44 protein-coding genes are annotated in these 45,981 nt (G+C 51.2%); 23 read left to right on the top strand and 21 right to left on the bottom strand.

Annotated features, from left to right (window positions below):
- Positions 1-71: 71 nt before the first annotated feature.
- Positions 72-425 (bottom strand): hypothetical protein, encoded by a 354-nt coding sequence (locus ACN0R1_RS16135; RefSeq protein ID WP_417584700.1) that lies wholly within the window; start codon positions 423-425, stop codon positions 72-74.
- Positions 426-585: 160 nt separating this feature from the next.
- Here ACN0R1_RS16135 and ACN0R1_RS16140 point away from each other — a divergent pair, with 160 nt between their 5' ends.
- Positions 586-861, top strand: coding sequence for a hypothetical protein (locus ACN0R1_RS16140; RefSeq protein ID WP_417584702.1), 276 nt, complete (start codon positions 586-588; stop codon positions 859-861).
- Between the two features lie 34 nt (positions 862-895).
- On the opposite strand, the gene ACN0R1_RS16145 is transcribed toward ACN0R1_RS16140, so the two are convergent.
- From ACN0R1_RS16145 to ACN0R1_RS16155, 3 genes are all read right to left on the bottom strand, one after another.
- Positions 896-1,069, bottom strand: coding sequence for a hypothetical protein (locus ACN0R1_RS16145; RefSeq protein ID WP_417584704.1), 174 nt, complete (start codon positions 1,067-1,069; stop codon positions 896-898).
- On the bottom strand, positions 1,057-1,584 hold the full coding sequence (locus tag ACN0R1_RS16150; RefSeq protein WP_417584706.1) for a DUF692 domain-containing protein: 528 nt from the start codon (positions 1,582-1,584) through the stop codon (positions 1,057-1,059). Before ACN0R1_RS16150 ends, ACN0R1_RS16145 begins: the two co-directional genes overlap by 13 nt.
- 254 nt (positions 1,585-1,838) lie before the next feature.
- Positions 1,839-2,108: a DUF6402 family protein gene (locus tag ACN0R1_RS16155; protein WP_417584784.1), complete on the bottom strand. Its 270-nt coding sequence runs from the start codon at positions 2,106-2,108 to the stop codon at positions 1,839-1,841.
- 144 nt (positions 2,109-2,252) lie between these two features.
- On the opposite strand from ACN0R1_RS16155, the gene ACN0R1_RS16160 reads away from it, so the two are divergent.
- Together ACN0R1_RS16160 and ACN0R1_RS16165 are read left to right on the top strand one after the other, a co-directional pair.
- Complete coding sequence (locus ACN0R1_RS16160; protein WP_417584708.1) at positions 2,253-2,732, top strand: inner membrane CreD family protein; 480 nt, start codon at positions 2,253-2,255, stop codon at positions 2,730-2,732.
- A complete protein-coding gene (locus tag ACN0R1_RS16165) occupies positions 2,680-3,285 on the top strand; it encodes an inner membrane CreD family protein (protein WP_417584710.1) in 606 nt (201 codons plus the stop codon). Before ACN0R1_RS16160 ends, ACN0R1_RS16165 begins: the two co-directional genes overlap by 53 nt.
- A 20-nt stretch (positions 3,286-3,305) precedes the next feature.
- Here ACN0R1_RS16165 and ACN0R1_RS16170 read toward each other — a convergent pair whose 3' ends face one another.
- Entirely contained in the window at positions 3,306-3,467 is a 162-nt protein-coding gene (locus ACN0R1_RS16170; RefSeq protein ID WP_417584712.1) for a PEP-utilizing enzyme, read from the bottom strand.
- Positions 3,468-3,765: 298 nt separating this feature from the next.
- Here ACN0R1_RS16170 and ACN0R1_RS16175 point away from each other — a divergent pair, with 298 nt between their 5' ends.
- Together ACN0R1_RS16175 and ACN0R1_RS16180 are read left to right on the top strand one after the other, a co-directional pair.
- Positions 3,766-5,322, top strand: coding sequence for a diguanylate cyclase (locus ACN0R1_RS16175; RefSeq protein ID WP_417584714.1), 1,557 nt, complete (start codon positions 3,766-3,768; stop codon positions 5,320-5,322).
- Positions 5,323-5,558: 236 nt separating this feature from the next.
- On the top strand, positions 5,559-6,746 hold the full coding sequence (locus ACN0R1_RS16180) for a sugar transporter (RefSeq protein ID WP_417584716.1): 1,188 nt from the start codon (positions 5,559-5,561) through the stop codon (positions 6,744-6,746).
- On the opposite strand, the gene ACN0R1_RS16185 is transcribed toward ACN0R1_RS16180, so the two are convergent.
- Genes ACN0R1_RS16185 through ACN0R1_RS16195 form a run of 3 tightly spaced genes read right to left on the bottom strand, consistent with a single transcriptional unit; the run spans position 6,735 to position 9,552 of the window.
- Positions 6,735-7,343 (bottom strand): LysE family translocator, encoded by a 609-nt coding sequence (locus ACN0R1_RS16185; protein ID WP_417584718.1) that lies wholly within the window; start codon positions 7,341-7,343, stop codon positions 6,735-6,737. The two genes, ACN0R1_RS16180 and ACN0R1_RS16185, sit on opposite strands and share 12 nt — an antisense overlap.
- A gap of 60 nt (positions 7,344-7,403) precedes the next feature.
- Entirely contained in the window at positions 7,404-8,318 is a 915-nt protein-coding gene (gene rarD / locus ACN0R1_RS16190; protein WP_417584720.1) for an EamA family transporter RarD, read from the bottom strand.
- A gap of 40 nt (positions 8,319-8,358) precedes the next feature.
- Positions 8,359-9,552 (bottom strand): MFS transporter, encoded by a 1,194-nt coding sequence (locus ACN0R1_RS16195; RefSeq protein ID WP_417584722.1) that lies wholly within the window; start codon positions 9,550-9,552, stop codon positions 8,359-8,361.
- A gap of 78 nt (positions 9,553-9,630) precedes the next feature.
- Here ACN0R1_RS16195 and ACN0R1_RS16200 point away from each other — a divergent pair, with 78 nt between their 5' ends.
- Together ACN0R1_RS16200 and ACN0R1_RS16205 are read left to right on the top strand one after the other, a co-directional pair.
- Entirely contained in the window at positions 9,631-11,556 is a 1,926-nt protein-coding gene (locus ACN0R1_RS16200) for a DNA topoisomerase III (RefSeq protein ID WP_417584724.1), read from the top strand.
- Between the two features lie 124 nt (positions 11,557-11,680).
- A complete protein-coding gene (locus ACN0R1_RS16205) occupies positions 11,681-12,691 on the top strand; it encodes a sensor domain-containing diguanylate cyclase (RefSeq protein WP_417584726.1) in 1,011 nt (336 codons plus the stop codon).
- A 56-nt stretch (positions 12,692-12,747) separates the two neighbouring features.
- Here ACN0R1_RS16205 and ACN0R1_RS16210 read toward each other — a convergent pair whose 3' ends face one another.
- Positions 12,748-13,224 (bottom strand): peroxiredoxin, encoded by a 477-nt coding sequence (locus ACN0R1_RS16210; protein WP_417584728.1) that lies wholly within the window; start codon positions 13,222-13,224, stop codon positions 12,748-12,750.
- Between the two features lie 225 nt (positions 13,225-13,449).
- Here ACN0R1_RS16210 and ACN0R1_RS16215 point away from each other — a divergent pair, with 225 nt between their 5' ends.
- Positions 13,450-14,337, top strand: coding sequence for a DMT family transporter (locus tag ACN0R1_RS16215; protein ID WP_417584730.1), 888 nt, complete (start codon positions 13,450-13,452; stop codon positions 14,335-14,337).
- Between the two features lie 9 nt (positions 14,338-14,346).
- On the opposite strand, the gene ggpS is transcribed toward ACN0R1_RS16215, so the two are convergent.
- Both ggpS and ACN0R1_RS16225 read right to left on the bottom strand, forming a co-directional pair.
- Positions 14,347-16,614: a glucosylglycerol-phosphate synthase gene (gene ggpS / locus ACN0R1_RS16220; protein WP_417584732.1), complete on the bottom strand. Its 2,268-nt coding sequence runs from the start codon at positions 16,612-16,614 to the stop codon at positions 14,347-14,349.
- A 36-nt stretch (positions 16,615-16,650) separates the two neighbouring features.
- Positions 16,651-18,069: an MFS transporter gene (locus ACN0R1_RS16225; RefSeq protein ID WP_417584734.1), complete on the bottom strand. Its 1,419-nt coding sequence runs from the start codon at positions 18,067-18,069 to the stop codon at positions 16,651-16,653.
- Between the two features lie 214 nt (positions 18,070-18,283).
- On the opposite strand from ACN0R1_RS16225, the gene ACN0R1_RS16230 reads away from it, so the two are divergent.
- Positions 18,284-19,030: a helix-turn-helix domain-containing protein gene (locus ACN0R1_RS16230; protein WP_417584736.1), complete on the top strand. Its 747-nt coding sequence runs from the start codon at positions 18,284-18,286 to the stop codon at positions 19,028-19,030.
- A 66-nt stretch (positions 19,031-19,096) separates the two neighbouring features.
- On the top strand, positions 19,097-19,972 hold the full coding sequence (locus ACN0R1_RS16235; protein WP_417584738.1) for a DMT family transporter: 876 nt from the start codon (positions 19,097-19,099) through the stop codon (positions 19,970-19,972).
- Positions 19,973-20,094: 122 nt separating this feature from the next.
- Here the strand turns inward: ACN0R1_RS16235 and ACN0R1_RS16240 are convergent, their stop codons facing one another.
- The 4 genes from ACN0R1_RS16240 to betI all read right to left on the bottom strand — a co-directional run bounded on the left by ACN0R1_RS16240 (position 20,095) and on the right by betI (position 25,261).
- A complete protein-coding gene (locus ACN0R1_RS16240; protein WP_417584740.1) occupies positions 20,095-21,312 on the bottom strand; it encodes a BCCT family transporter in 1,218 nt (405 codons plus the stop codon).
- Positions 21,313-21,483: 171 nt separating this feature from the next.
- Positions 21,484-23,169: a choline dehydrogenase gene (gene betA / locus ACN0R1_RS16245; protein ID WP_417584786.1), complete on the bottom strand. Its 1,686-nt coding sequence runs from the start codon at positions 23,167-23,169 to the stop codon at positions 21,484-21,486.
- 2 nt (positions 23,170-23,171) lie between these two features.
- Positions 23,172-24,635 (bottom strand): betaine-aldehyde dehydrogenase, encoded by a 1,464-nt coding sequence (gene betB, locus ACN0R1_RS16250; RefSeq protein WP_417584742.1) that lies wholly within the window; start codon positions 24,633-24,635, stop codon positions 23,172-23,174.
- Between the two features lie 11 nt (positions 24,636-24,646).
- The gene (betI, locus tag ACN0R1_RS16255; RefSeq protein WP_417584744.1) at positions 24,647-25,261 is read right to left on the bottom strand and encodes a transcriptional regulator BetI; all 615 of its coding nucleotides are present in this window, start codon (positions 25,259-25,261) and stop codon (positions 24,647-24,649) included.
- A gap of 168 nt (positions 25,262-25,429) precedes the next feature.
- Here betI and ACN0R1_RS16260 point away from each other — a divergent pair, with 168 nt between their 5' ends.
- The 3 genes from ACN0R1_RS16260 to ACN0R1_RS16270 all read left to right on the top strand — a co-directional run bounded on the left by ACN0R1_RS16260 (position 25,430) and on the right by ACN0R1_RS16270 (position 27,742).
- Complete coding sequence (locus ACN0R1_RS16260; protein WP_417584746.1) at positions 25,430-25,993, top strand: DJ-1/PfpI family protein; 564 nt, start codon at positions 25,430-25,432, stop codon at positions 25,991-25,993.
- A gap of 21 nt (positions 25,994-26,014) precedes the next feature.
- The gene (locus ACN0R1_RS16265) at positions 26,015-26,368 is read left to right on the top strand and encodes a ribbon-helix-helix domain-containing protein (RefSeq protein WP_417584748.1); all 354 of its coding nucleotides are present in this window, start codon (positions 26,015-26,017) and stop codon (positions 26,366-26,368) included.
- A gap of 312 nt (positions 26,369-26,680) precedes the next feature.
- Positions 26,681-27,742: a hypothetical protein gene (locus ACN0R1_RS16270; RefSeq protein ID WP_417584750.1), complete on the top strand. Its 1,062-nt coding sequence runs from the start codon at positions 26,681-26,683 to the stop codon at positions 27,740-27,742.
- A gap of 65 nt (positions 27,743-27,807) precedes the next feature.
- Here the strand turns inward: ACN0R1_RS16270 and ACN0R1_RS16275 are convergent, their stop codons facing one another.
- The 3 genes from ACN0R1_RS16275 to ACN0R1_RS16285 are packed head-to-tail and all read right to left on the bottom strand — an operon-like array spanning position 27,808 to position 29,993.
- Positions 27,808-28,734 carry a phosphatidate cytidylyltransferase gene (locus ACN0R1_RS16275; protein ID WP_417584752.1) on the bottom strand — a complete coding sequence of 309 codons (927 nt, stop codon included), beginning with the start codon at positions 28,732-28,734 and terminating at the stop codon, positions 27,808-27,810.
- Positions 28,731-29,360, bottom strand: a complete 630-nt coding sequence (locus ACN0R1_RS16280) for a lysophospholipid acyltransferase family protein (RefSeq protein ID WP_417584754.1) — start codon at positions 29,358-29,360, stop codon at positions 28,731-28,733. Before ACN0R1_RS16280 ends, ACN0R1_RS16275 begins: the two co-directional genes overlap by 4 nt.
- 15 nt (positions 29,361-29,375) lie before the next feature.
- Positions 29,376-29,993, bottom strand: coding sequence for a CDP-alcohol phosphatidyltransferase family protein (locus ACN0R1_RS16285; protein ID WP_417584756.1), 618 nt, complete (start codon positions 29,991-29,993; stop codon positions 29,376-29,378).
- A gap of 260 nt (positions 29,994-30,253) precedes the next feature.
- On the opposite strand from ACN0R1_RS16285, the gene ACN0R1_RS16290 reads away from it, so the two are divergent.
- The 3 genes from ACN0R1_RS16290 to thiI all read left to right on the top strand — a co-directional run bounded on the left by ACN0R1_RS16290 (position 30,254) and on the right by thiI (position 33,608).
- Positions 30,254-31,591, top strand: a complete 1,338-nt coding sequence (locus ACN0R1_RS16290; protein WP_417584758.1) for a ferric reductase-like transmembrane domain-containing protein — start codon at positions 30,254-30,256, stop codon at positions 31,589-31,591.
- Positions 31,592-31,761: 170 nt separating this feature from the next.
- Entirely contained in the window at positions 31,762-32,103 is a 342-nt protein-coding gene (locus ACN0R1_RS16295) for a zinc ribbon domain-containing protein YjdM (RefSeq protein WP_417584760.1), read from the top strand.
- Between the two features lie 26 nt (positions 32,104-32,129).
- On the top strand, positions 32,130-33,608 hold the full coding sequence (gene thiI, locus ACN0R1_RS16300; RefSeq protein ID WP_417584762.1) for a tRNA uracil 4-sulfurtransferase ThiI: 1,479 nt from the start codon (positions 32,130-32,132) through the stop codon (positions 33,606-33,608).
- Here the strand turns inward: thiI and ACN0R1_RS16305 are convergent.
- The 3 genes from ACN0R1_RS16305 to ACN0R1_RS16315 all read right to left on the bottom strand — a co-directional run bounded on the left by ACN0R1_RS16305 (position 33,602) and on the right by ACN0R1_RS16315 (position 37,005).
- Positions 33,602-34,558 (bottom strand): YbgA family protein, encoded by a 957-nt coding sequence (locus ACN0R1_RS16305; protein WP_417584764.1) that lies wholly within the window; start codon positions 34,556-34,558, stop codon positions 33,602-33,604. The genes thiI and ACN0R1_RS16305 overlap by 7 nt on opposite strands.
- A gap of 66 nt (positions 34,559-34,624) precedes the next feature.
- Positions 34,625-35,992 carry a VOC family protein gene (locus ACN0R1_RS16310; protein ID WP_417584766.1) on the bottom strand — a complete coding sequence of 456 codons (1,368 nt, stop codon included), beginning with the start codon at positions 35,990-35,992 and terminating at the stop codon, positions 34,625-34,627.
- An 80-nt stretch (positions 35,993-36,072) separates the two neighbouring features.
- Positions 36,073-37,005, bottom strand: coding sequence for a LysR family transcriptional regulator (locus ACN0R1_RS16315; RefSeq protein WP_417584768.1), 933 nt, complete (start codon positions 37,003-37,005; stop codon positions 36,073-36,075).
- 120 nt (positions 37,006-37,125) lie between these two features.
- On the opposite strand from ACN0R1_RS16315, the gene ACN0R1_RS16320 reads away from it, so the two are divergent.
- The 7 genes from ACN0R1_RS16320 to ACN0R1_RS16350 all read left to right on the top strand — a co-directional run bounded on the left by ACN0R1_RS16320 (position 37,126) and on the right by ACN0R1_RS16350 (position 45,921).
- Positions 37,126-38,619, top strand: a complete 1,494-nt coding sequence (locus ACN0R1_RS16320) for an aldehyde dehydrogenase family protein (protein ID WP_417584770.1) — start codon at positions 37,126-37,128, stop codon at positions 38,617-38,619.
- 30 nt (positions 38,620-38,649) lie between these two features.
- Positions 38,650-39,930, top strand: a complete 1,281-nt coding sequence (locus ACN0R1_RS16325; RefSeq protein WP_417584772.1) for an NAD(P)/FAD-dependent oxidoreductase — start codon at positions 38,650-38,652, stop codon at positions 39,928-39,930.
- A 52-nt stretch (positions 39,931-39,982) separates the two neighbouring features.
- Positions 39,983-40,147, top strand: coding sequence for a hypothetical protein (locus tag ACN0R1_RS16330; protein WP_417584774.1), 165 nt, complete (start codon positions 39,983-39,985; stop codon positions 40,145-40,147).
- An 86-nt stretch (positions 40,148-40,233) separates the two neighbouring features.
- Entirely contained in the window at positions 40,234-41,028 is a 795-nt protein-coding gene (locus ACN0R1_RS16335; protein WP_417584776.1) for an ABC transporter permease, read from the top strand.
- Positions 41,025-43,019, top strand: a complete 1,995-nt coding sequence (locus ACN0R1_RS16340) for an ATP-binding cassette domain-containing protein (RefSeq protein WP_417584778.1) — start codon at positions 41,025-41,027, stop codon at positions 43,017-43,019. Before ACN0R1_RS16335 ends, ACN0R1_RS16340 begins: the two co-directional genes overlap by 4 nt.
- Entirely contained in the window at positions 43,010-44,344 is a 1,335-nt protein-coding gene (locus ACN0R1_RS16345; protein WP_417584780.1) for an FkbM family methyltransferase, read from the top strand. Before ACN0R1_RS16340 ends, ACN0R1_RS16345 begins: the two co-directional genes overlap by 10 nt.
- A complete protein-coding gene (locus ACN0R1_RS16350; RefSeq protein ID WP_417584782.1) occupies positions 44,344-45,921 on the top strand; it encodes a glycosyltransferase in 1,578 nt (525 codons plus the stop codon). Before ACN0R1_RS16345 ends, ACN0R1_RS16350 begins: the two co-directional genes overlap by 1 nt.
- Positions 45,922-45,981 lie beyond the last annotated feature (60 nt).

Raw genomic sequence — 45,981 nt, forward strand, 5'->3', positions numbered from 1 at the left:
CTACCACATTTCGGTAGCTGGCCTCTCTCCGACCTGGCCCATCACATGAGTGTTGCGGTTATTATCTGAATTCAGGTCTCTTTACCATAAAAGATACCAACATGCTTTCTTGGCACATTCAGCATGGTTTTGTCTTGAATATTGACATTACTTGCACGTGTAATAAAGACCAAGCCACACTCTAGGGAATCACTTAATGTATCCCAAGAACCAACTTGCTTACACTTTGGAAAGATTTCTTGGACTCGAATTGATCCAGAAGACTGACTGGAATGAACCATCATTCCACACGTATAGCCGAAGTTTAAACCTAAAACATGACTTACAAAGTGAGCACAATGATTATCGGAATTCTTGTTATAACCAACACCACAGATTTCACTGATATGCTTGTTCAAATAGCCATCTAATTTAACTTTAGGCATTTTCAACACTCCCTGTAAATAATTCTTGCGGAATCCTAACATGCAAACGCCAGTTAAACAAACGTATTAATACCAGCAGTCCGTTGAAGCGTTATGGCAAGCGCATTAAATAAATACGTTAGCTCTCGGTATTGGTGGACCTGTAATCACTGAAAGTGGTGTGGCCTTCTTGGCCGCAACGGTAGATGACTATTTGCGGGCATGTGACGTATCCACAGGTGAGCAGCTGTGGCAGGCTCGCCTTCCAGCTGGCGGGCAAGCAACGCCGATGACATATCTAAATAGCCTAGGAGAGCAAATGGTCGTTCAGGTAGCCGGGGGTCATGGCTCCGTCGGCACGACCATAGGGCTCAGCTGGATCGCCGACAAGAGTTCATCTGCCAGCCAACGCGCAAGCCAAGTACCGATTGAGGTCTCGATGTCAGTATTTGGATAGCTGTGGGCGAGTTCTTCGCACACGCGGGCAAAGCTCAGGACATCGACCAGCCCCTTAAGAGCAGCATACTCCCATCGGGAGCGCCATCCACCAGTAGAGATAGGACTCCATCCAGATTACCGCCATCACCTGAAACACCCTTTCCTAAAATATAGTTTTGCAACTGAGCTTGCAGATCGGCAAGCCGACTCGAGCCTAGATCAGACATGCAAGTGCCTCCTCAGGTTCTTGAACCTTGGCATGACGGGCTGCCACCGCACGCACTCGGTCAAGCTCGGCGATCAATTCTTCCAGCGGCGGTATCGCATCGTCGCGTTCAATCATCGTGCTCACCAGTCCTAAACGCTGACATGCATAAGCATAGAGATCGAATACCGCGTCAGGCACAGCGGCATCATGGGTATCGATGATCACATCGCCCAGATTTGAGTGGCCCGCCACGTGTATCTGTTGTACGCGGTGTGCTGGCACGCCATCAACAAATGCATGCGGGTCGTAGCCGTGGTTCATAGCGCTTACATAAATATTGTTCACATCAAGTAACAGCATGCAATCGGCTTCCTCGACAAGTGCCGACAGAAATGCCCACTCGCTCATCTCCGAACTCGCGTAATCAATGTAGCTCGATACGTTTTCAAGCACTAAACGGCGCTCAAGCGTATCCTGTACCTCACGCACACGGGCAATGACGTGTCGTAGGGCTTCTTCGGTGTCAATGGCCATCTATTTTGACCTACTGTCGCAAATTGGAATTGCCAGGAAGAATGTGCCTAGATTACATCTATACATCTGACTAGTGCTGTGCCTTTGGAGGATTGCTCGCGCAATCTGGCATCCGCATTTAAACGCTCACTGAGTAACTTTCCCAACTCATCCTTAGCTGCAGAATTTTCTAATCTAGACAGCAAGATCTGCTCCGCCTCCGAAACCCGTGAAAATACATTAAGCCAGTTCCAACGTATCAGCTCAGTATCAACCTACTCAGTAGGTATCGAAATGGGTTTTATATCTCCGCTCTTCTCTTTATCAAACATCTCTCTTGCCGGGAGTGCAAACCACTTTTCCATCGCTTTAGCTGCAACAGGCCAGTCCAACTGCCGCCACATCACGTCTGGAATACTTCGAATACTGAACTCACCCGGCAGGGCATGGGAGGCGAGAGGCGCTGCAGGTGTTAAGCCTGGGTAACTGGGTTTACTTGACGGTGGTATACCCCGTCGGGCGTGGGTAGCAACACTGCGCTGGATAAAAACTACGGCCGTCTATCTGTAGATGAACTCAAGCGACAGCTTAAGATGCCTATTCAGCATTCGGTTGAGCCACTCTACGAACACTTTTCGCGTCAATTGGATTAATAAGGTGCACTTAAGGTGCGCTAAGGGAGGGATACTATGTTCAATTCATTTGGGTGGCGATTTTTTGTTGTAGGCATTCTTATTTTAATGATGTCTATACCGCTGTTCTTTGTAGGCGAAATTGTCGATGATCGCTCGCATTATAACCGCACTACACGCGCCTCGGTTGGTATGGAATGGGGTGGGCCTCAAATACTCAGCGGTCCGGTGCTGGTGATCCCTGTCGAGGAATCTGCGCTGGTAAAAGAGCGCCGTGAATTGATTGATCCAGAAACAGGGATGCAGCGACTAGACACCGAAGGAAAGCCTGTTTTTCGCATCGTCGAAGAGATGCGCCAGGTTCAGCGTTCGCCGCTGTTCATTTACCCCAATCTGTTTGAGGTCGAGTTGACCAGTGAAACCGAAGCGCGTCAGCGAGGTATTTTCACCGTGCCGGTTTACAGTTCAACGGCCGAGTTCAATTTTGATTTCCCATTTAGCGCGCGCCCTGCCTCAGATAAGTCGAGAATCCTATGATTATGTCGCTCGGAGACAGACTAGCTTCGGTGTGAATCTCTACCAACCGAATGACGTGTACCAAAAATCCTATCGCGCCGCGCGCTATGGCATCTTGTTCATCGGCTTGACCTTCCTGACAATTTTTCTGATCAAGAGCCAGGGCGCACGGCCTACGCATCCGATTCAGTTCATACTGGTAGGTCTTTCACAATCGACTTTCTTTCTGCTCTTGCTTGCTTTCGCCGAGCAGATCGGATTTGGCGCGGCATACTTGGTTGCCTCGTCCGCGACCGTGCTGCTAATCGTAGCCTTTGGCGCGGCTGCGCTGCGTTTGGGGAAACGCACCTTGGTCTTAGCACTGATGTTAACCTTACTTTATGGCGTGCTTTATTTGATCCTTCGAAGTGCTGACTATGCCCTTTTGGCTGGGTCGATATTAACCTTCATCGCGATTGCCGCCACCATGTACGCAACCCGTAATGAAAACTGGTATGAGCCTCAGGGGGAAGGCTCGGGCCGTCGCAGCTGGTTTAAAAATAAGGCGGTCACGCCAAACCCACCAGCAGAATAAGGCCCTAGCCGTGAGCAATGCTACTGCAATATTCTGACGACACCTGTTTTGCCGTCTAGTTGTACTTGCATGCCATTTTCCAACCGTGTCATTACGCCCCTGACACTCATTACTGCCGGTAACTGCAATTCACGTGCAGTTACCGCGCCATGAGACAAGGGGCCACCACTTTCGGTAATCACTGTACCGGGAATACTTCCCCTGCTATTGTTCCTGGGCTACCGGCCAGTCCTTTGAGTTCGTTCCCCGAGGGGGCGTCTTCTTCACTGGCTCCCTCACCGTGGTTCCATACCGGGCTGACGGCTTTGGCTTTTTCCCAAGCGGATCACTTCATCGATAAAGTAACGTATCCCTTCCGGTGCTGCATTCCAGAATTGATTTTCGTGCTGACACGGCAAGCCGGGTGTGGTTTCATTTGTTTAACCATAATAGCGACGTTGATTTTTTAGTAATAACGGTGGGTTTCGGGGATCAATGCATATGCCAAAAATAGTGGAAAGGGTCGGAGCATTGAATTCGCCTCAGCGAGCCCTCGCCGTGCTGGGTGTGTCTATCCTGGCAGCAGGTGTGTTGTTTGTCGGCAGCGATTTACTGGGTGGTTACTGGACTATGCGCCGCCCCGACCTTGCGACAGCTATCAGTGTATTCAAAGGCATAGGTTTTGTATTTGTGATGGTCATGGTGCTGAGGGTTTTGCGACGTTGCCAGCGTGAGTTTGAAGCATCCGAACGGCGCGAGGCACAACAGCGACAACAGCTGCGTACTCTTGATCAGTTTCGAGAAAACGTCATTGATAATGCCTTGGTCTGGATTAATGTCCTCGACCCTGAGTGGCGCATCACTGTCTGGAACAAAGCGGCCGAGCAGATCAGTGGCTACGGGCGTGATGAGGTGCTGGGAAATCCCGACATCTGGGAGTTGCTCTATCCTGATCCGACCTATCGTGCGTCGATCAGTGCAAAAGTCGCGGAAATCATCGAACAGGGTACTGAGGTGGAATGGTTCGAAAGCTGCATTCGTGCAAAGGATGGCCAGGATAAGATCATAGCCTGGAATTCCCGTCGGTTTTTTGATGAAGACGGGACGATGATAGGGGCAATTGCAATCGGCCAGGACATCTCCGCTCGCAAGCAAGCGGAGCACGCGTTAATTGAGCGTGAGCGACAACTTGCGACACTGATGTCTAACCTCCCCGGTATGGCCTATCGCTGCCTCAACGATCCGCACTGGACTATGCTATTCATTAGCGACGGCTGTCTTGCGCTCACCGGTTACTCGCCCGCGTCATTGGTAGGCAACGCAAAAACCTATTTTTCGGATCTTACGCATCCTGATGACCGTCAACGCCTCTGGGACGAGGTGCAAAAAGCACTGAGCGAGGGCCGGTCGTTTGCATTGGAATACCGAATCATCCGCCAGGATGGCTCGGAGCGCTGGGTGTGGGAACAGGGCCGCAATGTGGTGGTGGACAGTGACAGCTATATCGAAGGTCTGATCTTCGACATTACCAATCGCAAATACATGGAGCAGGAACTGGAGCGGCTGGCCACGCACGATTCGCTGACCGGCCTGTACAACCGGCACGAATTGATGCGCCGCTTGAATGAGGATGTTGCACGGGCAGAGCGCTATCAGCTCCCACTATGTGTGTTGCTTATTGATATCGACAACTTCAAACGAGTGAACGACCAGTTTGGCCATCAGGTCGGTGATGAGGTTCTGTGCCGTTTTGGGATGCTACTGCGTGAGACAATACGCCATGTCGATTATGCTGGCCGTTATGGTGGGGAGGAACTGGTAGTTGTGCTACCAGAGACCTGTATGCAAGAAGGCTTCGAGATCGCTGAGCGCTTGCGCGGCCAGGTTGAAGCGGAGCGCTGGGCACATGCCGCCGGTCAACTGGGCACAATTACTATCAGTGTCGGGGTGGTAGGCTATCCTGACCTTAAGGGCACAGTGGAGGAGTTGTTCTTAGCCGCCGATCGCGCGCTATATCGAGCGAAGAATAATGGCCGCAACCAAGTTTGCATTGCCTAAAAAGGGTACTGACCCCTTTTTTGGATGTCTTCTCACGGGGCGCAACCGTAACGATGGGTGCGCCCTGAGCATCGGTTTAACCGGACGAACGACGTGTCATTAGAAATCAGTTTCTTCATGAGAGCGACTCAGTGTATTAAGGTATGTGTAAGACTATGGCTGATTGATTAGCTTCCGACTAGCATTCGGCATAAAATACCACTTTATATCCTGACCTGTTTCTGAGTCTTTTTTCCATGCCTACCGAACAACCTTCCGCTCAACAAGCCTGGCTTGCTGTGATCAGCCTCGCATTTTCTGCCTTTGTGTTTAATACCTCGGAGTTTGCTCCCATCGGGCTGTTGTCCGGTATTGCCGACTCTTTTGACATGCACATTGCCGAAACCGGGCTGATGATGACCTACTACGCCTGGGTAGTGGCGCTGGCGTCTTTACCGGCGATCATTTTGCTCAGCGATGTTGAACGGCGGCGCCTGCTGATTGCGGTGTTCAGTCTGTTTATTATCAGTCATCTGCTGTCCGCTGTGGCTTGGAGTTTCACGGTCTTGATGATTTCTCGCATAGGTATTGCCTTGGCCCATGCGGTGTTCTGGGCAATCACCGCGGCTATTGCCATGCGTATCGCACCAGAGGGCCGAAAAACTCAGGCTGTGAGCCTGCTGATTACCGGTGCCACGCTGGCCAGTATTCTGGGCTTACCGGTGGGTCGGCTCGTTAGTGAGTGGTTCAACTGGCGCATCACCTTTCTGCTGATTGGTGGCTGTGCAGCATTGGTGTTGCTAGTGATTCTGCGGGTAATGCCTAACCTGCCAAGCCGTAATGCCGGATCCATCAGTAGCTTACCGCTGTTGTTGCGGCGACCGGCATTGATTGGATTGTATGTGCTGGTGCTGCTGATTGTTACTGCCCATTTCACGGTTTATTCCTACATCGAACCACTGGTGCAGCAGGTATTAGGGTTCAGCGGCAGTCTGACCACGATGGTGTTACTGGTGTACGGATTGGCCGGTTTTCTGGCGGCGCTTATGTTCAGTCGTCTTTACCGCCACCTAAAAGCTGGTGTGCTGGTATTTGCAGTAAGCCTTATCGCGCTGTCAATGCTAGCACTGGTACCTCTAACCACCACCAGCACTCACCTGATGCTGATCGCTGCCTGCTGGGGCATGGGCATTACGCTGATAACCCTGGCTGCTCAGGTATTGGTGCTGGAACTGGCCGCTGATGCTACGGATGTAGCAACAGCAATTTTTTCGGGTATTTATAACGTAGGGATTGGCGGCGGCGCGCTAGTGGGCAGCCAGATCATCCTTAGCCGAGGGCTCGATCAGACAGGTTATGCTGGTGGTCTGATCGGATTAGTAGCACTGGCCTGGCTGGTATTTTTCTGTTTCGTTCACCTGCGTAAGAGCAATTCAGCGGCTTAAGGGCAGTCCAACACCTATCAGCACGAACAGGCTGCCGCACACTCGGTTGAAGCCTTTGCCGCAGCGTCCCAGCCAGTTGGAAACACTGTTGGCAAAACCGGCTATCAGCAGTTCGACGGCACATTCTACCAGTACAAATGTCAGCATCATGATCAGGAACTGTAACCAGAGGTCTCTGTTGGGGTTGATGAACTGGGGTAGAAATGCCGCAAAAAACAATATCACTTTGGGGTTCGACAGGGCGGCTAAAAAACCCTGGCGCATCATTTTCCAACCGCGGACAGGCTCAATTGCTACCCCTATTTGACCGGGAGCGGGCGAGCGCCAGACCTGAATACCCAGCCATATCAGATATAAACCACCCAGAATTTTCATCGCCAGCAACAGCTCTTCAGCCAGCTTAAGTAGCGAAGCGATGCCAAACATAGACAGCGCGATCACACAGGCAAAGCCTACAGCACCTCCTGCTATGGTTTTCAGCGTGTGTGTTGGTCCATGGATTGCGCCATGAGTCAGTGCCAGCAGGCTGTTGGGACCAGGGGTCAGCGACAGGCCAAATGTGGCGACAAGGTAAATCAACCAGGTTTCCAATGCCATACTAAACTCCTGAGCAAGATGGTGGTAAATAATGTTCTTAGTATGCAAGCGACAGTAAGGTTAAACCGCATCTTTGTCGATAATGAGAGTGGTCGCGTTAGTTTTACGTAGGTATCGCAATGAATCGACAATCAGCATGGCAAGTGCTGACCAGATAAGTACAAACGTTGTAAGTTTTGCTGTACTCAATGGCTCGTCATACACAAATACCGCTAACAAAAACATCCCGGTTGGCCCTATGTATTGAAAAAAGCCGAGTGTCACCAGACTGACTCGGTTTGCGGCGGCCGCGAAAAGCATCAGCGGAACCATGGTCACAGGTCCAGCGGCAAACAGCAGCCAGTTTACGCTAGCGCTATTGTCCATCATTTTCGCGGTAGGTGAGTCGATTAGCGCTAAGTATAACAGGGCGATAGGCAGCAGAATGGCGGTTTCTATGGCCATGCCAGTAAAACTGTCTACGGCGACTTTTTTGCGTACTAAAGCATAGAAACCAAAGCTAACGGCGAGTACCAGGGCAATCCAGGGCAAGGAGCCAAACTGAATGACTTCAAAAACCACGGCACAGAAGCACAACACCACCGCGATAATGCGTACTCTATCGAGTTTGTTTTTAAAGAAAATCACCCCTAATAAAATACTAATCAGCGGGTTAATGTAATAGCCCAAGCTGGCACTTAGCATCTGATTGTTCTGAATCGCCCAGATAAAGGTTCCCCAATTTAAACCAATGAGAAGCGTCGAAACCAGCATCGCCATGAGTGTTTTGGGTGATTGCAGTACCTTTTTTAAAGCGCCTGTATAGCGCAGCAGAAAGATCAACACAAAAACGATCACACAAGACCAAATCACCCGATGGGCGAGAATTTCCGTCGCGGGAACAAAGGACATCTCTTTAAAATAAATCGGTGCAACAGCCCACAGAAAAAATGCACTGAGTGCATAAATAATTCCACTTCGAGAAGACGTTTCCATCACATTTCCCTATAACTTAAAGGGGTCAGTACCCTTTTCTTTAGCGAAAAAGGGTACTGACCCCTTTTTTTAGTTGGCCTTTTTTGCTGCTGATGGCGACCATGAGCATGGCGACGGCGATGGCTGGAAGCATCAGCAGGTTGAGTACTTCCCAGCCGAGCAGGCTTTGCCAGTAACCGGCCAGCAGACTGCCGATGGCGGCGCTGCCGAACACCAGGAAGTCATTGATGCCCTGGACCTTGGCTTTCTCTGCCGGGCGGTAGGTGTGGGTCAATAGTGAAGTCGCGCCGATAAAGGTGAAATTCCAACCGATACCAAGTGCCACGAGGGCGGTCCAGAAATGCCAGTAACTGGTGCCTAACTGGTTTAGTAAGACACACAGAATCAGCAGCAGACAGCCGGACTGGATGACTTTGGTTTCAGAGTAGCGAGTGATCAGTCGTCCGGTAATAAAGGAAGGTGCAAACATTCCCAGTACATGCCACTGAATGACACTGGCGGTACTGCTGAATCCAAAACCGCAGCCTTGCATCGCCAAGGGTGTTGCCGTCATGATCAGGACCATCACGGCGTAGCCGATGACACCGGCGGTAATGGCAGCGACCAGTTGTGGTTGACGGAATAGTTCGGCATAAGAGCGCACCTCACCCTGAAGCTCGGCTCGGGTCGGTTTTTTTAACGGAATAAATGCGATCAACAGGGTGGTTAACATATACAGCCCGATCAACACCGCAAATGCACCCAGATACTGGGTGGCCGGGAACAGCTTCTCGCCCCAGATCGCCAGATTCGGTCCGAGGATGGCTGCAATCACCCCGCCCGCCATAACCAGGCTGATGGCACGCGGATGCAAGGACGATGGACAACCTTCGATGGCAGCAAAGCGATACTGCTGCCCAACACCTATCGCCATGCCTAGCAGGAAAGTACTCAGGCAAAAGAGTGTAAAATCTCCGGCCGCAAGGGCAAAATAGGCTAGTATGGCGCCGCCAATGCCAATCAGGTTGCCGATCAAAAAGCCGGTTTTACGTCCCAGCCAGCGCATCAGGTGTGCTGCCGGCAGGGTGACGCCCATCAGCCCGAGAAATTGCAAGGCAACGGGCAGGGTGATCAGACTAAGACTTGGCGCAATTTGTTGTCCAATTAACGCGGTGACCGAAACCAACAGAATGTTACCGGAAACCAGCAATGCCTGGCCCAACGCCAAACCCCAGACAGTTACAGGAAGTCGCATGACAATAAGTCCTTATTCACCCAGCCGAAAAAACGAATATAACAGGCGGTGCACTAAAAATCAGGATGGTGTGAGCCTGTGAAGCTATTTATTGCTGAAAAACCCTCGTTAGGGCGGGCAATCGCGGAGGCGCTGCCTGGTCCGAAGAAGCGCGAAGAGGGTTATATTCGTTGTGGCGATGATACCTGGGTGAGTTGGTGTATTGGTCATTTACTGGAGCAGGCCGAACCCGATGCCTATGATCCGGCGTTCAAGCAATGGCGCCTGGAGCATTTACCGATTCTACCGGGTGAATGGCAACTGCAACCCAAAAGCGGTACGCGTAAACAACTGACGGTTTTACGCAAGCTGGTGAAGCAGGCCGATTGTCTGGTCCATGCGGGTGATCCAGATCGGGAAGGTCAGTTACTGGTGGATGAAGTGATTGCCTGGTTGAAAGTGCCCGCGCCCAAGCGTGCCAGTGTGCAGCGCTGCCTGATCAGTGACCTGAACCCCGAGGCGGTGCGACGCGCCTTGGCTCAACTTAAACCCAACCGCGACTTTGTGCCTCTGTCGACTTCGGCCTTAGCGCGTTCACGTGCTGACTGGCTGTATGGCATCAATCTGACTCGCGCCTGTACTATACAAGGGCAGCAGTCCGGGTATCAGGGCGTTCTGTCGGTGGGGCGAGTGCAGACACCGGTTCTGGGACTGGTGGTGCGCCGGGATGAAAGTATTGAGGCGTTTGTCAGCAAACCCTTTTATGAGGTGCTGGCGCTGGTCGAAACCCCGGCAGGCGAGCACTTTCAAGCCAAATGGCAACCCAGTGAAGCCTGTGCGGCTTATCAGGATGAAGAAGGGCGAGTGATATCCAAAGCCCTGGCGGAGAATGTTATTCGACGCATCACCGATCAGCCTGCGAATATTACCCAACTACATCGAAAAACCAAACAGCAGCCTGCGCCCTTGCCCTACAGCCTGTCAGCTTTACAGATTGATGCGGGTAAACGCTATGGCATGAGTGCGCAGCAGGTGCTGGATACCTGTCAGAGCTTATATGAAAAGCACACCCTGATTACTTACCCACGTTCCGATAGTCGTTATTTGCCAGAGGAACATTTCAGTCGGGCTGAGCGTGTTGTTAAGGCTATTCGCAGCACCTGTCCGGCACTGGCTGAAGCAGCCGATGGCACAGATCTGCATTTACGCAGCAAAGCCTGGAACGATAAAAAGGTGGATGCTCACCATGCCATTATTCCCACGGAAAAGCAGGCCAGTGGCACGCGCCTGTCAGCCAATGAACAGCGTTTGTATGAGCTGATCGCGCGCCAGTATCTGATGCAGTTTTACCCCCATTGGCGCTATCAGGATACTGAAGTCGTCCTGGATATTGCTGGAGGCTGTTTTATCGCCCGTGCCCGTGAAACCCTGGACAGTGGTTGGAAAGTGTTGTTTCCATCGCGTCAAAGTGATGATGAAGGGGATGAGCCTAATCAGCCTGCACTGCCGTCACTGCAGCAAGGCCAGACCTTGCATTGCTTGAGTGGAACACTGCAGGACAAAATGACTCAGCCACCCAAGCACTTTACCGACGCCACACTATTGGCCGCTATGACTGGCATCGCCCGTTATGTCAAAGACCCGGAAATACGTAAAATTCTGCGTGAAACTGATGGATTAGGTACAGAAGCGACTCGAGCGGGGATTATTGAATTGCTGTTTAAACGTCAATTTTTGATGCGCCAGGGCAAACAGATATTGGCAACGCCTGCGGGTAAAGGGCTGATTAACAGTCTGCCTGAGCCTACTACCTTGCCAGATATGACCGCCGAGTGGGAAGCTCGCCTGGATGCCATCAGTCAGCGTGAAGACAGCTATCAGGCGTTTATGCAGAGTTTGGAAAGCACGCTCAGTTACTTGATTAGCCAAGTGAGTCAGGCGGCTATTCGGGTGCCCGCCGGTATGGGGAATCGTCCTAAACGCAAAGTGACCCGACGCCGTAAAACAAGTGTCTACAAGAAATAGGTTTGTTGCATTCTAGATTCTCAGCTGCTTTAATAATTTTAAAGAACAAGATACAGGTATGGGACATGACACATCATCGACCTAATACCTGTGTGTCAAACAGCTTTCTAAGGTAGTTGTTGTAATGAAAACCGAAGAAATTCTATACAGGCTTGACGATATTATGAGCGACAGTGCCGATCTGGAGTCTCTCATCAGGCCTCTGTTAGAGTTAATTGCAGCACTTACCGGCATGGAATCAGTCTATTTCACCACCATCAATCCTCATCAGCATACTCAGTCAATAGTTTTCTCACGTAATGTGGGTAATATGAATATTCCTGAAGGGCTGACTGTACCTTGGGACGATACTCTGTGTAAGCGTTCGTTTGAAGAAGGTCGTCGCTATATAAATGATGTGCCTGGCCACTGGGGAGATTCAGAAACCGCCCGAGTATTGGGAATTCAGACTTATATCAGTGAGCCTGTTCGAAGGATAGATGATCAAGTGTTTGGTACGCTATGTGGTGCCAGTGGTTCAAACGTTGACGTGGCGGACAAGTCGCTGTTGTTCTTGCGTTTGTTTGCTCAGGTGATTGCACAGCAATTCGCAAGAGAAGAGTTGATCGTTCAGTTGCGTCGAATGAATATAGAGTATGGCAATCTGGCGATGCTTGATGCGCTGACGGGGGTGTCCAATCGACGTGCGTTGGTAGATGAGCTCAATCGTATGCTGGCGCGTGCACAACGAGAAGGGTCTGCTGTACATGCCGGCTTCATCGATCTGGATAACTTCAAACGAATTAATGATATCCATGGGCATGATGCCGGCGATCAGTTTTTGATCCAAATGGCGCATCGGCTCAAAGAAGGTCTACGGACTGGTGACTTTTTGGCCAGGCATGGTGGGGATGAGTTTGTCGCTTTGACGATGGCTAAATCGCCAGATGATGGTGTTAGCCAAGAGGGTTTTCGGCAAAGGTTACAAGATCTCACGCGTGGACATTTTTATCTTGGTACCACGTTGCTTGACTATGCGGGCGCCAGTGTTGGTGTAGCGTCTTCTGAACCAGGGGACATGAACGCCGATGCGCTCATCGCAAAGGCTGATGCGGCGATGTACGAGATAAAGCAGCAACGCAGGAAAGTACAGTAAACTGACATATCCTGTCGCTGCATGCTTTATCTACACTTATTGATTAGCACCTAAGCTTAAAGTGCAGCCAGCAGCGTTTCAGCACTGGTTTTATCAACGCCTTTGGCATCGACATTGATCAACTCGATCTTGCGATCATTGATGATCATGGCATAGCGCTGGCTACGGACACCGAGTCCAGCGGCCGAAAGATCCTGATCCAGACCGGCGGCTTTGGCCAACTCACCCAGCCCATCGGCCAGCATGATAATTTCGTCAGCATTTTGCGCTTTACCCCAGGCACCCATCACAAAGGCATCATTCACGGCGGTGCAGATGATGCTGTCGACGCCATTTGCTTTGATTTCGTCTGCCTTCATGACAAAACCGGGCAGGTGAGTATTGGAACAACCCGGGGTGAAAGCACCTGGAACGGCAAAAAGTACTACTTTCTTACCACTCAGCAGGCTGTCGGTGGTGAGGTCTTCAGGTCCCTTTTCGCCCAGAATTTTCAGTGTCAGTGAAGGAAAGGTGTCACCTACTTTAAGGCTCATATGTGTTCTCCTTTGGAAAATGGATTACTAACGTGTTTCTATCAGTATCCTCGTGTTCCGGCCGTATAGCAATAACATAGAAGTTTACTCGGATATTAATGCAGGCCGTTGACCCGAATCAAGATATGGCGGAAGATAACCGTCTTCCTGGGTTCTCTATTGATCTATACCGCTACAGCTTGTGTGCGGTATTTGTGCCGTTCTGATGACGGTTTCGGAGACATAATGTCTATACCGGTTGCTTATCTTGCTGTGGTGTTAATCTGGTCCACCACGCCTTTAACCATTGCCTGGAGCAGTGAAACCATCGATCCGGTGCTGGCTGGATGGTTGCGTATGGGGATTGCAGCCGTGCTTGGCCTGGGTTTGTTGGCGGTATTTCGGATACGGCTACCGTTAAATTCTCGTGCACAACTGGCCTATGCCTATGCGTCACTCGGGGTGTTTGGTGCCATGTGTTGCACCTATATTGCTTCACGTTATGTACCTTCCGGGCTGATTTCGATTATTTTTGGCCTGGCACCGATACTGTCGGCAATCTTTGGCATGGGGTTGTTGAATGAGCCCGCCTTGAGGCCCTACCGTTGGGTGGCCAGTGCACTGGCATTTCTGGGGCTGGGCGTAATCTTCACCGATGATGTGGTGCTGGGGCGTGAAAGTCTGCCGGGGGTATTCTTGCTGTTAATGGCGGTGAGCTTGTTCAGTCTGAGCGGTGTGCTGGTCAAACGTACCGGTGCACAGGTACATCCGTTGGCGCATACGGTCGGTGCATTGCTCTGGTCGTTGCCGGGATTTGCCCTGACCTGGTGGCTGATGGGTGCGGCGCCCTTGGTGATCGACCCGTCCACTCGTGCCTTCTGGTCAGTGCTTTACCTGGCCATATTTGGATCCTTGATCGGCTTTGTCAGCTATTTTCATGTATTGCGTCATCTTCCAGCCAGTACAGTGGCCCTGGTGACGCTGATCACCCCAATCTTTGCATTGATGCTTGGGCATTGGCTCAATGCCGAACCCCTGACCGCCAGCTTATGGAAAGGCTGTTTATTGGTGGTCAGTGGTCTGGCACTGTTTTTCTGGGGGCACCGTCTTCCTAGGCGCCGTCCGGTTGTATGAGCTCAACGGTTAAGCGGCACCCTCCGTCAGCAGTGAAATCTGCGTACGGCGCGTCGCTTTGACGGCATCCAGAAACTCCGAGCCCCAGCGAGCAATGTCGTTATGGCAAACGATTTGGTACATCTCCTTCAAGCGGGCTTCACGTTCGGCTTTGCCTAGTGTCAGACCGATATAGAGCGTATCGCGCAGGTCATGCGGATCGTGTGGATTGGTCAACAGGGCGCCATGCAACTCGGCAGCGGCCCCGGCGAATTCTGATAATACCAACACTCCATTACCGCCACAGAGTCCTTGAGTGGCAATATACTCCTTGGCAACCAGGTTGAGGCCATCGCGCAGGGGCGTAATCCACATCACATCAGCCATCAGATAGTAGGCAATCAGTTCCTGGAACGGAAAGGCACGATAGAAGAACTGCACCGGTGCCCAGCCGACGCGGGAGAAGCGCCCATTGATACGCCCAACCGCCTGTTCTATCTGTGCCAGCAGTTCGTCGTAGATGGTCATTTCACGTGCGGCTGGTACACAGATGGTCATCAGGGTGACCTTGCCGATCAGTTCCGGGTGCGCATCGAGTAATGCCTCGAAGGCCAGCAGTTTCGCCAGGGTGCCCTTGGTGTAATCCAGTCGTTCAACAGATAAGACCACACGGGTATGCTGCAGCTGTTGGCGTAGTGTGTCCATCAGTTCCTGACAGGCGAGGTCCTGACGAATCACATCGATACGTCCAACATCCAACCCAACCGGATGTGCGCCCAAGCCGATATGGCGATCATGCACACGGATGGCCGTGGTCATGCTGTCGAGCCCTACCGCACAGCCGTAGGTGAGAAAACGAGGTGCACAACCGCTGGTTTCCACGACTTCCAGTGGGGCGACACCGCGGGCGACATCGACAAAGTTTTCCGCCTGACGGGGAATATGAAAACCTATGTAGTCACACTGTAACAGGCTGCCGATGATCTCGCGTCGCCAAGGCAGCACGTTGAACACATCTGCCGAAGGAAAATAGGTGTGATGAAAAAAGGCGATGGTCAGATCCGGGCGCAGGGGGCGCAGATAAGCCGGTACCATCCACAGATTGTAGTCGTGCAGCCAGACAATGGCACCTTCGGCGGCTTCGGCCGCGGTGCGTTCGGCGAACAGGCGGTTGACTTTGAGGAAGGTAATCCAGTCTTCTTCACGAAAGATGGCTCTTTCCCAGAAAGTGTGCAGGGTCGGCCAGAAGGCCTCTTTGGAAAAACGCTTATAGAAGGTATCTACATCGTCCTTGGTCAGCGCCACACGGGCGGCGACCAGATTCGGGTAACGTTCGGAGTCCACCTGGGTATGTACTTCAAACGCACGACCACGGCGCGGATCATGGATCGACCAGGCCACCCAGGAGCCACGTTGACCGCTGCCGAAAAAGCTTAGTAGCGTCGGTAGGATGCCATTGGGGGAGGTGGGCGGACGACGGATCAGCTTGCCTGATTCCTCGACCTCTTCATAGGGCAGACGGTGATAAACCATCACCAGATCGGCTTTGCCCTTGATGGTCAGATCGGGTAGTTCGTGATCGACACCCAGTGGACCGAGAAAACCGAAATGCCCCACGGCTTCCAGTATCCCGCCACACCCACTGAGGCGCGCCTGCAGTACGCTGGCTCTGTCGGCTGTTGCTTCCAGCAGGGCTGGCTCGGATTCACCGACGCAGACGCCCTTGAATCCTTGTTCATACATCGATAGGTCGTTCAGGGTGTCACCGGCCACCAGTACATCGTCGGCGGGCAGTTGTAAATGCTCTACTAGGCGTTGCAGGGTTGTGCCCTTGTTGACGCCTTTCGGTAAGCAATCCAGGTACATGCCAGCTGAAAACAGCATATCACAGCCGAGTGCTTCAATAGCCTGTTTGAGTTTGTCAGTCACCGCGCCAGGTTCACAGAAGTAAGAGCAACGGCGTTGCTGCGGAACTTCCTGACGCTCCAGGCCAGGAAATCCCTTCAGTGCTTCAAGAATGCTTAATTCGCCAGGCCAGCGAGCGTTGATTTCACTTTGAACCGGGTAGACAGGTTGCAGAGTTTCACCGTCCACCAGGGTGGCACCGACATCACAAATAATATAATCGGGACGTGGAATGGCGGGATCTGAGAGCAGCGGGACAACGACCTCTAGGCCGCGTCCGGTAACAAATACCAGTTTAATACCCTGGTGGGCGGTGATCAGTTGATAAAGGCGCTGGCGATTTTCCGGATCGCCTGCAAGAAAGGTTCCGTCAAGATCTGTTGCCAGAATCATAGCGCTAATTACTCCTGCCGGTACTGGTTGAACGTCTCAACGATCAGTGGTTCCGGGCTTGTCAGTGTCATTTAGTTGATTGGAATTATCCTCGTTGGGCACGACATCAAGGGGTGTTTTCGCGGTGTTTTCTTGTTCTGTCACAGTGTCTTGTTCTGTTTCGTCTAGAGCTTCTTCTGCATGGATTAATTCTTCTAGCTCCGCTTCAGCATCAGTATCAGTATGTTCCTCAGTGGTCTGGTCATCCAGCATCATTTCCAGCACCACCGGTGAGGTGCGAACCATGGGTACATAGTGGGCTGACTCGTCAACGATAGTATCACGCATGCGGCGTGCCTGCAGATGGCTGTAGATGGCACAGAGGGCAAACATAACGCTGAAATAGACCGGCAAAGCCTGAGGGCTGGTGTAATTCATAAGCCAGCCTGCAGTGGCCGGACCCAATGCGGCCCCGATACCATGTAGCATCAACAGTGCCGCATTACCGGAAAGAATTTCATCCCGGTGCAGGTGATCGATCAGGTGGGCAATGACCGCCGGATAGACGGCAAACGCACCGGCTCCGAAGACCGCAGCCCCGAGTAAAAACCACTGGCCATAGGGACCTAGTACCAGCATCAACACCCCTCCCAGTGCAGCCAGCATGGAAATGATAGCCAGGGCTTTACGGCGGTCGATTCGGTCAGACAGGATGCCCATGGGCCACTGAAACAAAGCACCAGAGACAATCACCAGCGAAATAAACATGGCGATCTCTGCCGGAGCGAAGCCTATTCGACCCGCGTAAACCGCACCTAGCCCCCAGAAACCACCCATCGCCAGTCCTGATAGCAGTGCTCCAGCACAGGCAATCGGTGCGGCCTGCCATAAGCGCTTCAGCGATAGCGACTGGGTATCATTGATGACCGGCTGTGCTAAACGTGTCGCCGTCACGGGCATCAGGCCCAGGATGACCAGGATTCCAGCGATGCCGAACAGGGTAAAGGTCAACGGACTATCAATACGTAGCAGTTGTTGCGCCAGCGCCAGCGCCCCGAGGTTGATCGCCATGTAAACGGCGAACACTCGCGCACGTCGTTCAGGCGGAGCCTGAGTATTCAGCCAGCTTTCAATCACGGTGTAGATGCCGACTAGCGCACTACCGGTGATGACGCGCAGCACAAACCAAACTATAGGATCGATAATGAGAACATGCAGTAGTACACAGGTGGCTGTGGCGGCGGCAAAAAAGGCGAAAGCACGGATGTGGCCCATGCGCCGAATCAGTCTGGGACAGAGCCAGGTACCCAGAATAAAACCGATGAAATAGGCCGAACCCAGTAAACCGAGGGTTTGATCGGTAAAGCCTTCCGCACTGCCTCGAAGGGCAAGCAGGGTGTTCAGTAGCCCTATGCCCAGCAGGAGCAGGGCAATGCCGCTTAACAGTGCGCCAATGGGCAATATAATCGCTATCATCTGTACTGATCTCTCCTTCTGAACGGTCTGGATGACGGGTCAGTCAGGTGGCAAATGGGGCTCCTATATGATTTTATCTTTCTATAGACCCTACCTGATTCTGACATCTGTTTCCACTTGAGAAGGTAAAATTCACTTTAGGAATCTCATTCTCTTGCCCGGTACGGCTGTTGTATACTCATGCTTCTAGCAATCAGACACAGGGTGCTGCTGGGTGAATTCAGCCAGGCTCAAACTGGAGTTACGCTCCTATTCAGATGAGGTGGCGAGCCACCATCATGATCACCATCAACTGGTATTGCCGGTTGACGGAGAACTGTGTCTGAGTGTCAATCAGGTCGAAGGTGCGGTAACGGCAAGGCAGGCCGGTATTATTCCTGCAGGTGCTGACCATGGATTTTATGCCCCTTCAGCCAACCGCTTTCTGGTTGCTGACGTCCCCGCGGATATAGCCCCCATGCTTGAACGACTTCCCGCTTTCGTACAGCTGGATCTGGCTTTGAGTCACTATATCGCTTTTTTGTGTCAACAAATGCAGCGTAGCGACAATCAGGATTCGACTGAAACTGAACATCAGATGCTGCACTTGTTGTTGCAACTACTGCAGCAACGTTTTGCTCTGCCGGTCAAGCAGGATCGGCGTATTGACGTCGCCAGAACCTATCTGGAGCAGCAACTGCATCGCCCAGTTTCACTGAGTCAGTTGGCGGCCATTTCTCATTTGAGTATCCGGCAGCTTTCTAGCCTGTTCCAGCAACACTTAGATCGCTCACCTCAGCAATACCTGCTGGAGTTGCGTATGCACAAAGCGCGGCAATTGTTGGAGTCGAGTGATCTGCAGGTGCAGTTAGTCGCGGAGCAGGTCGGTTATACCAATCTTGCCGCCTTCAGTGATCGATTTCGCCGCTATTACGGTAAATCTCCCCGCCATTTCCGCCAGCACAACAAACAACACCGCTGATCCGGCAAAGACAAGCTTGCTGTCAGGCAATACACTGGTGTTTTTCTGAGTTGATAGAGTCTGATGATGACCCAGCTGCATAAGGCAACACTGATTGGTTCTATATCGATTTTCCTCTGGGGTACCCTGGCGTTATTGACGCGCATGACAGGCGGAGCTATTCCCGAATTCCAGATGATGGCGATGACCTTTGCCATTGCCTTTCTGCTGATGCTGATCCGCTGGCGCGGACAAAAACGCTCAGGGTTGCATTATCTGCGACAGCCGCTGGTCGCCTGGGTGATCGGTGTCGCCGGGTTGTTTGGCTATCATTTTGTCTATTTCAAGGCGATGACCCTGGCACCCGCTGTTGAGGTGAGTTTGCTGGCGTATCTTTGGCCGCTATTGATTGTAATTTTCAGTGCGCTGTTACCCGGTGAACGTTTACGTGGTGTGCATTTGATCGGGGCTTGCCTGGCATTGTTGGGTTGTTGGATATTGATTGGCCAGAATCACAATGGCTTTCAACCGCAGTACTTACCTGGATACTTACTGGCCTTGCTGTGTGCTTTGATCTGGTCCAGCTATTCGGTGCTGAGTCGTCTGGTCAAGGCCGTGCCAACAGATGCTGTCGGTTGGTTTTGTGCGGTTACGGCGGTGTTGGCGCTGGGGTGTCATCTCGTGCTGGAAGAAACCGTCTGGCCACAGGGCTGGGCGCAGTGGGTGGGTGTTATCGGATTAGGACTGGGGCCAGTGGGTGTCGCATTCTTTACCTGGGACTATGGTGTTAAGCATGGCAATTTGCAGTTGCTGGGTACCCTGGCTTACAGCGCGCCCCTGATCTCGGTGGTGTTACTGGTATTGGCAGGTGAGGCAGATGCCAGTTGGACTCTTTTTTATGCCAGTATTGCGATAGTGAGTGGTTCGTTTATTGCGGGGAAGCGGCCGAAATTGGTGGGGTAAAGCGCCCGCGGAGCGGGCGCCTACAAGGGTAAAATTACAGATGGTGGGTTGTTGGAAATTGGTGGTTTGACGTTAGGGAAGCGCCCACGGAGTGGGCGCCTACAGGGGGGGTAAAAGAGAGGTTAGTTGGCTAACTCAATGCGTTTGAAGTCGAGGGTGTTTTCCTCGGGCGAGGCTTCGATTGCCATGACTTCTTTGCGTTTGTACAGCAGTATGTAGCCTAAACAGCCAAAGTAAATGGCGATAACCAGAGCACCCACCCACTGAATTCTTAAGAAATCCAACTGGAATAGAATGGTCAGCGCGCACATGGCGGCGAAATTGCCTAAAAAGTAGCGTGTTTTACCGATACGACGAGCAGTCAGGTTGAGATTCTCAGTGTAGAGACGGATCAAGGAATCCAGAGAATTAACCACCATCAAAATGCCCACAGAGATCATCGCCAGGTTGATGAAACTGCTGATATGCAAGCCTTCTGAATGGTAATGGTAGAGCACGGTAAACCAGGTGCCGATGGCGGCTGATGGAAATACCAGCATGGCCAGCATCAACTGCCAGGTGCGCAAGCCACTGACAAAGCGTGCGGTAAACTGCCCAATCATGATGCTCCAGGAGAACCACCAGAAGAGGTAAAACTCGTGATAATCATTCAGCGGCAACATAAACTGATGCAGGTTGGTAAAGTATTCGGTAATCAGACTGGCCGTGGCAATAAAATCACCCGGGCTACCGTTATCTGTCAGGAAGGCGCCACTCCACATCATTGCTATCAGAGCAATGAACAGCCAGGAAGATCCGAGGCTCAGAATGCGTACATATTTCAGCTTGCTGCTGGAATAAACAGCGGCCGCAATGGCCAGTAACACGATCAGGTAGAAGGTGGGAATGACGCTTTCACCATCTCCGATCTCGGGTAGGTACCAGGGTAGGTTGACCAACAGTAAAAACGCCGTAAACGCACAGGTGCCAATAATGACGGCGTTGTTGACCACTTTGACCAAGGGTATATCGAAGAAGCGCACCTTAGGCTCGACTACACAGAAGTAAAAGCAGGTGAGGAAGTAAAATCCCCAGATTAAAAATGCCCAGAAACCAAATTCTATCGCTAAGGGATTGGCAAAGCTGTACTCCGGACTGGCTGAAAAATCTGCATAGCCAGCGAACTCGGTCAGCGGGAACATGATCAAGCCAACATCCAGCCCGGATGTAAACAGTATGGCAATAAAGGTAAAGGTCCGAACCGGAGTAACGCCAATACAGCGCAGGTTCCACCATTTAGTCAGTACCGCGATAATCGCGGCGAAGGTGAACAAGAGTCCTATGGATAACCAGAGTGTCATGTGCGCCTCCGGTAGTAGCAGTCTATTATTTTTCGAAACAGCATGGGTGTACCTCTTCTATTGAAACGGGCGTTCATTCGAATTGGACACAAACCACCGCGTGTTAACGGCTCAGGCTGTAACTTGGTTACAGCCTGATGGTTTGCACGTTGTGAGAGACTGGTACAAGGCTTAAATAGCCTTGCGTTTTGCCTCCTCGGGTCGCTGGCGCTCCTGCCAGAGAGCATCCATCGATACATCAGCGTTCGATGGTGCAAGGGGCTCCAAGCCCCGAATCAGGTCAGCGGCACGTTCGGCCAGCATAATGGTGGGCGCGTTCAGATTACCGTTGGGAATAGTGGGGAAAATGGATGAATCGACCACCCGCAGCCCTTGCAAACCGTGGACCCGAGTGTGTGGATCCACCACAGCCATGGCATCGACACCCATTTTGCATGAGCAAGAGGGATGGTAGGCACTTTCAACAGCACGACGGACAAAGGCGTCGATCTGTTCATCGTTTTGTACATCCAGGCCTGGCTGAATTTCATCACCGCGGTAAGGGTCCATGGCGGACTGGTTGATGATTTCACGCGTCAGACGGACACAGGCACGAAAGCCTTCCCGATCAGCTTCCTCTTGAAGATAATTAAACTGTATCCGTGGTGGTTGATGAGGATCGGCAGACACTATGTCTACTGAGCCTCGACTTTTGGGTTTGTTATGACCGATATGCAACTGAAAGCCATCACCATCAAAGGCTTCTTTGCCATCATAGCGCATCGCCGCAGGCAGAAAATGGTATTGCAGATCCGGCCATTCAACCCCGGCTTTAGAGCGAATAAAGCCGCAGGATTCAAAATGGTTGGTGGCACCCAGTCCATCTTTTTTAAGAATCCAGCGGGTACCAATTTTCAAACGGCTCCACCAGCCCAGTTTGCGGTTCAGCGAAACCGGTTTCAGGCAGCGAAACTGAAAGTAAAACTCCAGGTGGTCCTGCAGGTTTTTACCCACACCGGGTAGATCATGCTCTAAGGCGATACCGGCTTTAGCCAGCAGCTCAGGATCACCGATACCGGAAAGCTGCAGCAGGTGGGGTGAACCGATGGAACCGGCCGATAAAATCACTTCCTGTCTGACGCGAGCTGTGTGGGTACGACCCCCTTGTTCGTAAATCACACCGACGGCTTTTTTGTCTTCAAGCTGAACTTTATGCACCAGTGCATGAGTGACCAGCATCAGGTTGGAGCGGTTCATGGCCGGGCGCAAATAGGCATTGGCCGTGGAACAGCGACGCCCCCCTTTGATGGTCATATGCATCGGCCCGAAGCCTTCTTGCTGCGCACCGTTGTAATCGCTGGTATTAAAATAGCCCGCTTCGACACCGGCATCAATAAACGCCTGATAGAGAGGGTTCTGCATCTGATTGCCGTTGTTCACGCCCAGCGGACCGCTATCACCACGGTAAGCATCCCCACCAAAGGCCCAGGTTTCCGCCTTGCGGAAGTAGGGCAGGCAGTGCTGATAATCCCAACCCTCAGCGCCGCTTTGCTGCCACTCATCAAAGTCACGCGCATGGCCACGCACATAGACCATGCCGTTGATGGAAGATGACCCGCCCAATACCTTGCCACGCGGACAGTGCATTCGACGGTTATCCAGATAGGGTTCGGGCTCGGTCTCAAACTGCCAGGCGTATTTCTTCGTGTTCATCGGAATCGACAGCGCCGTTGGCATTTGAATAAAAATACTCTTGTCACTGCCACCGGTTTCCAGCAGCAGTACACTGTATTTGCCGTCTTCGGTCAGTCGGTTAGCCAGTACGCAACCAGCTGAACCGGCACCGACAATGATGTAGTCAAAGGTGTGTTCCTGAATGCTCAAAATGGACTCTCCAGATCAGTCATGCCCACATACACCGCTTTGATTTGGGTGTAGTGGTCCAGGGTTACGCGGCCATTTTCACGACCAATACCGGATAGCTTGTAGCCCCCCACTGGCATCTCAGCAGGGGATGCCCCGTAGCTGTTAATCCAGCAGATACCGGCCTGCAGTTGATGAATAACGCGGTGGGCGCGACGCAGGTCATTGGTGAATACCCCGGCAGCCAGACCGGTTTCGGTAGTGTTGGCGCGGCGTATCACCTCGTCTTCATCACTGAAACTCAGTACTGACATGACCGGACCAAATATCTCTTCACGGCAAATGGTCATGTCGTCGGTGCAGTCACTGAAAATAGTGGGCTCGACAAAGAAGCCGCCTGGAGCCGCCGCCGGTTGTACCGCCTGACCGCCATGCAACAAAGTGGCCCCTTCAGCCAGCCCGATTTCGATATAACTGAGCACTTTCTGTTGATGCTGGGCTGAAATCAGCGCGCCGAAATTGGTTTGTGGGTCGGCTGGGTCGCCCAGGCGAATATTGTTACGCGTGCGTTCCAGCAGGCGCTGTAAAAAGACATCGCGAATAGCTTCATGAACAAATACACGGGTGCCATTGGTGCAGATTTCACCCTGGGTATAAAAATTACCCAGCATCGCGGCTGAGACGGCATTGTCGATATCCGCATCATCAAAAATGATCAGTGGTGATTTGCCGCCCAGCTCCATGGTGACCTGCTTGAGCGAGGAGGCGGAAGCCGCCATCACTTTTTGACCGGTACCGACTTCGCCGGTGAAGGAAACTTTGGCGATATCCGGGTGGTGTGTCAGCCAGGCTCCCACCTTGCCGTCACCTTGAACCACATTGAAAACCCCGGCGGGTACACCGGCTTCAACAAAAATTTCTGCCAGTTTTAATGCCCCTAACGGTGTTTCTTCCGAGGGTTTAAAAATCATGCTGTTACCACACGCTAGTGCTGGCGCTGCTTTCCAGCAGGCAATCTGTAACGGGTAGTTCCAGGCGCCGATGCCGGCACAAATTCCCAGTGGCTCACGACGGGTGTAGTAAAAATCACCGCCAAGATCTTGCTGATTGCCTTCAATCGATGCCGCCAGCCCTGCAAAAAACTCAATCGAGTCAGCGCCAGTGACCACATCCACCGCCACAGCTTCCTGCCAGGGTTTACCTGTGTCCCGCACTTCGACTCCGGCCAGCTCATCATTGCGCTCACGCAGCAGTGCCACGGCACGCATCAGAATACGACTGCGGGCCACGCCACTCATGGCGGACCAGCGAGCAAAGCCTTCATGGGCACTGTCGATAGCGGCCTGCTGGATACTGGCATCGGCCACTTCCATTTTGTAAATCACCTGGCCGGTACCCGGATTAATGACGCTGAAAGTTTCACCACTGAGGTTGGCCTGGTAGCTGCCATTTACAAAATTTTGATAGCGAGGCAGAGACATAAATAGTTACCTTAATCTGTAGCGTTTAAAGAGGATGACGTACTTGGCTGCAGGCAGCTTAGCGCAAATTGTTTACATAACCGCTCACCCGCAGCAAAGCTTTCCTGAGGGTCCAGGCTTAACGCACTGCGCAACCAGAAACCATCGATCATTGCCGCCGTCTGCCGAGCGGCTTCCGTAGCCGTTTGTTTGGGCAGGCGCAGCGCAAAGGCGTAGCGCAGATTGCTGTAGAGGCGAGCGTTGTTGATCTGCTGCAAACGCTTGAGCCCTGGCTCATGCATAGAGCGCGCCCAAAAGCTTAACCAGGTTCTTGCCGCCAGGTCTGAGCGCTGAAAGTCGGTGAAATTGGCTTCAATAATACTTGTCAGACGCTGCTCTGGTGAGCCGTCTGAACGCTGGATGCGTGCACGAAAATCCTGTCCCAGCTGTTCCAGCAGGTAGCGCAACGCCGCTTCAATCAACCCCTGCTTGCCACCAAAATAGTGGCTGATAATACCGGATGACATACCAGCCCGACGGCTGATGGTGACAATAGTGGTGTTCTGTAAACCCAGCTCGGCAATCGACTCCAATGTGGCCTGAATCAGTTGCTGCTTACGGGTGTCTTTGACGCCGACGATGGGCATATTTTTCCTTGATTGAACGTTCAATTAACAAAAGATTACCGAAAAACCTGTCAAGGTTCAACCCAATGGGTGGTTAAAAAATATGCAGGTAGTATTCAAGTAATACCCTGAAAGCATCTGTCTGTGAGACATTTGATACTGGGTTATAACAACTAAAGGAGACCCCAGATGAGCAAGAAAATATTGATGATTACCGGCGATTTCACCGAAGATTATGAAACCATGGTGCCTTTCCAGACGCTACAGGCGTTCGGCCATCAGGTTGATGCGGTCTGCCCTGACAAAAAAGCTGGTGACAGTATCGCTACAGCGATTCACGATTTTGAAGGCGATCAGACCTATAGCGAAAAACCAGGCCATCGCTTTACTCTGAATGCCAGCTTCAGCGAGATTCAGGTTAGTGATTATGATGCTCTGGTCATTCCTGGTGGTCGGGCACCCGAATATCTGCGCCTGAACCCTGAGGTGATCAGTATGGTTCAGCACTTTTTTGAAGCGGACAAGCCGGTCGCGGCTATCTGCCATGGTGCACAATTGCTGGCAGCTGCTAAAGTGTTAAAGGGCAGACGCTGTTCAGCTTATCCGGCCTGTAGCCCAGAAGTGGAAGCCAGCGGCGGTGAATATGCCGATATTCCGGTTGATTCAGCCGTAACCGATGGCAAGTTGGTAACAGCACCGGCCTGGCCTGCGCATCCGGACTGGCTGGCGCAGTTCCAGAAATTGTTGCAATAACACTGTTCAGAGGAGAGGGGTATGTGCCGACTATTCATCAAGGGCGATCCTGACTTATGGAAAAGCTGCACGCATTCATTGCGTATTGATGGCATGGTCACCAGTGTGCGGATGGAAAACTATTTCTGGAAGCTGCTGGAAGAGATCGCTCAGCGTGATGGTATGCAAACCCCTCAACTGATTACCCGGCTCTATCATGAATCGATTGATGCCGGGCATGACCTGGGTAATTTCACCTCGTTTTTGCGCGTCTGTGTGTTGCGTTATCTGGCCTTGCAGCTTCAAGGTGAAATTCCCGTCAACACAGATATCCCAATTGGGTCACTCGATGCTGAGCAGATACTGCTGCAGGAGCAACAGCCCAGGCGTCATTGATGTCATAATAAACTCTATATCTATTCACCCATACCGACTTGATGATTTAGGGCTAATGGGCCGTATCTGTCTGACACGCCGTGAACCCGTCCATGGGGGCTCCGGCGCGCCATCCATGGCGCACAGGGTCAGTCAGATCCGATCCCATCAGCCCTTTTCAACTTGGGTGCTAGCGTAAAGTTGATTTGGCACGTGTCATCAATGGTGAAAGCTATTTCAATTGCTCTGTTATATATCGAAAAATCCTGCGTTGGGTTAGCATAAAGCCAGGCATTCACGCCTGATGGCTCACAGCAACGGAGAATAATAACTATGCCGACTGCGATTCATTCTGCACCCATCGATGAACGTATCGAGTGGCTGATGGAACTTAGCCGTACCCACTCAGCGCTTTATTGCGATCCTGAAAATTCACTCGCACGCCAGCGTTATCTTGCCGAACACCCGACAGCTATTATTGCCCTTAAATGTATGGATGGGCGTATTCACTTGCCTTATGCCACCAAAACACCGCTTGGCATAGTGCGTCCATTTCGTAATCTCGGTGGTATTTTTGATCTGGGCTGGCCCTATATGGGCGACTTGTTGGAAAGTCAGGTGATGGAAGCGATCCACCAGGGTCGACGGGTGTTAATTATCATCACCTACCATTTTTCCAAAGGTGATAGGGCGCGTGGTTGTGCCGGTTTCAACTGTGATAAAGATGCCGCCATGGCGCATGCAAATGAAATTCGTGAGCAGGTAGAGGCGATTTTTGGCCATGGGCACAAAACGGTGTATCCCTTGGTGTGCGGTTTTGAAACTGATGAAGATGCCTTGATTCTGCACAGCAGCGAAGGGGAGTCGCTTGATCTCTCCACCCTGAAACCGGATGAGCTGGATTGCCTGCCAGTGAAGCTGGAAGGTTTTTTCACCGATATGCCTGCCCAAGTGCGTCATGACTTGTTGCCGCTGGTCGAGGGTAACCTGCGCCATATTGATGAAATGCGTCAGTTACAGCGTGATCTGGATATTGAGCACCGTGAATGGATGATCTGCGTCGGGCGTGGCTTTGATTTTCTGCATGTACCCAATGTGGCGCTGATCATCGGTCCCTACAGTCCAGATCTATCCGATCCCATCATTAAAGCCGCGGGCATTATCCGCGCGAATATGGCGCAAGGCCGAATACCTGATGATGGTTTCCTGCTGCTGTCTTCGGCACCTTACGACGAAGTCGGTCCAGATCAGGCGCGCGCCGAACTGAAGGCGCGCTTCATGGCTGAGTTCGCTGCAAACGTGATCCGTGAAGCACAACCGGCACTGGCTGAGAAAATGCTGATTCGCACAGCCACACTGCACTGGCCCACTCGGCGGTTGGAGTTGATAGGGTAAGAGGGAATGACATCCGTTATGCCTTCCTTAAAGAATATGTCTATCGAGTGGCGTGCGGGTGATCATCAGGTCCAAAAATAACGCACAATATGAAAATACACGGGCGCTGCAAAGCATACTGAGTCGATGCGATCGAGCATGCCACCGTGTCCTTGGATCATGGCTCCCCAGTCTTTAATGCCGCGATCACGCTTAATGGCCGACATCACTAAGCCGCCAGCAAAGCCAAGCGCATTGACGATAAAGGCTATCACAACGGCTTCGCCAAAGCTGAAAGGTGTTATCCAATGCAAGGCACCGCCGACTAGTGTGGCTAAGAAGACACCACCGATTAAGCCTTCGAGTGTTTTAGAGGGTGACAAGGTGGGGGCAACTTTGCGTTTGCCCATCAGTTTTCCACACACGTATTGCAATACATCAGAAAGTTGAACTACTAGGATTAACCACGCAATTAGAAGCAGGTTACGCCCTTCGTAGCCAATGATCTCTAGCGTTAGCAACGCCGGTACTGCAGAAATACAATAGACGGCAACCATCAATCCCCATTGCACTTTGGCGGTTCTTTCCAAAAAGTGCTGTGTGTCGCCACTGATTGAAGCCAGGATGGGCAGCAGTAAGAACACATACACGGGGATGAAAATTGAAAACAGTCCATACCAATCGATAGCAATAAGCAGGTATTGCATCGGCAATGCAACATAAAAAGCCACGAGTAGAGCCCAGTAGTCCCCTCGTCGTGTTGGCAATAGGGTTAAAAACTCACGCAGTGCATAAAAGGAAATGCCTAAAAAGAGCAAAATAACTGCATATTTACCTGCAGCAAAAGTAGCCCCCAGGACAAGTACCATCACCCACCAGGCATTAATCCTCTGATTGAGGTTATCAACAACCGCAGTCTTGCCTTGTTTCCATGCCAGCAGTTGCCCGATGAGCGATGCGAGTAATAAAAAAGCACCTAACCCTAAAAACAGAAACAGCGTGGTTGTATTCATACGGGGGTGTCCTGTTTCAGAGAGAGCAGTTCGCTAGACGCTAAATGTAACGTATCGTCTTTGCTGACCTGGCTCGATGCGCAATACTGGGGGCCGAAGTTTAGGGTGCAAAGCAAGGGTAAGGGCAGAGGGTAACCCTTGGGCATGGCGCGGTTTAAATTGCTGATCCAGACAGGTTGTAGTTTAAGAGCGGGGTGATGTTTAGTTAAATGGTATAAGCCGGATTTAAATGGCAATAACGGCTCGTCACTCAGGTTACGCGTTCCTTCTGGGAAAAAAATGAGTGAGTCACCTTGATCCAATGCCTTAAGCAAAGGCTCAAGCGGGTTGTCGGTTGGTTGGCAACCTTCTCGACTGACTAATACACCATTAAAAACCTGGTGAATTATAAAGCGTCTAAGAGGGGTTTTATCCCAATAATCTGCACCCGCTACCGGGCGTGTTTTTTGACGAACATCAGCAGGTAGACTGGCCCAAAGTAAAACAAAATCACCATGGCTGGTGTGATTAGCAAAATAGAGGGCTGGTGAAGCGTCCTGTTCAAATTCAAGGTTACCAACGGCTCGGGCTCCGGTGATGAATTTTGCTAAGCCGATTAAAATAAAGCGCAGCAGATGAGCAAACATACGTGAAATATCCTTTTAGAGTGATGTGTTCGCGTCTTGAATACCTTTGCGGATGCGGTTGATGAGTGTGACGAATAACAGACACAGGGTGATCAGCAGGACCAGGTTAAGTATGTTGGCTGATAGGAGACCCAAGGCATAAGCCAAACCTAAACAGCCAAACACAAAGGCACGATCACTTTTGCCCATGGGGCCATCATAGCGACGTGTAGCGCCGATCATTGGGCCGAGCACGCCTGCATATTCGCTAAGCACTGACATAAATATAATAGCAAGCAGTAGCTCAAAGTGAACACCTGGTAGCATCGCAAAGGGAAGATAAAGGGCGGCATCAGAAACTACATCGGCCAATTCGTTCAAGTAAGCGCCAAGATAACTCGCCTGTCCAAATTCGCGGGCTAACATGCCATCAACCGCATTCAATCCCATCCGTAATACCATCCAAATAGGCAGCAGCAGGAACATCAAGGGATGATGGGCGTTAAAGAAGAGCAAGGCCCCTAAGCCGATAGAACCGAGTGCAGCAAACAGGGTGATTTGATTCGCGGTGATGCCCCATTTATACAGTAACATAACACTGGGTCTGAGCAGGGCTTGAAAGCGAGTTTTCAGTTGGTAAATAGACAGGCTCATGTTGCATCCTTGTTCAAAATCCTTGCATAAATCCTACCATGCTTCAGCTCGGGTTGAATAGAAAAAGCTGGGTAGTAATGCCCTGAATTTGATTTTTAAACACCATTTTCATAAACCACTATTATCATGTGCCTTTACGCAACTTTACCTTTGCGCAACCCCGCTTTGCAGTTGCCGGGTGCATACTTAAGCCATCTGAAAGCGTCTAAACACCGCCAGGTGTTGATTTTCACTATACCTGTTTCTGGATGGAATCTCTGATGAAACACATTAAAACCTTGTTCGTCGCCTTTCTGGCGGTTCTTACTCTGGCCTGGCTGATGGCTGATACTCTGTGGCCTGAACCACTGTCCTATTTCTCTTTCCGCGCTGGGTTTGTCCAGTATAGTGGTGTCATTGCCATGGCGGTGATGAGCCTTGCCATGATCCTGGCTCTGCGTCCTAAATGGCTGGAGCCCCACTTGCGAGGACTGGATAAAATGTACCGTCTGCACAAGTGGCTGGGTATAACGGCTTTGGTGATGGCGGCTCTGCACTGGTGGTGGGCCAAGGGCACCAAATGGATGGTTGGTTGGGGTTGGTTGGATAGACCGGCGCGAGGATCTGCAGGTATGCAGGAGACTCTGGGTGCCGTGGAAGCCGGTCTGCGAAGCCAGCGAGGGCTGGCAGAAAGTGTGGGTGAATGGGCTTTCTATGCCATAGTGGTGTTGATCGTTTTGGCTCTGGTCAAACGCTTTCCATACCGATTGTTTGCCAAAACCCACAGGCTTATTGCGCCGCTGTACTTGCTGATGGTTTTCCACGCAGTGGTTCTGATGAAATTCGACTACTGGACACAACCCGTGGGGTGGTTGATGGGGCTGTTGCTGGTCGGAGGATGTATCTCTGCCTGCTATTCTATCGCGGGTCGCATAGGTTCGGTGCGCCGAGCGACAGGCCGGATTCAGTCGCTGACCCGCTATCCCAGCCTGCAGGTTCTGGAAACTACCCTGGTTATGGATAACCTCTGGCCAGGGCACACGGCCGGTCAGTTTGCCTTCGTTACTTCTGACCCTAAGGAAGGTGCTCATCCGTTCACCATCGCATCCTCCTGGAACCCGAATGATCGGCGTCTTGTCTTTATCACCAAGGCGCTCGGTGACTACACCAGCCGCTTACCGGATGAGTTGCAAGAGGGTAAAACCATAGAAGTAGAAGGTCCCTATGGATGTTTTGATTTCCGCGATAATCGGCCACGGCAGGTGTGGGTTAGTGCCGGTATAGGCATCACCCCATTTGTTGCACGAATGAAACAGCTGTCGGCCGAGCCGGGTGAAAAACCTATCGACCTGTTCCATACCACCGCCGATATGGATCAGGCCGCCCTGGACAAGCTGACCTCCGATGTGGCCGCCGCCGGTATACGACTGCATCTGTTGATCAGCCCAAGAGATGGTCGGCTGGATGCAGACAAAATCCGTTCAAGTGTACCGCAATGGCAGCAGGCCAGTTTCTGGTTCTGTGGACCGGTCGCTTTTGGAAAACAGTTGCGTCAGGATCTGGTCGATGAGGGCTATCCTGCTGGTCAATTTCACCAGGAGTTGTTCCAGATGCGCTAGGGCTATGTGACTCTATCTGGTGGTAATAGCCAAAGAAATTAATCTGCATTGAAGGCATGTCCAGCATCTCAGCCATAGAAAAATTGTGCATTTTCTGGCATGATGCGCAGCCTTCAAGGCCTTGTCGCTAAGCAAGGTTAATTTTTTCCTGCTAAAGACAAGGTACTGCCATGAGTGATATGCCTAACTGCCCAGCCTGCGAGTCAACTTATACCTATGAAGATGGACTGATGTATGTCTGTCCTGAATGTGCGCATGAGTGGCCTAAAGATGCGGCGGCTGATGCTGGCGATGAAGGTTTATCTATCCGCGATGCCAATGGCAATCCGTTGCAGGATGGCGATACCGTCACTGTGATCAAGGATCTTAAGGTCAAGGGTTCTTCACTGGTAGTGAAGGTAGGCACACGCGTGAAGAATATTCGTTTAGTCGGTGGTGATCATGATATCGATTGCAAAATCGATGGTATTGGACCGATGAAACTCAAGTCTGAATTCGTTAAGAAAGCCTGATCGGAGCTCTGATTCCCCAGATTGCCATGAAATATATTATTCGTTTTTTCCCGGAAATTACGGTTAAAAGCCGTGCCGTGCGTCAGCAGCAGATCAAGCAGCTGAAGAAGAATATTCGCCAGATTGTCAAAGAAATTTGGGAGCCTGCGCGGGTCGGCGGCTGTTGGGATCTGCTGGAAGTCGAAGTTGGTGAAGACGCACCTGAGTTGATTACCACACAAATCAGCGATGCGCTGACCTGCATTCCCGGCATACATCATTTTATGGAAGCACAGGAATACGAGCTGCCGGATTTTGATCGTATCTGTGAACTGACCCTTGAGTCTGTCGGTGATTCACTGCGTGGTAAGACTTTTGTTGTGCGGGTGCAGCGTGCGGGCGTGCATGATTTCCGTTCTATCGATCTGGAACGCTATGTCGGTAGTTACCTCTTTCAGCATACCGATAACGCTGGTGTGCGCTTGAAAAATCCGGATCAGCAGGTGGTGTTACAAGTACATCATCAGCGCTTGTTTATTATTAACCGCCGCCGTGAAGGCATGGGTGGCTACCCGCTGGGTACACAGGAAAATGTCGCCACGCTGATTTCCGGTGGTTACGACTCCTGTGTGGCTACCTGGCAGATGCTGCAGCGTGGGATATACACTCACTTTATCTTTTTCCGTCTTGGCGGTCCGGCGCATGAAGAGGGAGTTAAGCAGGTAGCTTACTATCTCTGGCAGCGTTACGGACGTTCGCATCGGGTCAAATTTGTTACTGTGCCCTTTGAAGCGGTGGTTGAGGATATTCTGACCCAGGTGGATAACCCGCTGATGGGGGTGGTGCTAAAACGCTGCATGATTCGTTGTGCTGACCGGGTCGCCTCGCGGTTGAAAACCACGGCGCTGATCACGGGTGAAGCCATCTCCCAGGTATCCAGCCAGACACTGACTAATCTGCAAGTAATCGACCGGGCAACGGATCGACTGATTCTACGGCCGCTGATTACCACCAATAAACAGGCGATAGTTGATCAGGCGAAAATGATCGGTGCGGCGGTGTATGCCGAGGCGATTCCTGAATACTGTGCAGTGATCAGCAATCGTCCGACGACGCGAGCCAAGCTGCATGAGGTTGAAGCGGCTGAAGCCAGGTTAAGCCAGGCGGTGATGGCGGATGCGCTGGCGACGGCCAGCTACCAGCCAATTACTGAAATACCGGCTGATCTGGCCGCCAGAGCGATCGCTCCGGATCTGTTGCCAGCCTCGGCGTCGTTCAATGAGCAGGTGGTGGTGCTGGATGTGCGCGCCCCTGACGAGGTGGATAATGCGCCGTTGCGCCTGTCACAGGTGGATGTGGTGCCCATGCCTTTTTACCGATTGCACAGTGGCTTTGCTGCACTGGATCAGAGCCGCGAGTACTGGCTCTATTGCGACAAAGGGGTAATGAGTCAGTTGCAGGCTCAGAACCTGCGTGATGCCGGGTTCAACAATGTGCGTGTTTGCCCGGCTGAACTGGTTCAATAACCGTAACGCAGTTTGAGCTCTTCGGGATGCGGGTTAAGGTAAACCTGCTGATCGACGAAGGGCTCTTCAAACTCATTCAGATAGTGTCGAATCAGCGTCACAGGTACCAGCAAGGGCAACAGGCCTTCACGGTACTTGTCGATGCTGCCTTTTAGTTCCTGCTTCTGCCTGGCGGTCAGTCGGTCGGAGAAAAATCCCTGAATATGCTGCAGTACATTGGTATGGCTGCGGCGATTGGCATGGTGCATCAGCGTTTGCATGAACAGGGTGAAATAGTTCTGTGCATCCTTGTCCAGGTCATCGGTAAAGTTGGCAACCAGACGGCCTAACTGACGATACTGTTCCTGATGGTGTGCCATCAGCAGATACTTGTAACGGGTATGAAAGGCGACAATGGCTTTACGGCTGAGCCCTTCGGCCAATAGCTTGTGCCAATCATGATAGGCAAATACCCGGGTGATAAAATTCTCGCGCAATACTAAGTCGTACAGGCGACCATCTTCCTCTATCGGCAATAACGGATAGGTTTCCATCAGCCTGCGGGCGAAGACACCGACACCGGCTTTTTCGCTGTAGCCGGTTTTGCCGTCATAGAGTCTGACCCGTTCCATGCCACAGGTCGGAGATTTGGCACAGACAATGTAACCGCTGAGGAAATTCAGCTCAGCCGACTTTTCAGTTGCATAGTCGATCAGTTGTTCAGTGACATCAAAGCTGTCATCGCTGGCTTGAACACGCACTTCACCGCTGTAATTCACCAGACGAATCGTTTTACGTGGCGTACCCATGCCAATCGCCATCTCCGGACAAACGGGTACATAGTGAAATACCCGTGACAGTTCATCCATGCAGTAACGTGATTGTTTATGTCCACCATCAAAACGTACTTGTTCGCCCAGCAGGCAGGCACTGATACCTATTTGAATCTGATCGGGTTTGAACACTGACATCTGTACCATCCACTGAAGGCCAAGGAGACCTTCAGTCTACAATACTTGCACGGATTAGGCGAAGCGCTAGGGCGCGAGTTGTTCTACTGTACGCTGTAGTGATTCCTGTTCCAGATCGGCATAACGCTGAAACGGGTCCAGCACGGCGGTTCCCAGTGCTGCTTCAAAGGCCTGCTGATTGGCCTGGCCAGCCTGCAATGCTTTGTCATCGTCACCCAGATTGGATTGGAAGATCCCGGCGGCACTGACAGGTAAAAAATCTTCATAAATGATCGGTTCAGCTAAAACCAGTCCATCATCAATCAGCTGCTGCAGAGTGGGTATGTTGCTCAAGGGTATGGCTGCACGACCTTTATCAGTTAGACGGTAGCGGAAGTATGCCAGTTGCTGCTCACGCAGGGCGTCTTCCTGGTCAGGAAAGGCTTTAAATATCTGACTCAGTTGCTGCTGGTGGCTGGCATTATCCAGGTCGACTCCTGCTGTCTGATTGAGCGAACTATGCAATAGCTGGTCGTAGAGGTCACGGCCCTTGAGGGTCAGTGCCATACCACGTTGTTCTATCTCGCCAAAGCGTGCGGTGTGCTGCCCATGACTGCCATCAGTGAAGCGAACCGCTTCCTGCAGGGCTTTAAAACTGGTCTGGCGCAATAACACTGGGCATTGCTGACGCGGTGGTCCTTCGATTACCGCCTTGGGAGTGATGCCGTACTCGGGCATACGCTGCTGTACAGCATCGATATCCAGAGTACGCGGGGTGAGGTGATTGATGTGCGGCCCACGAAAACACACCACATCAGCAATCAGACGATGCTGCTCTAGCAGCGCCTGATAGGTGGCAGCATCAACAGTAGCTGTATCATGCCAGCGGAAAGTTTCTAATGCTTCAGTCACCAAGGCCTGACCCTGAGCGGCGTTGAGTCCACCCTGTTGCTCGGCCAGTTCAATCAGTTGTTTTAGCGCAGGGGTGAAAATATCACGTTGTTGCAGTATGTGGCTGGCCTGTTCACGCAAGGCTTGATCCTGGATCAATTCCAGGCGCAGCAAGGAGGTAAAAATGCGGAACGGATTTTTCTGTAGGGCGTCCTCATCGACCGGGCGGAAGGCGGTGGAATGCACCGGTACGCCTGCGCTGGAAAGATCATAATAGCCGACCGGGAACATGCCCATCACGGCAAAAAGACGGCGTAGCATGGCGAGCTCGTCGGCCCGACCGACGCGGATGGCGCCATGACGCTCCAGACTCAGGCGTTCCAGTTCACCACGCTGTTCCAGCGTCTGTTTCAGAGTCGGGTTATCAGCCAGTACGCGCTGATTCACCTCATCTACCAGATCCAGCAGGGTCTGATACTGAGGCACTTCACTGCGGTACATGTCTGACATGGCGGATGAAAACAGCGTGCGTAATTGGTCTGGTGTCAGGTAGCTCGTATCCACTGGAAAATTCCTGATTGCGTCATTTTCTCATATCAAACCAGATAAGCACGGCGGGCGACAAGTGAAACTTTTCTCTGAGATCATTCCAAATTTTCGTTAATACACGGCGACTCTGAATCCAGGTCATTATCCAGTCGTGTTGAAATCCAGTCAGTGAAGCGGCTGATTTTACTCAGCTCCGCCTTGTGTTCTGGAAAAGCCATATAGTAGGCATCACGACTTTTCAGTGCATACTGCCAGGGAATCACCAGCTTGCCTTCCTGCAGTTCTTCGGCGGCCAGAAAACGTGGTACCAGTGCCACGCCGCAACCCGCTTGCGCGGCGCGGATGGACATGTAAAAGCTGTCAAAGCGAGGACCGTGATAGCTTTGTTCGGTATAGAACCCCTGAGCTTCAAACCAGTCATGCCAGGCTTCCGGGCGCTGCGCATTCTGCATCAGCACCAGACGGGTGAGTTGCATGGGGTTTTGCAGGCCTTCCGTGCTGAGTAGATCCGGGGCGCAGACAGGCACTATCTCTTCGTTGAGCAAATGCACGCATTCGGCACCTGGCCAGGCTCCGTGGCCAAAGAAAAACGCAATATCGATGCGTTCCTTTTCCAGATCAAAGGGATCAGCCCGGTTGGTGATATTCAGGGAAATATCCGGATGACTGAAACGAAAACCCTTCAGACGCGGGATCAACCAGCGCGACCCGAAGGTGGGCAGGGTGGCAACATTCAATACTTCACTGTCTGCTCCATAAGAGCGCATATAGCGTGTCGACATTTCCACTTGTGACAGAATTTTTCTCACCTCGGTCAGATACACCGAACCTTCGGGGGTGAGCTGCAGGCGTTTGCGCACGCGCCGGAACAGATGGTGGGCCAGCAGCGTTTCCAGTTGCGACACCTGTTTGCTTACAGCACTCTGCGTCAGGCTGAGCTCATCCGCCGCACGGGTGAAGCTCATATGCCGTGCGGCGGCTTCGAAACATTGCATGGCACTTAGCGATGGAAGGTGGCGTTTGTTCATTGTCTCGGCTACTTTTCATGAAAAAAAAGAATGATATTGGTCAAAATCGTCGCTTGTGTAAAGCCTTGGCTACTAAGCATACTCTGGTTAAATCAATTCCGAGAGCTAACAGGAGTGACAATGATTAAGGCCATTATGCAACGTTTGGGTGTCAGCGACGATAGCTGGCAGGGTGGATGTCTGAGTGTGATGACACCGGTAGATGGCAGTGTCATCGGTCAGGTGAAAGTCGACACATCGGCTGAGGTAGACGCGAAAATCACAGCGGCACAGGCCGCCTTTGAACAGTGGCGCTGTGTTCCGGCTCCTCGCCGTGGTGAACTGGTTCGCCTGTTTGGTGATGCCTTGCGTCGTCACAAAGATGATCTCGGCGCACTGGTTTCCTGGGAGTGCGGCAAAATTCTGCAAGAAGGCCTGGGCGAAGTTCAGGAAATGATCGATATTTGTGATCTGGCGGTAGGCCAGTCACGCCAGTTATTCGGTTTGACCATTGCGTCTGAGCGTCCCGGTCATCATATGCGTGAAACCTGGCATCCACTGGGTACTATTGGTCTGATTACGGCGTTTAACTTTCCGGTGGCTCCCTGGGCCTGGAATGCGGCGCTGGCGCTGGTATGTGGTAACAGTCTGGTGTGGAAACCTTCAGAAAAAACCCCACTGACCGCGCTGGCGTGTCAGGCATTGCTGGAACAGGCGATGCAGGAGTTCGGTGATGATGTTCCTGCCGGCCTGAGTCAGGTAGTGATCGGTGAGCGTGAAGCCGGCGAGGTAATGGTTAAAGACTCACGTGTAGCGCTGATCAGTGCGACCGGCAGCACGCGTATGGGCCGTGAAGTGGCTCCGTTGGTAGCGGCGCGTTTCGGTCGTTGTATTCTGGAACTGGGCGGCAACAACGCCATGATCGTGGCACCTAGTGCCGATCTGGATATGGCCGTCAGAGCAATACTGTTTTCGGCAGTGGGAACCGCTGGACAGCGCTGTACGACTTTGCGTCGTCTGATTGTGCATACTTCACTGCGCGAAGAGCTGCTGACGCGGCTGAAAAAATCCTACAGTGGCATCGTTGTAGGTCATCCTCTGGAAGGCGCGTTAGTCGGTCCGTTGATCGATGCCGATGCCTATCAGAATATGCAGACAGCACTGAAAAAAGCCCGCGATGCCGGGGCTAAAGTTTATGGCGGTGAGCGGCAGTTGGAAGACCACTACCCGAATGCCTATTATGTATCACCGGCTATTGTGGAGATGGATGCCCAGACGGATCTGGTGCGTCAGGAAACCTTTGCCCCGATTCTCTATGTGATCAGCTACTCCACACTGGATGAAGCGATTGCCCTGAACAACGATGTACCGCAGGGACTGTCGTCCTGCATTTTCACCACGGATGTGCGTGAAGCGGAAAACTTTGTGTCTGATGTAGGCAGTGACTGTGGTATTGCTAACATTAACATCGGTCCGAGTGGTGCTGAAATTGGCGGTGCTTTCGGTGGTGAAAAAGAAACCGGCGGTGGTCGTGAATCCGGATCGGATGTCTGGAAAAGCTATATGCGTCGTCAGACTAATACGGTCAATTATTCACGTGAACTTCCGCTGGCACAGGGCATTAAGTTCGATTGAGTCTGGTCGTGAGCCAGTAACGAGGTGGCTATGCTGGAACAGTGTCTTTGGCAACTGACATCGGCTGAAACGCCGCCTGAAAGTCAGCGCTTGAATAGCCGTGTGCAGACCCAGGTGTGCATTATCGGTGGCGGCATTACCGGGTTATCCACCGCTGTACATCTGCAGGAGATGGGCATTGCCAGCTGTATCCTGGAAGCAGATGAAGTGGCTACCGGTGGATCGGGCCGCAATGTAGGGCTGGTGAATGCCGGCATGTGGTTACCCCCTGAAGACATCTGTACACGCCTCGGTGCTGAGCGGGGGGAGCGTGCCAACCGTTTGTTGGGTAACGCGCCTGCATTGGTGTTTGAGTTAATCGAACGCTACGCCATAGCCTGTGAAGCGAGACGCGAGGGTACCTTGCATCTGGCGCATAACCAGCGGGGTGTTAAAGCCCTGCAGCAGCGCTTTGAACAGTTCAGCCGTCAGGGCGCACCGGTTGAACTGTTTAAAGGGGTCGAGGTTGACGCCTTGACCGGCAGTAGCCAAATACCTGCCGCGTTACTGGATCGACGTGCAGGCACAATTAACCCCTGTGCCTATACCCGAGGTTTAGCACGGGCGGCGGTATCCCTGGGAGCACAGCTGTTTTGTCACAGTCCGGTGACGGCTTTAACCCGTGATGGGGATGGCTGGTTAGTGTCTACCCCAACCGGTCAGGTTAAAGCCGGTCAGGTAGTACTGGCCAGTAACGCTTACACTCAGGGTGACTGGTCGGATCTGTCCCAACATTTCTTTAGCGGTTACTACTATCAGGTAGCATCGACGCCCTTGGAAGGTGACGCCGCTGCAAGCATTTTACCTGGTGGGCAAGGCGCCTGGGATACGCGTACGGTGCTCAGCAGTATTCGCCGAGATGAGGCGGGTCGGCTGATACTCGGTAGCTTGGGAAGCGGTGAACGGAAGCCTGAGGCGCTGTTGCGCTGCTGGGCTGACCGGATTCAGAAGCACTATTTTCCTCAATTAGGTACAGTGGATTGGCAAATGCACTGGACTGGACGCATGGGCTTTACCCCGGATCATGTGATGCGCATCTATGAACCGGCTCCCGGACTGATTGCCGCCAGTGGCTACAATGGCCGTGGCAACACCACCGGCACCCTGATGGGGAAAGGCTTCGCGCACTGGCTGGCCGAAGGCAATGATGCCTGGCTACCCCTGCCATTGAGTCGGCCGCAACCTATTAAGCAGCGTGGACTTAGATCCTTGGCTTACGAGACTGGATTTAGTCTCTATCATGCAGGACAATGCCTGCGCGTCCTGATCTGATAATAACAGTTGGGATGAGTCCTTGTGATCAAGCCAGACTGGAGCACCCTGTTTGAATACTGTAATCAATGGCGTTGGCCTGTATACCCCCCTAGATGATATCAACCATGACGAACTCGTCGAGTCCTTTAACTGCTTTATAGCTGGCTACTATACCCGCCATAGTGCGGGTATAGTGACCGGCGAAGTAACTGAGATTGTGTCCCACTTCCTATAATCTGGATATTTTACAGAACGTGGTAGCGTTCGAGTGCTATAGAACAGCGCCTTGCTGAAGCTTAACGAAATTATCCAGGAGTTATTATGTTTGGTTTATTAGCTAGCCTCTGGCGTTACCGGGGCTTTGTGATCTCGTCCATTCGCAACGAATTTACTACTCGTTTTGCTCGTAGCCGTTTGGGCGGGCTGTGGATGATTATTAACCCGCTGGCGCAAGTAGCTATTTATGCGCTGATTCTCTCAAATGTTCTGGCGGCTAGACTGCCAGGTATTGATAACAAATATGCGTACGCTATCTATCTAATGTCTGGCATACTCGCCTGGAGCTTGTTTTCGGAAGTTATTAGTCGCTGCCTCACGCTCTTTATCGAGCAAGGCAATTTGATAAAGAAAATGATGTTTCCGCGTATTACTTTACCCTGCATCGTGGCTGGCTCTTGTACATTGAACAATCTGTTGCTGTTTCTGGCCATGCTTGGTGTATTTGGTGTTCTCGGTCATGCCCCGACCCTGACAATGCTTTGGCTGTTGCCCCTGACACTGGCCGTGGTGGCGCTGGCTATTGGCGTGGGTTTGATTCTCGGCGTACTCAATGTGTTTGTTCGGGACGTAGGCCAGGTTGTACCTATCGTGTTGCAGATTTTATTCTGGTTTACCCCCATCGTTTATCCCCTGGATATCATCCCTGATGATCTTAAAGGCTTCATCGCGCTGAATCCTATGTATCCCGTTGTTACCGCTTATCACGATATTTTGGTTTACGATGCCGTGCCTCAACTTGGACAAGTCTTAGTTATAGCCGCTATTGCCACCGTGCTGATGCTTTTGGGGTTGTTTATGTTTCGCCGTGCGGCGCCTGAAATGGCAGATGCCTTATGAGCCTGCTTACCGTTAATAACTTAGGCAAGGCCTATCGTGTTTACCCCTCGGAATGGCTGCGGATCGCCGGTTGGTTTGGCCTGTCGGTTAAACCGCGTGAAGAAAATTGGGTGCTGCGCAATGTCAGTTTTGATATCCAGCCGGGGGAGTCTATCGGGATAGTGGGACAAAATGGTGCGGGCAAAAGCACGCTCTTGAAGATGATTACAGGCACCTTGCATCCAACAGAAGGTAGCGTACAAATGAACGGTCGTATCGCCGCTATTCTTGAGCTGGGTATGGGGTTTAATGGTGAACTGACCGGGCGGCAAAACGCTTTCCATGCTGCCGGGCTGATGGGGTTTAGTTTTGAGCAGATCCAGCAAGTCATGCCCGAGATTGAAGCATTCGCCGAAATTGGCGAGTATTTCGATGAGCCCGTGCGTACTTACTCAAGTGGTATGCAAGCCCGTGTGGCGTTTTCCGTAGCTACGGCTTTTCGGCCGGAGGTCCTCATAGTCGATGAGGCGTTATCGGTTGGAGATAGTTACTTCCAGCATAAGAGTTTCGATAGAATCCGGCAGTTTAAAGAGCAAGGCACAACGATTTTATTAGTGACTCACAGTGCTGGGGATATCCGAGTGCTCTGTAATCGCGTTATTCTTCTGGATAAGGGGCGAGTCATTAGAGACGGGGTGCCAGATGAAGTGTTGGATTATTACAGCGCAATCATTGCCGAGAAGGAAAGTTTGAGGCTCACGATAGAGCAGCGGCGCGATGAAGGGGGGTGGCTGCGAACTGAATACGGTACGCGGGAGGCGAGAGTGGATAGCCTTCGTCTGCTGGATGCGGTCAGTGGTGAGGATGTCGCTATTGCTCGTGTCGGGCAGGATTTAGTTGTTGAGATAAAAGCCTATGCGTCTAAACAATTACCACGACTGATTCTCGGTAACCGCATCACGGATCGTACGGGGCATATCGTTTGGGGAAGCAATACTTGGCATACCCATCAAGTAGTCGAAAATGTCGAAGCGGGCTCATACGTTACTTTTCGTCTTGCTTTCACATGCACCTTAGGCCCTGGTTCTTACGCCGTATGCTTTGGGCTTGTCAGTTCGAGTAACAAGCTTGAAAACTGTTTTCACAAATCCGAAAACCCACTGGTGTTCGATGTGGTTAATTTAGCTAGGCCAGTTTTTATAGGTTCCTCCAGCCTGAATGCTAAATTTGAAATAGCTGTTCACCCTCCGATCTCTAGCCCGATAAGAATTGCAGTGATTAGCACACCTCGCTCCGGAAATACCTGGCTGCGATTAATGTTAGCGGGCCTTTATCATGCAGAGCATGTTGCTGTGCACTCACCTGAAGAGATCAAGTGGGATGCCTTGCCAAAGGGTAATTTTGTTCTGCAGGTTCATTGGGAGAAAACGCCTGATTTTATTGGTAGGCTGCAGCAGCATGGATTTAAAGTGGTGGTTCTTCAGCGGCATCCCTTGGATGTGCTTCTATCCATCCTGCAGTTTTCTCTGTATGAGCCGCAGACTGCGCAATGGTTGTTGGGGAAACATGGCAGCGAAGCTTCCATCCAAGGGAGCTCGCCGACAAGTCAGGAATTCCTTGATTATACCAAAAGTAAGCGTGCCCATGCATTGCTCAATGTGTCTGCCGCATGGAGTGAGCATGTAGAGAGCGTTGTCGTGCGCTATGAAGATATGGTTGCCAATACAGCGCAAGCATTAGCTCATATCATTGCATTTATTGGTCCTACGGAAGTGGAGTTGTCTGAGGTTATTCAGAATAATAGCCTTGAGGCTTTACGTTCAACTTCGACTAACAACCATTTTTGGCAAGGACAGCCTGGTCTGTGGCGAAAACTAATTCCGGCGCCGTGTGTTCAGCAGATTGTAGAAAGCCAGTTGGGTATTTTTGAAACAACAGGCTACACATGCGAACTAGATGAAGATTTGAGTGCGGCTGAGGCCCAAGAGATGTGGAGAAGACTGTGTCAATAACTACATATGCACAGAACTTTGAAGACGTTATGTTATGGCGTGCGCTACAGCATGTTGAAGTGGGCTTTTATATCGATGTGGGTGCTAACGATCCAGAAATCGACTCTGTAACCAAGCTGTTTTACGATCACGGCTGGCGTGGCATAAATATTGAACCAGTGGGTCAATGGTATGAGAAGCTAAAGCAGGAAAGGCCTCGTGATATTAATTTGGGTATTGCGGCTGGTGCGGAAGAGGGTGAAATTTCATTTTATGAAATCCCTGATACCGGGCTTTCTACAGCTGTGAGAGATATTGCCTTAGACCATGAGACAAACCATGGTTATGCTGGGGTGGAACGCAAGGTTGCTGTTAGACGGCTAACGGATATTTGTGCTGAGTTACATAGTGCGCCAGTTCATTTTTTGAAGATAGATGTTGAGGGAGCTGAGAAAAGTGTCTTGTTGGGGTTGGATCTGTCATTAGTCAAACCTTGGATTATTGTTATCGAATCGACGTTACCCTTCACTCAGAAAGAAAGTTTTGCGGAGTGGGAAAGTATTATTTTAGCGGCGGGCTATGCGTTTGTTTACTTCGATGGACTGAACAGGTTCTATTTATCAGACGAGCATGAAGAATTAAAGGAGTATTTTAGGTGCCCACCTAATGTATTCGATGGTTTTTCTTTTTCTGGTTTGGCAACTAACAGTTTTTGTGTAATTCAAAATGAAAAAATAGTGACCGCAGAAGCGCTGGCGGAAACGGCGGTGCAAAGAGCAACGCAAGCTGAGGCCAGGGCTCAAGCAGCCGAGGCTCATGCAACGTGCTTGCAGAGTGAGTTGACTCTAGCTAAAGCCAAAATTGACGAGTTGAACCACCTATCCCATCACTGGTGGACTCTAGCTGATGAGGCCAATAGGGCTCGTGAAACTTTATATGCCAGTCGTTCCTGGCGCATCACCCGACCACTGCGCGAGCTCGGCCTTTTTGCACGTCAAATAGGTGTGTCTCTTCCTCTGAGATTGGTGCGTAAGTTCATAAACCCCATTCTATTGATGGCGATGCGTGCTGTGCTGCATCGACCTCAGCTGGCACAGCAGCTTAGTACTTGGTTGCGCCATTTCCCTGCTTTTCGTGGGTACTTGATGACCCTTGCCCATAGGGCTGGCGTTATGGCAAATGTAGACTCGGTGGGAAACGCTGTTATGCAAAATGAATACCTGGAATTAACCTCAGCGACTATAAAAGACCAAGAATTGGATATATCCCATCTTTCAAAAAATGCGCGGAGTGTTTACTTCAAGCTGAACACGTTGATTCAGCATAACAGTGGTAGGGAACGCTGATGCGTATTGTAATTGATCTGCAGTCATGTCAGTCCGGGAGTCGTCACGGCGGGATTGGTCGATACTCGATGAATTTAGTGCAAGGGATGCTTCGAAATTCCAACGGTCACGATATTCATATAGTGCTTAGCTCTTTGATGAGGAGTGGTGACGCTGAAATATACGATTCGCTGGATGGATTGATTAGCAAGGATAACATACATATTTGTGATGTGGTGGGTCCCGTATTTGAGTTGGATCCAAATAATACTTTCAGGGCTAGATCGTCAGAGCTTCTCAGGGAGTATTTCATTTCAAAATTGAGCCCAGATATTGTTTTTGTAACCAGTTTGTTTGAGGGCTTGGGTGATAACGCAGTAGTATCAGTGTCGAGATTGCTGAGCGGCATACCAACTGTAGTAATACTCTACGATTTAATTCCTTTGGTTGAGAGTGAAACGTATTTATCGGATGCTAGAGCCAAGACACATTATTATCGCAAGCTTGATGATTTGAGTCGTGCTGACATTCTTCTTTCCATATCTGAGTATTCAAGGTTTGAGGCTTTGCAAGAGCTTGGATTGCATCCGGATAAAGTAGAAAATATTTCGTCTGCAATTGATGCAAAATTCAGAAAAATAGATGTAAGTGAAGCTGCCAATAAAAAGCTTCAAGATAAGTATGGTTTTAGTAAAGATTTTATTCTGTATACAGGGAGCTTTGACCAAAGGAAAAACCATGAGTATTTAATTAAAGCCTATTCAAAGCTCCCTAATGAGGTGTGTGATAAATATCAGCTTGTAATCGTAGGAAATGGCTGGGATGGAGTTTATGATCGCCTTAAGTCTGTTGGCTTGAGTGCCGGGTTGTCAGAGGGCGACTTGATTTTTGTAGGGAAGGTAGAAGATGAAGAGTTATTGATGCTCTATAATCTTTGCTTTTTATTTGTGTTTCCTTCTCTCCGTGAAGGTTTTGGCCTTCCCGTTTTGGAGGCTATGTCATGTGGCGTGCCAGTCATAGGTTCAAACGCGACAAGTATTCCAGAGGTTATTGGGAACGAGAAGGCGTTATTTGATCCGTACAGTGTAGATAGTATAAGTTCCAAGATGTTAGAGGTGTTGACGAATGCTAGTCTTAGAGCTGAACTGGTTGAGGCTGGGCTAATACAGGCAAAAAAATTCTCATGGGACCTTTCTGCAAAGGTTGCGCTTGCAGCCTGTGAACGCTTGTTTGCTAGCCTTGGGGAGCAAAAGCGTCTAGCAAAAATCACCTGCAATGACCTTATGAATGAAATAAGTAACTTACCCAGCGCTCAGGAAGCAACATCTGAGGATATCGCTGCTCTATCTGTAGTTATTGGAGATTTATTTGTTGAGTCAGGCGTACAGGAGGGTAAAGACTTATCCTGCTCGAAGATCGGGCTTGTGACTCCGTGGAATACCAAGTGTGGTATAGCTATGTATTCTAAATACCTGATTTCAAATGAACTTGATGAATATGTAGTATTTGCACCTTCTGCTCAAGGAGTCGCTTTTACCGATGAGTCTAATGTAAGGCGTTGCTGGGAAGTGGGAGGGGAACGTAATCGTTCATTCTAGGACGTTATAGACTTACTTCACATCCTTAAGTGGTCTGAGAAGACCTGGTGATACCTTATA

The sequence above is a fragment of the Nitrincola sp. genome, from assembly GCF_048264025.1.
Lineage (GTDB): Bacteria > Pseudomonadota > Gammaproteobacteria > Pseudomonadales > Balneatricaceae > Nitrincola.

Bases quoted from the DNA above. Each gene is read 5' to 3' on its own strand.
- ACN0R1_RS16135 (WP_417584700.1), bottom strand. From the start codon at position 425: ATGCCTAAAGTTAAATTAGATGGCTATTTGAACAAGCATATCAGTGAA.
- ACN0R1_RS16145 (WP_417584704.1), bottom strand. From the start codon at position 1,069: ATGTCTGATCTAGGCTCGAGTCGGCTTGCCGATCTGCAAGCTCAGTTG.
- ACN0R1_RS16150 (WP_417584706.1), bottom strand. From the start codon at position 1,584: ATGGCCATTGACACCGAAGAAGCCCTACGACACGTCATTGCCCGTGTG.
- ACN0R1_RS16160 (WP_417584708.1), top strand. From the start codon at position 2,253: ATGTTCAATTCATTTGGGTGGCGATTTTTTGTTGTAGGCATTCTTATT.
- ACN0R1_RS16175 (WP_417584714.1), top strand. From the start codon at position 3,766: ATGCCAAAAATAGTGGAAAGGGTCGGAGCATTGAATTCGCCTCAGCGA.
- ACN0R1_RS16180 (WP_417584716.1), top strand. From the start codon at position 5,559: ATGCCTACCGAACAACCTTCCGCTCAACAAGCCTGGCTTGCTGTGATC.
- ACN0R1_RS16185 (WP_417584718.1), bottom strand. From the start codon at position 7,343: ATGGCATTGGAAACCTGGTTGATTTACCTTGTCGCCACATTTGGCCTG.
- rarD (WP_417584720.1), bottom strand. From the start codon at position 8,318: ATGGAAACGTCTTCTCGAAGTGGAATTATTTATGCACTCAGTGCATTT.
- ACN0R1_RS16195 (WP_417584722.1), bottom strand. From the start codon at position 9,552: ATGCGACTTCCTGTAACTGTCTGGGGTTTGGCGTTGGGCCAGGCATTG.
- ACN0R1_RS16205 (WP_417584726.1), top strand. From the start codon at position 11,681: ATGAAAACCGAAGAAATTCTATACAGGCTTGACGATATTATGAGCGAC.
- ACN0R1_RS16210 (WP_417584728.1), bottom strand. From the start codon at position 13,224: ATGAGCCTTAAAGTAGGTGACACCTTTCCTTCACTGACACTGAAAATT.
- ACN0R1_RS16215 (WP_417584730.1), top strand. From the start codon at position 13,450: ATGTCTATACCGGTTGCTTATCTTGCTGTGGTGTTAATCTGGTCCACC.
- ggpS (WP_417584732.1), bottom strand. From the start codon at position 16,614: ATGATTCTGGCAACAGATCTTGACGGAACCTTTCTTGCAGGCGATCCG.
- ACN0R1_RS16225 (WP_417584734.1), bottom strand. From the start codon at position 18,069: ATGATAGCGATTATATTGCCCATTGGCGCACTGTTAAGCGGCATTGCC.
- ACN0R1_RS16235 (WP_417584738.1), top strand. From the start codon at position 19,097: ATGACCCAGCTGCATAAGGCAACACTGATTGGTTCTATATCGATTTTC.
- ACN0R1_RS16240 (WP_417584740.1), bottom strand. From the start codon at position 21,312: ATGACACTCTGGTTATCCATAGGACTCTTGTTCACCTTCGCCGCGATT.
- betB (WP_417584742.1), bottom strand. From the start codon at position 24,635: ATGTCTCTGCCTCGCTATCAAAATTTTGTAAATGGCAGCTACCAGGCC.
- betI (WP_417584744.1), bottom strand. From the start codon at position 25,261: ATGCCCATCGTCGGCGTCAAAGACACCCGTAAGCAGCAACTGATTCAG.
- ACN0R1_RS16260 (WP_417584746.1), top strand. From the start codon at position 25,430: ATGAGCAAGAAAATATTGATGATTACCGGCGATTTCACCGAAGATTAT.
- ACN0R1_RS16265 (WP_417584748.1), top strand. From the start codon at position 26,015: ATGTGCCGACTATTCATCAAGGGCGATCCTGACTTATGGAAAAGCTGC.
- ACN0R1_RS16270 (WP_417584750.1), top strand. From the start codon at position 26,681: ATGCCGACTGCGATTCATTCTGCACCCATCGATGAACGTATCGAGTGG.
- ACN0R1_RS16275 (WP_417584752.1), bottom strand. From the start codon at position 28,734: ATGAATACAACCACGCTGTTTCTGTTTTTAGGGTTAGGTGCTTTTTTA.
- ACN0R1_RS16280 (WP_417584754.1), bottom strand. From the start codon at position 29,360: ATGTTTGCTCATCTGCTGCGCTTTATTTTAATCGGCTTAGCAAAATTC.
- ACN0R1_RS16285 (WP_417584756.1), bottom strand. From the start codon at position 29,993: ATGAGCCTGTCTATTTACCAACTGAAAACTCGCTTTCAAGCCCTGCTC.
- ACN0R1_RS16290 (WP_417584758.1), top strand. From the start codon at position 30,254: ATGAAACACATTAAAACCTTGTTCGTCGCCTTTCTGGCGGTTCTTACT.
- ACN0R1_RS16295 (WP_417584760.1), top strand. From the start codon at position 31,762: ATGAGTGATATGCCTAACTGCCCAGCCTGCGAGTCAACTTATACCTAT.
- thiI (WP_417584762.1), top strand. From the start codon at position 32,130: ATGAAATATATTATTCGTTTTTTCCCGGAAATTACGGTTAAAAGCCGT.
- ACN0R1_RS16305 (WP_417584764.1), bottom strand. From the start codon at position 34,558: ATGTCAGTGTTCAAACCCGATCAGATTCAAATAGGTATCAGTGCCTGC.
- ACN0R1_RS16315 (WP_417584768.1), bottom strand. From the start codon at position 37,005: ATGAACAAACGCCACCTTCCATCGCTAAGTGCCATGCAATGTTTCGAA.
- ACN0R1_RS16320 (WP_417584770.1), top strand. From the start codon at position 37,126: ATGATTAAGGCCATTATGCAACGTTTGGGTGTCAGCGACGATAGCTGG.
- ACN0R1_RS16325 (WP_417584772.1), top strand. From the start codon at position 38,650: ATGCTGGAACAGTGTCTTTGGCAACTGACATCGGCTGAAACGCCGCCT.
- ACN0R1_RS16335 (WP_417584776.1), top strand. From the start codon at position 40,234: ATGTTTGGTTTATTAGCTAGCCTCTGGCGTTACCGGGGCTTTGTGATC.
- ACN0R1_RS16340 (WP_417584778.1), top strand. From the start codon at position 41,025: ATGAGCCTGCTTACCGTTAATAACTTAGGCAAGGCCTATCGTGTTTAC.
- ACN0R1_RS16350 (WP_417584782.1), top strand. From the start codon at position 44,344: ATGCGTATTGTAATTGATCTGCAGTCATGTCAGTCCGGGAGTCGTCAC.